Origin of the sequence: Neomelitea salexigens DSM 19753, from assembly GCF_000422345.1 — a bacterium.
In the GTDB taxonomy this organism is placed as follows: domain Bacteria; phylum Pseudomonadota; class Gammaproteobacteria; order Pseudomonadales; family Spongiibacteraceae; genus Spongiibacter; species Spongiibacter marinus_A.
In genome coordinates, this window is the sequence record NZ_AULP01000015.1 from 1 (window position 1) to 47,672 (window position 47,672).

Consider the following 47,672-nt stretch of genomic DNA (forward strand, 5'->3'; position numbering starts at 1 on the left):
GATCAGGGCAGCCAATACACAAGCCATGACTGGAGCGAGTTTCTCAGAGAGCATGGCTTGGAGGGGAGCATGAGCCGCCGAGGCAACTGCCACGACAACGCGGTTGCGGAAAGCTTCTTCCAGTTACTAAAGCGAGAACGAATAAAGCGCAAAATATACGCGACACGAGATGCAGCAAGGAGCGATATATTTGATTACATCGAGATGTTCTACAACACAAAACGACAGCATGGTTCCAACAATGGGCTGTCGCCTGTAGATTATGAGCGTCAGTATTTAAAAGAGGCTGAAAAGCGTCTAGTGAACTAGTGGCGATTCATTGATTATTTTCAGCGCAATAACGACTACCGGTTTCGTAGAGTGTGCTCAAAAGTTAAAGAGCCCGTGAGACTGGGCGTACTTGCGGACAAAGGATTACGAGTCTCAGGCAAGAAAAGGCCTAACAATGGGCTCCAAGGGACGTCAGCGCTATCGCGCCGCCGCCACTGAGTCCAGGCGTTATGAATGTAGGAGAAATCGATGCATAGAATTGCCTTTATTTTATTGATTTTGGTTCCTTTGGTTTCATGTTCGACGTATGAATGGGTTTACGTTTTAGATCCTAAGCCGGAAATTCCTTCCGCTCAATTTGGAACGGATAAAGCTGATTGTTTAAGTAAAGCCTACGCAGCAGTACCCCAGCCGCAAACAAGTGTTACATCTATGCAGCAAACCCAAAATGTATCGGTGGGATCTAGCGGAATTCCAGTGGATCAACGAGGAGCGTCAGACGTCCAACAATCGCTAGCAAATCGGGAGGCTATGAGAGCACAAGCCAATGCAATTGAAACTGCTAAACGTGCGCGTCAAGAATATTTTCTGGCATGTATGCAATCTAAGGGTTGGTCGTGGCAAGAGGTGGCCGAATAATTTTACTATCCAATTTTTAGGCCGCTCAGGCGTGAAAATTCATAACAATCACGCGCAGTCGGCCGCTGAAAAACACGGCGGGACAGTCAAAGCTCCGCACCTTTTTGTGCAATCGCTGCGCTCATTTTTGCACAAAAACGCGCTCCACTTTGCCTGCCCCTGGCGTGGGCGTTATGGGTTTTAGAGGTGCTGCTCAACATCCATACTATTGTGGAGGATTCGGATCACAACGATCTTGGATTCCGTGCCAGCTCGGTAAAAGATGATATGGCTGCCTTGGCTGAACTTTTTGTACGCAGGTTTTATGTCATCCGCATCGCGACCTATCTCAGGTTGGCGAGCAAGCAGCTTGAAGGCATTATCAAGCTGCTTGAGGTACTTGTCGCGTTGCCGCTTTCCCCATTTTTCGTCGGTAAACCGGCCAATATCTATAAAGTCTTTTCGAGCAGCGGTGGTTAGTAGGTATGGGCGCATTAGTGAGCTTCGTTATCCAGCTCAGCAATAACGCTTTCAAGGGAGTAGTCCGCTATCCCACTTTGTTCACCTTCGTCCAAGAGGCGCCGGAGCCTTTCAAGCTTGCTCTCCGTTTCTTCAAGCAGCCGCAGCCCGGCACGCACAACCTCGCTCGCCGAGCCGTAACGGCCATTTTCAACCTGCGCGGCTATAAAATCGTCAAAGTGGGGCCCAAGTGTAATGCTGGTATTTCTAGCCATGGGGTGCCTCCTGTACCAAATATTGGTATATTCTGCCAAAACACCCATAACAAGGCAAGGCAGGCCGACGCCGATAAGCGGCGCGGTTGCTGGCGGCGTTAAAATCAAGAGAACTTCATTAAATGCCAGACGTTGCCCCATCACGAACCATAGCGTTTCCAACACCGAAGCAACTTGCTGCGTGGCTAGAGGTTAATCATGCCAGTGAGAGTGAGTTGTGGGTGAAGATTTTTAAGAAGCAGTCGTCAGTGACTAGTGTGACCTGGGATGAGGTGGTGATTGAGGCCTTGTGTTGGGGATGGATCGACGGGGTAAAGAAGTCGCTTGATGAGCAGGCGTATCTTCAGCGGATTACGCCGCGCAAGGCGCGCAGTAGTTGGTCGAAGCGGAATCGGGCTCATGTGGAGCGTTTGATCGACGAGGGTCGCATGCAGGAGCCGGGGTTGGTGCATGTTCGCGCGGCGCAGGCGGATGGGCGTTGGGAAAACGCCTATGCGGTGAGTGAGATGACGGTGCCGGAGGATTTTCTGGCGGCGCTTGAAGGCGAACCGACGGCGAAGTCGTTTTTTGATACGTTGAATAAGGCGAACCGTTTTGTGATTGCCTACGGTTTGATCAGTGCCAAAAAACCGGAGACGCGGCAGCGGCGTTTTGCCAAATACCTAACCATGCTGGCAAACGAGGAAAAGCCGAAGTAACTGCAAGACGGGCAGTGGTTTGTCGATGGCGCTTGGCTGGTCTGCCCAGATTCCGATACCATTCGCTCTTTTTTTGCGTATCACCCCATTTCTCGAAATCGATCTCCAGGACTTTTAACATGAAATTGAATGTCTATCTTTCCGGCGAAATCCATACGGACTGGCGGGAGCAAATTATTGCTGGCTGCAAGGGCAGTGGTATTACATTTTCATCGGCGGTGACGAATCATGAGGCCAGTGATGCCGCGGGTGATGTGTTGGGCGCGGAGGAGAACAGCTTTTGGCGCGATCACAAGTCGGCAAAGGTGAATGCGATGCGGATCTCCACGCTGATCGAGCAGTGCGATATCGCGGTAATCCGCTTTGGCGACAAGTATAAGCAGTGGAACGCGGCCTTTGACGCGGGGTACTGCGCGGCGAAGGGTAAGCCCTATATCACGCTGCATGGTGAGGAGATTATTCACCCATTGAAAGAGGTGGATGCGGCAGCGTATGCCTGGGCGACGACACCAGAGCAGGTAGTGGAGATGCTTACCTACATTGTTGCTGAGTCGTAGTTTGTTGGTGTTTTGAGGGGTGAAGGCTGAGCTGTCGCGGTGGTTAACTGCGCCAGCTCACCTTTTTTCAAGCCTGGCGTTAATTAATAGCCCGTTCCTGGTTTTCCCAGTAGGGTTCGCGCAGCACTTTTTTCAGAATTTTCCCGGTTGGGTTTCTCGGCAGTTCGGCAAACACTTTGAGCTGGCGTGGAATCTTGTAGCCTGCTAGGTCATTGCGTAAGAACTCGATCATCTCCGTTTCGTTTAGCTGCTTGCCCTCGGCAAGCACCACGCAGGCCAGTGGCGTTTCGCCAAAGTTTTCGCAGGGAATGCCCACCACGGCAACATCGGCCACGGCCGGGTGTTGGCTGAGGGCGTTTTCGATCTCGATAGGATAGATATTTTCGCCGCCGCTAATAATCATGTCTTTAATGCGGTCTCGCAGGAAAATATAACCGTGTTCGTCGATCACCGCGGAGTCGCCGGTGTGCACCCAGCCGCCGGCCAGGGTTTCGGCGGTCGCGTCGGGGCGGTTGTAGTATTCCATCATGTTGGCGTCGCAGCGGATGAGTAGTTCGCCGGTTTCGCCATTGGGTAGTGGGTTGCCGTCGCGGTCGACCACTTTCACGTCAACGCCCGCTTGGGGTCGACCGCAGGACGCCAGCAGTTCGGGGGCGTCGTTCGCTGCGCGGCGATGATCGTCTGCCGAGAGTGACACGACAGCGCCGCAGGTCTCGGTCATGCCGTATACCTGATAGAAGTTGCAGTCGAATACCTCCATCGCCGCTTGCAATAGTGCGCTGTTGATGGGCGAGGCGCCGTACACAATTTGCCGCAGGTGGCTGAAGTCGCGTTGGCGCAGGTCGGGCACCATATGGATCAGTGCCATGATCATCGCGGGAACCATAAAGGTGTTTTCAATTTTATAACGCTCAAGATCTTCTGCGATTTTAAAGGGGTCGAAGGTCTTGTGGAGTACCACGCTGGCGCCGGATAACACCGGCAGGATCAGTGTGCCGGCACCGCCGATATGGAAGTTGGGCGCGCTAACGAGATCGCGGCCGCCAGGCCCGGACTTAACCTCCCAGGACGCGCTGGTCATGCAGTACAGCGACAGGATGTTTCGCTGGCTGAGCACCACCCCTTTGGGGCGGCCGGTGGTGCCGCTGGTGTAGAGCTGGAGTAGCGCTGCCGAGCTGTCACTGCTGTTGTCGACTTCGCCAGCATCACTCAGCGAGGACAGCCACTCTGTCCAGCTTTGGTTGTGGCTGGCAAGGATGTTCAGCCCGGGCTGAGCCTGTTGCACAGCGTCGCTCAAGGTGGTCAGTTCTTCGTCGGCAACAATCAGTAATTTTGCTTCGCTGTCTTGTACAACGTAGCGAATTTCTTCCGGGGCAAGGCGGTAATTTACCGCACATAACACCGCGCCAATGCGGCTGCAGGCCAGCAGCACGGTGAGAAAGTCCGGGCAGTTTTGACACATGATGGCGATGCGGTCACCGGGTTGAATGCCCCGCGCCAGTAACCCCGCAGCAATGCGGTGAGATTGCTCGGTAATGTCGCCGTAGCTGAGGACGGTGTCTTGGTAAATGATGCAGTCGCTGCTAGCACGCACCCGCGCGTGATAGTCGACGAACTGGTGAATCTTCATAGCCGGAGCTCCTTGGCGTGTTATCGGTATTATTTGCTCGCGGCTATCAATGTAAAACGCCTCAGCGCGTTTTGCCAGCCTGTTATGGCAGCGGTTTGGCTGTGTCTTGCTCGGTGCTAATTGTGTTGTTGCGCCGGTACTCGCCGGGGCTGCTGCCGGTCCATTTTTTGAAAGAACGGATAAAAGCACTGGGCTCAGAGAAGCCGAGTTGATAAGAAATACTTTTAATATCCAGCTCCGGGTCGGCGAGTAAGTCGATGGCGAGGTCGCGCAGTAATTCGTGCTTGAGCTGGCGATAGTCGCAGCCTTCCTGGGCAAGTCGTCGCCGCAGTGTTTGTGCGCCGACGCCAAGTGCCTCGGCAATGTGTTCGTAGTTGGGCAGCTGCGGCAGCGACTTCTTCAGGTAGCGGCGAATCTGCTCGGTATAGCTGCCCTCTTGGTCGGGCATATGCAGCAGTTCGTAGGGGACCCGCTGTAGGTAATCCTCTAGCTCAGCATTACTGCGCACCACGGGCAGGCTCAGCAGTCGACGAGCAAATACGAAATCGGCATGGGGCTGATTGAAGCGCGTTTCAGTGTGAAACAGGTAGTGGTATTCATCGCGATGGCGCGGCGGCGGGTAGTGAAGGTTGACTCTTAGCAGGGGCAGGCGCGTACCACACAGCCAGCAAAAATAGCGGTGGTGCATCATCATATGCTGTTCGCAGGTCCACGGCGCAAGCTCATAGCCAGCCTCAGGTTCAAGCCGATAAAAGGCGTAGTTGTCCCGTTGCTGCAAACTCACTTTATAGCCGCTGTCGAAAAGGTTGAACAGTTCGATGTGGCGCTCAAAGGCCTGAAGCAGGTCTTCGCTGTTATGGGCAAAACGCATTAGCGCCGCCATCGTGCCGGGGCGCTGAGGGTGTTTGTTGTAGCCGAGTGACTCGTCACCACTGAGTTGAGTGACCGCTTCGAGCAAGCGGGCAAATTGAATTGGACGCACACGGGCGCGGTCGCTAGTGAGCACGCTTTCCGGGATATCACACTCCGCGAGCAGCGCCGATTGTTGGTTTGCCGACAGGGGCTGGCGCGCACCGATGGCCCGCACAAAGGCGGCAGAAATCGTGCGGTGGTCACTGACACTCACTACTGTGGCGCTCCGTCATTCTTTTGTCTTGGCGCGCCAGTCTACGTCGACCTGTAAGAAAATGTCTATCGTCTGTCACAGCAGATCATTGTTCAGGCGGCCCCCCGCGTCCAATCTTTGGTGCACGATTTTCATGCAAAGTGAGAGAACCATCATGAGCAACAGTGCTTTTATCTACGACGCGGTAAGAACACCGCGTGCCAAAGGCAAAATGGGTTCGCCCCTGAGTCAGGTGAAGCCCGTCGATCTTCTTGCTGGCCTGCTAAACGGCCTGCGTGACCGCCACGGTTTAGATACCGCCCTGGTGGATGACGTAGTCATGGGCTGTGTAACGCCAGTGGGTGAGCAGGGTTCCTGTATTGCGAAAACCGCGGTGATGAAGGCGGGCTGGGATGAGTCAGTGGCCGGTGTTCAGCTGGACCGCTTCTGCGCTTCCGGTTTGGAAGCTGTGAACCTGGCGGCGATGAAGATTGCCTCGGGCTGGGAAGAGCTGGTGGTTGCCGGTGGCGTGGAAAGCATGTCTCGCGTGCCCATGGGTGCCAACGGCGGCGCCTGGGGTGAAGACCCGCAGACCGCATCAGATACCGCGTTTGTTCCCCAGGGTGTGGGCGCAGACTTGATTGCGACGATGGAAGGCTTTAGCCGCGAAGACGTCGACGCCTTTGCGGTTCGCTCACAAGAGCGCGCGGCCGCGGCCCGCGAGGCCGGTTACTTTGACGGCTCGGTGATTCCGGTGAAAGACGGCAACGGCATGGTCATCCTGCAGCGCGACGACTTTATCAAGCCGGGCACCACTGTAGAGAGCCTGAGCAAGCTGAAGCCCTCCTTTGAGATGCTTGGCGGCATGGGTTTTGACGATATCGCCTTGAGCAAATACCCCCACGTTGCGCGTATTAATCACGTTCACCACGCGGGTAACTCCTCAGGTATTGTCGACGGCGCAGCCGCGGTATTGATCGGCAGCGAAGCAGCCGGCGCAAAATTGGGCCTGAAGCCCCGCGGCCGCGTAGTGGCGACAGCGGTTACCGGAACCGAGCCTACCATTATGTTAACGGGCCCTGGCCCTGCCACGTTTAAGGTGCTGGAAAAAGCCGGTATGACGATCGATCAGATCGACCTGTTTGAAATCAACGAAGCGTTTGCATCGGTGGCGATGCGTTTCCAAAAAGACACGCAAGCCCCCTGGGAAAAGATCAATGTAAACGGTGGCGCCATTGCAATGGGCCACCCCCTAGGCGCGACCGGTGCCATGCTGATCAGCACAGTACTGGATGAACTGGAGCGTCGCCAACAGCGCTTTGGCTTGGTGACCTTGTGTGTGGGCGGCGGTATGGGTATCGCAACGATTGTTGAGCGAGTGTAAGCGCGCAGCCCTGCATTTTTCAGATTTAACAGAATAGGTAAGTCCGATGACTGGAACATTCAACTACGAAAAAGATAGCGACAACATCGTAACGGTGACTATGGACATGAGCGGTCCGGTCAATGCGATGAACGACGAATATGTAGCGCTGATGGGTGAGACTATTGACCGCCTGGAAGCGGAGCGCGAATCCATTGCCGGTGTGGTACTCACGTCTGCAAAAAGCAGTTTCTTTGCTGGCGGTGATATCAAAAGCATGCTCAGCCTGAAGCCCGGTGAGGGCGAGGCAGAGATGTTTGAGATGAACCTCAAGATCAAAGGCATGCTGCGCCGCATGGAGAAACTGGGTCGCCCAGTGGTTGCGGCCATTAACGGTGCGGCGCTCGGCGGCGGTTACGAGATTTGCCTGGCCTGCCACCACCGCGTTGCACTCGACAGCAAGGCCGTACAAGTGGGCCTGCCGGAAGTGAGCCTGGGCTTGCTGCCCGGCGGTGGCGGTATCGTGCGCATGGTGAACAAATTTGGTGTTGAGCGCGCCATTATGCCGCTGCTGGAAGGCACCCGCTTTAATGCCAAGAAAGCACTGGAAGCCGGTTTGGTTGAAGAGCTGGCTGACGACGTGCCAAGCATGATCAGCAAAGCCAAGGCGTGGATCAAAGCCAACCCAGAGGCGATGAACCCCTGGGATGCGAAGGGCTTTAAAATTCCTGGCGGCAACGCCAAGAACCCGAAGATCACCCAAATGCTGCAGGGTGCTAACCCCATGCTGTTCCAAAAAACGCGGGGCTTGGTGCCAGCGCCCGTTAAGATTTTGGATGTGATTGCGGATGCTCTGCGTGTCGACTTTGACACCGCAATGGAAATTGAGGCGCGGGTTTTTGTTGGCTTGGTGACCACGCCAGTTGCCAAGAACCTGATGAGCTTCTTCCTGCAAATGAATCAGGTGAACGGCGGCGGCAGTCGCCCGGCAGGCATCGAGAAAACCGCTGTGAAGAAAGTCGGTATTCTCGGCGCCGGTATGATGGGACAGGGGATTGCCTATGTGTCAGCGATGGCTGGCATCGAGGTCATCCTGAAAGATATCAGTCAGGATGCGGCGGACAAGGGTAAGGCTTACAGCGATACACTGCTGACCAAGCGTGTTGCCCGTGGACGCATGACCGAAGAGAAAAAAGCATCAGTGCTGGGCCTGATTACCCCTACGGATAACGCCGACCTGCTCGAAGGCTGCGACCTGATTATTGAGGCAGTGTTTGAAAACGTTGACCTTAAACATAAGATCACGGAAGAGCTGCAGGGCAAGCTGGCTGAAAACGGCGTGTGGGGCTCAAACACCTCAACCCTGCCTATTACCCTGCTGGCAGAGCCGGCAAAGCGCCCGGAGAACTTCATCGGTATTCACTTCTTCTCGCCCGTCGACAAGATGCCACTGGTGGAAATTATTACCGGCGAACAGACTTCTGACGAAACCCTGGCGCGAGCGTTTGACTACGCTCAGCAGATTCGCAAAACGCCGATTGTGGTCAACGACTCGCGTGGCTTCTTTACCTCGCGCGTATTCGCTACCTATATCGAGGAAGGGGCGCAACTCATTGAAGAAGGCGTTGATCCGGTATTGATCGAAAATCTGGGTCGCGCTGTGGGGATGCCGGTTGGCCCGCTCGCCGTACAAGACGAAGTGAGTCAGCAATTGGCGGTGAAGGTGAGCGAAACGAATCGCGAACTGGACGAGCGCCTCGGTGACAAGTTTGCCGGAGAAACGGCCAGCTACCGCATTGCCAGCAAAATGCTGAATGAATACGGCCGCGGCGGTCGCGCCCATGGCGGCGGTTACTACGACTACCCAGAAGGTGGCGAAAAGCAGTTGTGGTCGGAGCTTTACTCGCTGTACCACAAGCCCGAGGTGGACCTGCCCGTAGACGATATTAAAGACCGTTTGCTGTTTAGGCAGATTGTTGAGTCGCTGCGCTGCTACGAAGAAAACGTGGTGAACCAAGTGGCGGATGCCAATATCGGCTCCATAATGGGCATTGGTTTCCCGCCTCACACCGGGGGTGTTTTGCAGTACGTGAATACCTACGGCTTGAAAGCCTTTGCCACGCGATTGGCCGAGCTGGAAAGCCGCTACGGCGAGCGCTTCGCTGCACCGCAAGTCCTGCTCGACAAGGCTGAAAAAGGCGAGACCTTCGCCTAAGCCGACAATGAGCTGCCGGCGTTCTTCGGCAGCTCTTTCTCTAATTCTTCGCAACACTGCACAAGCTGTTCCCGCAGCCAGTTGATGCTGGGCTCGTGGTCGGCATTTTTGTGCCAGAACATATGCAACTCCAAAGCGGCGCAGTCGAAGGGCAGGGGCTTGCTGTGCCAGGGGCCAAGTTGGGCCAGGCTCTGGGGAATGGCCGCAAGGTCATCGCTGCGTGCCAACAGGGATGGCAGGCTGGAGTAGTGTTGCAGGCGCAGGGCGATACGTCGTTGGTGGCCAAGGCTGCGCAGCGCCAGATCGATATGCCCCGAGCCGCGGCTGCGACTGGAGATATGAATATGACGCGCGGCCAGAAAGTCCTCCAGACTCAGCTCGCGTTTGGCGAGCGGATGGTCGCGGCGCATCACGCAAACGTAGTGGTCGCGGCGAAGGGGTTTCGATACCAGTTCACTGTGGTTGATCAGCGGCGCGTCAATCGCGAGCTGCAGCTCGCCAGCCGCCAGTGCCAGGGGGATTTCCCGTCGACGCATAAATTCCACTTCCAGGTTGATGCCGGGCGCGTGTTTGGCCAGCCGTTCCAGCAGGCGAGGGAGTAGGAAGATTTCGGCCTGCTCGGTGGTATGCAGGCGCAGCGTTTGTTTTGCCGTTGTGGCATCGAATTGCTGGCGGGTTTGTACGCACTGTTCCAGGCCCTGCAAGGCGTCGCGGATCGGCGTGATCAACTGCCGAGCCAGCGGCGTCGGGCTCATGCCCTGCGGGCTGCGCACGAACAATGGGTCGTCGAGGGTGTTGCGCAGTCGCGTGAGGGCATTGCTAACGGCGGGCTGAGTAACATGCAAAACACCCGCCGCGCGCGTGAGGCTGTGGTGGGTGTAAATGGCATCAAAGACGATAAATAGGTTTAGGTCGATGCGAGAGAGGTTCATTTCGCTCACCTTGCTATAAGTTTCGATGATGATAACCGATAAGATAAATAAATTTCTTTAATTATTATCAGCTAGGTAGACTCCGTGTAGATGTTCAGGAGGCGATATGAGCGAAGTGTATGTCGTGCGGCATGGTCAGGCAGCCTTTGGCACCGATGACTACGACCGCCTAACCGAGGTTGGCTGGGAGCAGTCGCGTTTGCTGGGAGAATACTGCCACGGCCGCGACCTGCATTTTGACGCGGTCTATACCGGCAGTATGCGCCGCCACCGCGAAACGCTGGCGGGCGTGAAGGATGTGTTGGCCACGACACCCGAGGCCACGGTATTACCGGGGTTAAACGAATATGACTTCCACTCCTTGGTTGATGCGTATTTACCCAGCCTCGACGAAGACATCGACCTGAAGGACGCCCGCGATTTTTACCGCTTACTGCGCCGCGCACTGCTGGCATGGAGCCGGGATGAAATAGCGGGCGTCAGCGAAAGCTGGCAACAGTTTGAACAGCGGGTGCGAGACACCTTGACGGAAATTGGCAGCCAGCGTGGCCGCGTGTTGGTGGTGACATCCGGTGGGGCGAGCAGTGCGATATTGCGCGAGGTGCTCACCTTGGATGTAAACACCATGATCCAGTTGAATTTGCAGGCGAAAAATACCGGCATCAGTCAGTACTTCTGCAAGGCGGGCCACTATCAGTTGAACAGTTTCAATGGCGTTCCCCATTTGGAGCGTCCGCAGGACCGCCACTTAATTACCTATACCTAATTACCTACACCGCATTGGCCAGGGCTGCGGCCCAAGGAGAATATGATGGATTTACGATCCTCTGCGAAAGCGCAAGATCTGCTGGCGCGTTTAAAAGACTTTATGGACGCGCATATCTACCCGAATGAGAAGGCCTATGCCGAGCAGCTGGCCGAGGCCAGTAATCGCTATGCGCCGATGCCACTGATGGACGAGCTAAAAGCCAAGGCGAAGGCGGCCGGGCTGTGGAATTTGTTTGTGCCGGAAGAGTACGGCCAGTACAGCGAGTGCGGCGGCTTGAGCTTTCTGGACTACGCCCCCCTGTGTGAGGAAATGGGGCGAGTGCTGTGGGCGGCAGAAGTTTTTAACTGCAGCGCGCCGGACACCGGCAATATGGAAGTATTTATGAAATACGCCACTGACGCGCAGCGCGAGCGCTGGTTAACGCCGCTGTTGGCTGGTGAGATTCGCTCGTCCTACGCCATGACGGAACCGCAGGTGGCGTCCAGTGATGCCACTAATATTGAACTGCGCATCGAAAAAGACGGCGACGAGTGGGTGCTTAATGGTCGCAAGTGGTTCATCACCGGGGCGATGAACGAGCGCACCAAAATTTTTATCGTGATGGGTAAATCTGACCCCGATAACCCCAGCCGACACAAGCAGCAGACACAAGTGCTGGTGCCTAAAGGCACGCCGGGTATGGAGATTATTCGCCCGCTGACAACCTTCGGTTACGATGATGCGCCGGTGGGCCACGCCGAGATGCGCTTTACTAATGTGCGTGTACCGCTGGAAAATGTCTTGCTGGGTGAGGGGCGCGGCTTTGAAATTGCCCAAGGGCGTCTAGCACCCGGGCGTATGCATCACTGTATGCGGTTGATCGGCGCCGCCCAACGCTCCCTGGAGCTGGCCTGTCAGCGCGCGGTATCGCGAACCACCTTTGGTCGCACGCTGAGCCGCCATCAGTCGGTTCGCGAGGATATTTCGCGCAGTTTTTCTGAAATAGAAATGGCGCGCCTGCTCATTTTAAAAACCTGCAAACTGATCGACGAGCAGGGTCCCATGGCCACGGTGGACATGATTGCCGCAACGAAAACCACGGTGCCCTTGCTGGTGCAAACGGTGATCGATCGCTGCATGCAATTGCACGGTGCGGGCGGCTTTACCGAAGACTATATGATGGCCGAGGCCTTCAACTATGCGCGCTGGTGCCGCCAGGCTGACGGCCCGGATCAGGTACACCAAATGGCGCTGGGCAAGCAGATTATCAACCGCTTTAGCGGTGAGGCATAAAAAGGAGGGAATATGGCAGCTTTTGATCTCGATACCGACGCGCTATGCGCCTACCTGGAAACATCCATCGATGGATTTTCCGGGCCACTTACCGCAGAAAAATTTCCCGGAGGGCAGTCCAATCCCACCTACCGCATTGATGCGGCAAGTGGAGCCTATGTGCTGCGCCGCAAGCCGCCGGGTAAGCTGCTTAAATCGGCACACGCGGTGGATCGCGAGTTTAGGGTGATGTCGGCGCTGGCCGGCAGCAAGGTGCCTGTGCCGACTATGCGCATTCTCTGCGAGGATGAGCAGGTGATTGGCTCCATGTTTTATTTGATGGACTATCTCGACGGCGACATTTACTGGAACGCCGCGCTGCCGGAGCTTGACCCTGAGCGCCGCAGCGCGATGTACGACAATATGAATCAGCTCCTTGCTGATTTGCACAATGTCGATGTCGACGCTGTTGGTCTGTCGGACTACGGCAAGCCCGGCAGCTACTTTGCCCGGCAACTGGATCGCTGGACCAAGCAATATCGGGCCAGTGAAACCGAGCGCCTGGAGCCGGTAGAAACCCTCATCAGCTATCTGGAGGCGAATTTGCCCGAGGATGACGGCCAGGTGTGTTTGGTGCACGGCGATTTCCGGCTGGACAATATGATGTTCGCCAAGGGCGGCACCGATATTATCGCACTGCTGGATTGGGAGCTCTCTACCCTGGGCCACCCCTATGCAGACCTCGCCTATCAGTGTATGCAGTGGCGCCTGCCTGGCAGTGCCGCAATCCCCGGCTTGGGGGATGTGGACCGCGAAGCACTGGGTATTCCCAGCGAAAAAGACTATGTGCGCCGCTACTGTGAGCGCCGCGGTATCAGTGCTATTGATGATTGGGTATTCTACCTGGCCTTTTCATTCTTTCGCCTCAGTGCCATTTTGCAGGGTGTTTATAAACGCGCTCTCGATGGCAATGCCTCCAACGACAAGGCAAAACAGCTGGGTGGTATGACTGCCCCGCTGGCGCAAATGGGCGTTCAGGTGGTAGAGCAGGGGGCGTGAGTGCTGTGGGTCGCAACGATGGCGGCCTCAGTCCTATCAGGAGAGATTCATGACAGACCGACAAACCGTAATGTTGAGTAGCGAGGGAGCGGTAGCCACCATCCTTCTCAATCGCCCCGACTCGCTCAATGCCTTTACCCGTGAAATGCGCAGTGACTTGCTGACAGCGTTGCAAGAGGTCAGCCAGGACAGCGCCATACGCGTGGTGGTGCTTGGCGCTCAAGGGCGCGGGTTTTCCTCGGGTGCAGACTTGTCTGAGGGCCCGGGCCCCGGTCAGAGTGTCGAGCGGCAACTGCTCGATGAATACCTGCCTATTTTCACAATGATCGCTTCAATGGAGCAGACGGTTATTGCGGCGGTGCCCGGGGTGATGGCTGGTATTGGCGCGGCGCTGGCCATGCACTGCGACCTGTCAGTCATGGCCGACAGCGGCAGCATGGTGATGGCATTTACCAATATTGGCTTGGTACCCGACGGCGGCGCCAGCTGGAATTTATTGCGCGGCATGGGCTATCAACGCGCCTTTGCCTTTATTGCTGAAGGTGGGCGTTTGGATGCGGGCCAGTGCCTGGAGCTCGGTTTGGTGAACAAGCTGGCGGCTGCCGACAAGGTTTTGAGCGACGCACAGTCGTGGGCGGCAGCCCTGGCCGAGCGAGCGCCGATCGCACTGCGCGAGACCAAGGCGCTGTTGCGCGGCGCGGCGGCGCAGAGTTTTCAGCAAACGTTTATGGCGGAAGCGCGGTCGCAGAACACTTGCCTTGGCAGTGAAGATGCCGCGGAGGCCATCGGCGCCTTTTTGGAAAAGCGCCAGCCGGTATTCAATGGTAAGTAGCAAGCACGGCATGAGTGCACATAATAACGATTGATAGGGAGTGGATTATGGCCAATGAAGTTATCGTTGCGGTTGAAGACGGGGTGATGCTGATCACCATCAATCGCCCGGAGGCAAAAAACTCGGTCAATTTGGCCGTTGCCAAAGGGATTGCGGCCGCGATGGAAGAGCTGGACAGCAATGATGAGATTCGCGCTGCGATACTCACTGGCGCAGAGGGAACCTTTTGTTCCGGTATGGACCTGAAAGCCTTTGTCACCGGCGAGCTGCCCATTATTGAAGGCCGTGGTTTTGCCGGGCTTGTTGAAGCGCCGCCGCGCAAGCCGCTTATCGCCGCTGTTGAGGGCTTCGCGTTGGCGGGCGGTTTTGAGCTGGCGATTAGCTGCGACATGATCGTGAGCGCCGGTAACGCCAAGTTTGGTATTCCCGAGGTTAAGCGCGGGCTGGTTGCCGGGGCGGGTGGCTTGTTAAAACTGCCACGGCAAATTCCTCGCCGGGTGGCGATGGAATTGGCCTTGACCGGCGATGCCATCGACGCTCAGCGCGCGTATGATCTCGGCCTGATAAACCGCGTGGTTGAGGCGGGCGCAGCGCTGGCAACTGCTCGTGAGTTAGCCGATAAAATTGCTGCCAACGGGCCGATGGCGGTACTGGCCAGTAAGCAGATTATGAACGAGTCGGAAGAGTGGTCATCGGAAGAGATGTTCAATAAACAAAATGATATCGCATTGCCAGTCTTTGCCAGCAAGGACGCGATTGAAGGCGCGACTGCCTTCGCCGAAAAGCGCCCACCCAAATGGCGGGGGCACTAGGTCAGTACGAGTACGCTAAAAACCCGGCCCAGCGCCGGGTTTTTTTATCGCTGAAATTAGACCGGGTGGACGGTGCAAATTGTGTTCAACAGCACAATTTTTCTCACCGCACTTGCTCAATGATAATTAGCTGCTATGTTACTTTTCGGTAATGTTTTCGGCGATTACTTGTCGCCGTGTCTTACTCATGCCTGTTGGCGTCGGCTGAATAGGCCATAACGGCGCCGTATTGAGCGCTTGCCTTAGTGGCGAGTGAACATAATAAAAAAATGGAGAAAGCAGCATGAAGGTATTCAACCGCCGGGCCTTGTGTTCGGCTCTTTTACTCGTTCTGGTCGCTTTACCGGCGCATGCAAGGGACGCCAATAAAACGGCCTATCCGATTGTCTTTGCTCACGGTATGGCGGGTTTTGACGACATTCTTGGCTATGACTACTGGGGCGACGATTACGGGGTTTTTGTTCTCGATACCTGCCAGTGGGGGGAGTACTACTGTAATCACGATATTAATTCGGGGCAGGAGTCTTTTGTTGCTTCGGTAACGCCCTTTGCGAGCTCTGAGCAGCGAGGCTATGAGCTGTACCAGGACATTGAGGGCTATCTGGCCAGTTCGGGACACAGCTACGTGAATATTATTGGCCACTCTCAGGGAGGCTTGGACCTGCGCAAGGCGGCCCGCTTATTGCGAGAAAACCGCGGTTATAAAGTGGTTAAATATGGCATCAGTATTTCTTCGCCGCATCGCGGATCGCCGATAGCACAGTATGTGCTGAATTTGCAGCCAGGTGTTCAGTCGGTCCTGGAAACGCTGGCGGAATATTTTGGTAACACTATTTACCAGGGTGGCAACGATGCAATCGCAGCGCTGAAACAGCTGGTTAACCATGACTTTGACCCCAATGATGGCGTTGTCACTGGCACCTATGCTTTCAATCAAAACTACCCCGCAGGTAGCGAGAATATCGAGCGCTCGCGGAGTTTTTTGACCGGGCAGGATAACGGCAATATGAACCCCGCTCTGTACCTGCTGAAAGAGCTGTGGACCGAGATCGATGGCGATGGCTATGCCAGTTATGATGCCAATGGCGATGGCGCATTAGGGACCGGCGACGGCAATGCCAGTGACCATGACGACGATGGATTGGTCGGCATCAACTCTCAGCAAATGGGCTATCGGCTTGAGTATTGGGAATGCTATGGCTGCCTTGACTACGTTTGGACGCAGACTAACACCGGCTATGTGGCCGACCTGAATGCCCCGAATAGCACGCAAATGACCTCGCACGCCTGGAAGATAAATCAAGATCACGTGGACGTAATAGGCGTGCCACCCGACACCTTTGATGAGATGGAGTTTTACGCAGCCATTACCGATTTTATTGCTGATAACGGCTATTAATTCGGAGTTTCAAGATGTCGGAATCGAAGTCGTTTTGGCGGAGCCCTCGTGGCTCCGCCGTTATTGTCGCGGCAGGGCTGTTACTCATTGGTGCGGGCCTGTTGCTGCCGTCAGGCGACGAGCCCGTGTTAACGAATGCTGCTGACCTAGCGGACCTGCAAGGGCCGGCAGCGCCCCAGCTTGTTCGTAAAGCACCGTCAGAGAGCGAGCAGGAAGCCGCATTCGTTGAGGATATGCAACAGCGTTTTGCCCCGGTTATTGAGGTAAAGCATGCGCAGCTGCGAGTGATTGAACAGTTGATCGCCTATTTAAAACAACGCTATCCAGAGGATTGGCAGCAGCGCATAGCGGGGTTTTTACGGCAACTATTCCCTGAGCATGCCGAGGCACTGCTGGCGAAGTACTTCAGTCTTATGAGCTACAACGAATGGTTGGTTATGGAGCGCCGGGCCTTGCAGGCGATGTCCGCTGCAGAGCGGCGCGAGGCCTTGTGGGAGCAGCGTTACGCTGCCTTCGGTGCTGATGCTGAGCAGATATGGGCCGCTGAGCTGCGCAATCAAAAAATTTCAGATGCCCTTTCCGAATTGGGTAGTCAGCCAGCGCTGGGGGCGCGGGGTTCGGCGGAGCAGTTTGTCGAGAGTTTGCGCGAGCAGTTTGGCGATGACGCTGAAGCGCTGTTGGCTTCGCGGCGCACCGAATTGCTCAATCGTATTGTTGAGCTGGAAACCGTGCAGTCAGATCTTCGTCGGCAGCCTGCCGAGCGCCGTCGGCAAACCTTGCGAGAGCTCAGGCAGGTAATGGGTATGGACGAGGCAGCACTGGACCGATGGCAAGCGTTGGATCAGCGTCGCGACGAGCGCTGGCAGCAGGGTGAGCTATACATGCGTGAACGCGAGGCGCTTGTTTCGCAATACCGTGGTGAGGCCAAAGAGGCCGAACTAGCGGCGCTGCGTGAGCGAATGTTTGGTGAAAATGCTGCTGCCATAGCACGTGAAGAACAGGGCGGTTTTTTTCGCTACGCTCGAGAGCGTCGCATCGGGCGTGAGTGACGTTTACAGCGCCTCAAGGCCGCGGTTGAGGCCGCTGGGCAAGTAGTCCGAAACAATGCGCGGCGGCGGCACGCGGTAGCGATTCAGTTCGTCCCAGGTCAACAGCGAATAATAGCGGCGTATGTTCTCTACATAACGTACCGGCTCATCGCCTCGGGCATAGCCGTAGCGGGTTTGTTTGTACCACTTTCGCTGTCGCAGTAGCGGCAGCGTTTCTTTTACATCGCTCCACAGGTTCGGATTACCGCCGCTTTTTTCGGTGAGAATGCGGGCATCTTCCAGATGACCCAGACCAATATTGTAGGCTGCCAGCGCAAACCAGCTGCGGTCCGGCGGCTCTATGCCGCTGGGCAGGCGGGTATACAGTTTTTTGTAGTAGCGCGCGCCGCCGCGCAGGCTCTGCAGTGGGTCCAGGCGATTGTCCACGCCCAATTCTTTGGCTGTGGGACGGGTGAGCATCATCATGCCCCTCACGCCCGTTGGGGATTTTGCTTTGGGATTCCAGAACGATTCCTGGTAGCTGATGGCGGCGAGAAAGCGCCAGTCCATATCGTATTCTATGGCGACCTGCTCGATAAGGCCTTTATAGCTGGGTAGGCGCTGCTCTTTCATCTTGAGAAAGGTCTGTGTGCGAATAAATGACTGGCGCTCATTAAAGGTAAAGAAGCGATCGATCAGCCGGTCCAGCTCTCCGTTTGCCTTGATCTCTGCGAAGAATTTTTCAAGCGCCTGCTGCAGTGAGATGTTGTCTGCATTCTTGCTAAGTGCCCAGGCCAGCTTGCCCGGTTTGCCAGCGCTCATGGCGATTCGAAAATCTGGGTAGAAGGCCCGGTTCGCGTGAAATTCGTTAGCGTCGACCATGGTGATATCGATCTCACCTTGCTGCAGCTGCTCAAGTAGGTCGATGGTTTCCTGGTCGCGGCTTTCGCTCCAGGTTAATGAAGGGTATTGCTCGCGCAATTCCCGCAGTACTTCGGCGTGTGAGCTGTTGCCCAGTACGCGAATGCGCAAGTCGGGCAGGGCGGCGTAATCGGCGGGCTTGTCGGTAAGGGTCCGGTTGTAGATAAATAGCTGCTTTACGCTCATGTAGCTGGGGCCGAATTGCAGTGCCGCGCTGCGCTCCGGGGTAATGGTGAGTCCCGCCGCGGCGAGATTGGCGCGACCTTCGTGGAGGTTTTCAAATAGCTCGTCCAGGCTGACTACCGGGATCATTTCCAGCTCGACATTTAGGTAGTCGGCGAAATCCTTGACCAGATGGTATTCAAAACCGCTGGGGTTGCCCTGACTTTCGTAGTATGTGGTTGGGCCATTGCGGGTTAATACGCGCAGAACGCCTTCCTCGCGGATGGTGTCCAGGGCATCTTGCGGGGGAGAGCACGCGCCGCAAAACAGCAGTAGTAGCCAGACGCCCAAGCGTCTAAAGGGCCACGAATGACTGTTTTTTGTGTTCCTCAATCGCTGTGCTCCGCAGAATTATTTAATCATTGTATCGGGCTTGCAGAGTTCACACCATAAGCCTGAATTTTCCCCTGCGATTCCTGTACAATGTCGGCCTTTATTCCCGTCGACCGAGGTTCTAGACCTGCATGCTGATCGTTCCCGGCGCTGCGGCGCTTTCTGAATTCCGTATTGAAAAACTGCTGACCACCCTGCGCACCGCGATTCCGGGGCTAAGGGCGCTCAGTGCTCAGTTTGTGCACTTGGCCGACGTGGAGGGTGAACTCAGTCAAGAACAGCAGACAATACTTGAGCAATTGCTACAGTATGGACCCGGCTCAGGCGAGGCGCCGGCTGAGTTAAGCGGCAGTGAGTTTTTTGTTGTGCCGCGCCCGGGCACGATATCGCCCTGGTCGAGCAAGGCCAGTGATATTGCCCATATCAGCGGCTTGACGACGCTACGCCGCCTGGAGCGAGGCGTTCTCTACCGGCTGGAAAGTGCGCAACCGCTTAGTGAAAGTCAGCGCGCGACAGTGGCGGCGGCTATTCACGACCGGATGGTGGAGGTGGTTTTAGACTCGGTGCCCGCCGCCGCGCAATTGTTTAGCCAGCATTCCCCCAAACCGATGCAGCGCGTAGATGTGCTCGCCGGTGGGCGCGAGGCTCTGGTGGCCGCAAATGCCGAGCTGGGTCTGGCGTTGGCCGAGGATGAGATTGACTACTTGGTCGATAGCTTCAAAGAACTGCAGCGCAACCCCAGCGATGTTGAGCTGATGATGTTCGCGCAGGCCAACTCTGAGCACTGCCGTCACAAAATTTTCAACGCGAGTTGGACGATTGACGGCAAACCGCAAGACAAGTCGCTGTTCGCGATGATCAAAAACACCAACGAACTGGGCGGAGAGAATGTACTCAGCGCCTATTCGGATAATGCCGCGGTTGTAGTGGGTAGCCCCGGTGGGCGTTTTTATCCCGACCCGGTAACGGCGGAGTACCAATTTCATCACGAAGATATTCACCTGTTAATGAAAGTGGAGACGCACAATCACCCCACGGCGATTGCGCCGTTCTCAGGTGCCGGCACGGGTGCGGGCGGTGAGATTCGCGATGAGGGCGCGGTGGGGCGTGGTTCCAAGCCCAAAGTCGGCCTGACCGGTTTTACCGTGTCTAACTTGCAGGTGCCCGGCTTTGAGCAGGCGTGGGAGCAGGATTACGGCAAGCCTGAGCGCATAGTGTCGGCCCTGGATATTATGATTGAAGGGCCAATTGGTGGCGCGGCATTTAACAATGAGTTTGGCCGACCCAACCTGTGTGGCTATTTCCGCAGCTACGAGCAGAATATTGTTACCGCTGACGGCGAAGAGCGTCGCGGCTATCACAAGCCGATTATGTTGGCGGGCGGATACGGCAATATTAAGGCCGAGCATGTCGTCAAAGACGAATTCCCGGCGGGTTACAAGCTGATCGCCCTGGGTGGCCCGGCAATGCTGATTGGTCTGGGCGGTGGTGCGGCCTCGTCAATGAGTTCCGGGTCCTCCAGTGCCGATCTGGACTTTGCTTCTGTGCAGCGTCAAAACCCCGAAATAGAGCGTCGTTGCCAAGAAGTGATCGACCGCTGCTGGGCGCTTGGCGAGAACAACCCCATTGCCTTTATTCACGATGTGGGCGCTGGTGGCCTGTCCAACGCCTTCCCTGAGCTGGTGAAAGACGGTGGCTGCGGCGGTGATTTTGAGCTGCGCGAAGTCCCCAATGACGAGCCGGGCATGTCGCCGTTGGAAATCTGGTGTAACGAGTCCCAGGAGCGCTATGTTATTGCCATTGCGCCGGAAAACCTGGCGACCTTCGAAAGCATTTGCGAGCGCGAACGCGCCCCGTATGCGGTAGTGGGCGAATCGACCGAAGAGAAAACACTGCGTGTCGGCGACCGTCACTTTGACAACAACCCCGTTGATTTGCCGATGTCGGTACTGTTCGGCAAACCCCCGAAAATGCACCGTGAAGCGCAGCGCAGTGACGTGGTTCAGCCGGCTTTCGACTGTGCGCTGAGTGTTGAAGAGTCGCTGGATCGCCTGCTGTGTTTGCCAGCGATTGCCAGCAAAAACTTCCTGATTACCATCGGCGACCGCTCGGTTACCGGCATGGTTCATCGAGACCAAATGGTGGGCCCCTGGCAGGTACCTGTGGCCGACTGCGCGGTGACCACGGTGAGTTACGACAGTACCGCGGGTGAGGCGATGTCGATGGGCGAGCGCACGCCGCTGGCCCTGGTGAATGCGCCGGCATCGGGTCGCATGGCGGTGGCGGAAGCGATCACCAATATTGCGGCGACGCGAATTGCCCGGTTATCGGATATCAAACTCTCGGCAAACTGGATGTGCGCAGCGGGTCACGGTGACGAGGACGCGCGCCTGTACGACACAGTGCAGGCAGTTGGCATGGAGTTTTGCCCAGCGCTGGGGCTGACTATCCCCGTGGGTAAAGACAGTATGTCGATGCGCACCGCATGGCAGGAAGAGGGTGAGGACAAGGCCGTTACCGCGCCAATGTCGCTGGTAATTTCCGCTTTTGCGCCGGTGGTCGACGTGCGCAAGACCGTGACACCGGTCCTGGATGCGAAGCAGGACAGTGTGCTGTTGGCCATTGACCTGGGTGCCGGTCAGCGCCGCATGGCGGGGTCTTGCCTGGCGCAAGTTTGCGGGGAGCTGGGCAATGATGCGCCCGATATCGATGATCCCGCGCTGTTGAAAGCCTTCTTCAATGCCACCCAGGCCCTTTTGGAATCAGGCCACATTCAGGCCTATCACGATCGCTCTGATGGTGGCTTGCTGATTACCTTGCTGGAAATGGCCTTCGCTGGACATTGCGGTTTGGATATTGCGCTGCAGGGATCTGCGACGCCGCAAGCTGAGCTGTTTGCCGAAGAAGCGGGCGCCGTGATTCAGGTGCGTCGCAGTGATCTGGCCGCGGTGATGGCGCTGTTTGCCGAATACGGCCTCAGTGATTTGGTTCAGGATATTGGTGTGCCTGTTCTGGGCAGCCAGATTAAGGTTTCGCTAAACGGCGACGAGATTCTGCTGGCAGACCGGTTGACGCTGCACCGCCGCTGGGCGGAGTTGAGCTACCGTATGCAGGCCCTGCGCGATAACCCCGAGTGCGCCGAGCAGGAATTTGACGCCTTGCGCGAGGACGATACCGGCTTGTTTGTCGACCTGAGTTTCGATCCTCAGCAAGATATTGTGGCGCCCTATATTCAGCGAGGTGAGCGGCCCAAGCTGGCGGTGCTGCGTGAGCAGGGCGTAAATGGCCAAATGGAAATGGCCGCGGCCTTTGACCGCGCAGGCTTTGCCGCCGTCGATGTTCACATGAGTGACATTCTCAGCGGTCGCCTCGATCTTGCCGGGTTTAAAGGCTTGGCTGCCTGTGGCGGCTTCTCCTACGGCGATGTGCTGGGTGCCGGCGAAGGCTGGGCGAAGAGCATTTTGTTCAATGCCCGCGCGCGGGATGTGTTCCAGCAGTTTTTCAACCGTCAAGACAGCTTCGCGCTGGGCGTTTGTAACGGTTGTCAGATGATGTCGAATTTGCACTCGCTGATTCCCGGTGCCGAGCACTGGCCGCATTTTGTGCGCAACCGCTCAGAACAGTTTGAGGCGCGCGTGGCGATGGTTGAAATTCCCGAATCGCCCTCCATATTGTTAAGCGGTATGGCCGGTTCGCGCCTGCCGGTAGCGGTGGCGCACGGCGAGGGCCGTGCTGAGTTTGCGAAAGCTGAGCAGCTTGAGGCGATGGCGTCGTCGGGGAATGTCGCACTGCGCTACGTGAATAACGCTGGTGAGCTTACCGAGCGGTATCCGGCGAACCCCAATGGTTCGCCCCAGGGTATTACCGGCGTGAGCTCCAATGACGGCCGTGTCACCATTATGATGCCGCATCCGGAGCGCGTATTCCGCAGCGTGACCAACAGCTGGGCACCTGCTGATCAGGGTGAAGATAGCGGTTGGATGCGTATGTTCCGCAATGCGCGGGTGTGGGTTGACTAGCCGGCGATCAAATTTATAAAAATGGATACCGCCGTTGCGGTGGTTTTGGTGGATAACAATGCTCAATAAATACCCCCTGTGGAAGAACCTGCTTATTTTGGCAGTTCTGGGGATTGGTTTACTGTATGCCTCGCCGAATTTGTACCGGCCAGATCCTGCGGTACAGGTCTCTGGTGAAAGCAGCGGCACGCAAATTTCTGCCCGGGAGATCGATAAAATTACGGCGGCGTTGACGGCAGCGGATATCGACCATTTCGGTGCTGAAGCCGACGCTACTGGCAAAAGTGGTTTGGTGCGACTCAAGCATGCCGACGACCAGCTGCACGCGCAGAAATTAATTCAGCGCGCCTTGGGTGATGGCTATGTGGTGGCGTTGAACATGGCCTCTAATACTCCGGACTGGCTAAACAGCCTTGGGGCTGGCGCAATGAAGCTGGGGCTTGACCTCAGTGGCGGTGTGCACTTTTTGCTTGAAGTCGACACTGACGCCGCCGTTGCTACCCGCTTGGAGCATTACAGCACAGGCATTAAAAAGAAGCTGCGTGAAGAGCGTATTCGCGGCTTTGTGCGTTTGGGGGAGCAGGGCATTATTCGTGGCAAATTCAGTAGCGAAGAAAATCGCGACAAAGCCTTGAGTGTGATTCGCAAGGAATATACCGAGCTTACCGCCCAGCGCGTTGCCGCTCCGGCAGGGGAGGAGGCGTTTTATCTTGAGGCGCTGCTTTCTGAAGCAAAACGCAAAGAGATTGAAGATTACGCCGTGGGCCAAAACCTGACCACTCTGCGCAACCGCGTCAATGAATTGGGCGTATCAGAGCCCTTGGTGCAGCGACAGGGGCGCAACCGCATTGTTGTGGAATTACCTGGTATTCAGGATACCGCTGAGGCCAAGCGAATTTTGGGCAAAACGGCGAACCTGGAGTTCCGGCTTGAGGCGCGCTATGACGCCGAGCCCTCTGACCGGGAACAATTCAACTTCCGCAACCCCGGTCGCGGCGAGCCCAGTGCTTGGTTGGAGCGCGAAGTGGTGATCACCGGCGAGCGCGTTGCCAATGCCCAAGCCAGCTTCGATGAAAACGGCATGCCTCAGGTAAGCATTACCCTGGACAGCGAAGGCGGCGCATTGATGCACCGGGTGACGCGCCACAATATCAACCGCCGTTTGGGTGTGCTGTTTATTGAACGCAAGAGCCGCACGCGTTATGAAACAAATGCCGCTGGGGAGGAGCAGGTTGTTCGCGTTCCCTACGATGAGAAAAAGATTATTTCTCTGGCAACCATTCGCGATGCGCTGGGTGTGCAATTCCGGATTACTGGTCTGGATGCGCCTGGTGAAGCGGCTGAACTGGCGCTGTTGCTCCGCGCTGGCGCCTTGGCAGCACCTATCGATTTTGTTGAAGAGCGAACAGTAGGCCCATCACTCGGGGCAGAGAATATCTCCAAAGGCTTGTTGTCAGTGCAGATTGGTCTCGCCGCAGTGGCGTTGTTCATGCTGGTGTACTACCGCGTGTTCGGCATTATCGCCGTGGTGGCGCTGGCCTTTAACATTGTGTTGCTTGTCGGCGCCATGTCGCTGCTGGGCGCGACGCTAACCCTGCCGGGTATTGCCGGTATTGTCCTCACCGTGGGTATGGCGGTGGATGCCAATGTGTTGATCTTCTCGCGAATACGGGAGGAAATTGCCGACGGGGCGTCGCCGCAGCACGCCATTAACGCGGGCTACGGCCGTGCCTTTGTCACGATTATGGACGCCAATATTACGACCCTGCTGGTGGCGGTGATCCTCTATGCGGTGGGCACTGGCCCGGTGCGCGGCTTTGCCGTAACCCTGTCATTGGGCATTGTGACGTCGATGTTCACGGCGATCATGGGAACGCGTGCAATTGTGAATCTGATCTACGGCCGCCGCCGTGTCAGCAAACTGGCAATATAAGGAAGGGCCGATGTCAGAGGAAAAGAAATTTATCCGTTTTATGAGTGCCCGCAAAGTGGCGGCGGCATTCTCGTTGGCGGCCGTGCTTGCCTCGATACTGTTGATCGCCGTGAAGGGGCTGAACTTCGGTTTGGACTTCACCGGCGGCACATTGATCGAAGTGATCTATGAGGAGTCCGTGCCCCTGCAAGAGGTGCGTAATACGCTGGAGACCAATGGCTTTGAGAGTGCCATCGTTGTCAATTTTGGCTCAGACACCGATGTGCTCGTACGACTGCCCCAGGGTTTGAGCCCCACGTTAGGTGAGCAAGTGTTGTCGGCGCTGCGCGCGGACAGCCCCTACGATGTGGAGCTGCGTCGCATCGAGTTTGTTGGCCCACAGGTGGGTGAGGAACTGCGTGAACAAGGTGGCCTAGCGGTATTGCTGGCGCTGATTGTAGTGCTGATTTACGTGGCAATGCGCTTCCAAATGAAGTTTGCCTTTGGCGCCGTATTGGCGTTGGCGCACGATGTGGTCATCACCTTGGGGGTGTTTTCGCTGGTCGGCTGGGATTTCGACTTAACGGTTTTGGCGGCCGTGCTGGCGGTTATTGGTTATTCCTTGAATGACTCCATCGTTGTTGCTGACCGGATTCGCGAAAACTTGCGCGGCATGCGCGGATACGCTCCGGTCGATATTATTAATATCTCGCTTACCGATACGCTTGGCCGGACGTTGGTGACCTCGGGTACCACCTTAATGGTGCTGGCAGCACTGGCACTGGTGGGCGGCGAAATGATCCACAGCTTTGCACTGGCACTGCTGGTTGGTGTGGGTGTGGGTACCTATTCTTCGGTATTTATTGTTGCGAGTTTGTTGGTGGCGATGAAGATCAGTCCAGAGGACTTGATGGTGCCGGAGAAAGAGGGCGCAGAGCTGGACGAACTGCCATAGCAATATTGCGGCATTTTCGGCAAATAAAAAGGGCGCATTTAGCGCCCTTTTTGGTTTTTACAAATGGCTAGTAGCGACTAGCGAATGTGCTCAAGTGGTGGCTTCACTGCCTGCAGCAAGCCTTTTAAGCACTTCGGGTTAGCGGCCACGATGTTGCCGCTCTCCAGGTAATTGCCACCGCCTTGGAAGTCGCTAATCAGGCCACCGGCCTCGCGAACCAACAGCACACCAGCAGCAATATCCCACTTGCTCAGGCCGATTTCCCAGAAGCCATCCAGGCGACCCGCAGCAACATAGGCCAAGTCGAGAGCGGCTGAACCGGCGCGGCGGATTCCCGCAGTTTCGCGCGCGACGGCTTCCAGGCTTTTCATGTAAGCAGCGATATGTTGTTCACTGCGCGACTTAAATGGAATGCCGGTACCGATCAAGGTGCCTTCCAAGCTGGCGGCCATTGTCACGCGGACTCGACGACCATTTAGCTGGGCGCCGCGGCCACGGCTGGCGGTAAATTCTTCGCGACGGATTGGGTCCAATACAACGGCGTGCTCAATCTGCCCTTGATGAAGGCAGGCGATCGAGATGCAGTAGTGCGGGATGCCGCGCACGAAATTCGTGGTGCCATCGATGGGGTCGATAATCCACAAATAATCGCTGTCGGGGTTACCGGTTTCGCCGCCCTCTTCACCGAGGAAGCGGTGTTCGGGGTAGGCTTTTTGGAGGTGGTAGATGATTTCCTGTTCGGCCTTGCGGTCGATTTCGGTGACAAAATCATTCTCGCCCTTGGATTCAATTTTCAGGCGGTCAATCTGCTCGGCGGCGCGGGCGACCAGATCACCGGCCTTGCGCGCGGCGCGCAGGGCGATATTCAACATGGGTTGCATAGAACTAAGACCTTGAATGTGCAAGCAATTAGCCGGGCAGTATAACAGAGCATACGCCTGGCTCAGAGGCCTAATTTCATTGTCTAGGTCGATCCATGCTGTTAAACTGAGCGCCCATCATACAGGGGCCTTTAAAGCATCGCTTTTTTGAGTCCTGCACCCTTACCAGCTCGATATATAGGCATCACATGGCGCGTTTCATCTTCGTCACTGGCGGCGTTGTTTCTTCTCTTGGCAAAGGTATTGCCTCTGCATCGCTCGGGGCGATTCTCGAAGCGCGTGGGCTGAAAGTAACCCTGCTAAAATTGGACCCCTACATCAACGTGGATCCAGGCACCATGAGCCCGTTTCAACACGGCGAAGTGTTCGTAACCGAAGATGGTGCTGAGACCGACTTGGATCTTGGCCACTACGAGCGTTTTGTTCGTGCAAAAATGAACAAGCGTAACAATTTCACAACTGGCCGCGTTTACGAAACGGTATTGCGCAAGGAGCGCCGCGGCGACTACCTGGGCGGCACGGTGCAGGTGATCCCCCACGTTACTGACGAAATTAAGCGCCGCGTCATTGCGGGTGCTGGTGATGCAGATGTCGCGATTGTGGAAATAGGCGGCACCGTTGGTGATATTGAAGGCCTGCCGTTCTTCGAGGCCGCCCGTCAGCTGAAAATAGAGCTTGGGGCCAAGCGCGCAATGCTGATGCACCTGACGCTGGTGCCTTATATTGCGACAGCGGGTGAGACCAAAACCAAGCCAACTCAGCACTCGGTGAAGGAATTGCGTTCGATTGGCTTGCAGCCAGACGTATTGCTTTGCCGCTCAGATCACGAAATCGACCTCAGCAGCCGTCACAAGATTGCACTGTTTACCAATGTGGAGTCGCGCGCGGTTATTCCTTTGCGCGATGTGGATTCCATTTACCGTATTCCCTCGCTGTTGTCTGCGGAAGGCTTGGACGACCTAGTGGTTGAGCGCTTTGGTCTCGATTGCCCCCAGGCCGACCTGTCGGAGTGGGATAGTGTTATCGACGGTGATTTGCATCAGGATCAAAGCCTGACCATTGCGATGGTTGGCAAGTATATGGAGCTGCTCGACGCGTATAAGTCGCTGAACGAAGCCCTGAAGCACGCCGGTATTCACACGCGCACTAAGGTCAATGTGCGCTATATCGATTCCGAGACCATCGAGACCGAAGGTGTTGATGCGCTGAAGGATGTCGACGGTATTCTTGTACCGGGTGGATTTGGTAATCGCGGCGTCGAAGGTAAAATTCGCACTGTTCAGTACGCCCGCGAAAATAACATCCCCTACTTGGGCATCTGCCTGGGTATGCAAGTTGCTGTTATTGAGTTTGCGCGCAATGTCCTGGGTATCAGCGATGCCAATAGCAGTGAATTCGTTGATGATGGTGCCAACCCGGTTGTTGGTCTGATCACCGAATGGGTGACCTCTGAAGGTGAAACGGAGCAGCGCGATGCTGAGTCCGACCTGGGGGGAACCATGCGCTTGGGTGCTCAGATGTGCCACCTCAGCGAAGGGTCGTTGGCGAAGGAGATATACGGCGCCGAGCAAATTACCGAGCGTCATCGCCACCGCTATGAGGTGAATAATAATTACGTTCAGGCTCTGCAGGATAATGGCCTGCGCATTGGTGGCTGGTCTGCCGATAAGAGTTTGGTAGAAGTGGTTGAAGTGGCGGACCACCCTTGGTTTGTCGCCTGCCAGTTCCACCCGGAATTTACCTCGACACCGCGCGACGGCCACCCGTTGTTCACCGGTTTCGTGCGTGCTGCCCTCAAGCACCAGCAGGCGTAATGATCGCGCCCGCGCCCCTAACTAACAACATGGTGGTGCGGGATGCGCGCCGCCTTGCAAGCGGAGTTCCCTATGCAGGATAAACATCTCAACGTTGCTGGCTTGGATGTGGGCAATGATCTGCCCTTCGTGCTTTTCGGTGGTATGAATGTACTAGAGTCGCGAGACTTGGCCATGCGCGTGGCGGAGGCCTACGTGGAGGTGTGCGCCGAGCTGGGTATTCCCTATGTTTTCAAGGCGTCTTTCGACAAAGCCAATCGATCTTCGATTCACTCCTACCGCGGTCCCGGTATGGATGAGGGCTTAAAGATCTTTGAGGAGATCAAGCGCAGCTTCAATGTGCCGGTGATCACCGACATTCACGAAATTCATCAGGCAGCGCCGGTTGCTAGGGTTTGCGATGTTATTCAGCTGCCTGCCTTTCTCGCCCGGCAAACGGATTTGGTGGCAGCGATGGCGGCAACCGATGCGGTGATTAATATCAAAAAACCGCAGTTTCTGAGCCCCGCGCAAATGAAGAATATCGTCGAGAAGTTTGCGGAGTGTGGCAACGAAAAAGTCATGCTGTGCGAGCGCGGTAGTAATTTTGGCTATGACAACCTGGTTGTCGATATGCTGGGTTTTCGCACCATGCGTGAAGTCAGTGGCGGCGCGCCGCTCATTTTTGACGTTACCCACGCCCTGCAGTGTCGCGACCCGATGGGCGCGGCCTCCGGTGGGCGCCGTCACCAGGTTGCTGAGCTGGGCCGGGCGGGGATGAGCCAGGGGCTAGCTGGGCTGTTTCTGGAGGCGCACCCGAATCCGGATCAAGCGTTATGCGACGGCCCCAGCGCGCTACCGCTGTCTGCACTGAAACCGTTTTTACAGCAAATGAAAGCCGTCGATGATCTTGTGAAGTCATTGCCGGCGCTGGACATTCGCTAAACCACATTCATTTTTAAAACAATAACGACGCTCGGCGTCGCGATACGACTTATAGGAAGGAGATCACCCCATGGCAGAAATCGTCGATATTAAGGCATACGAGGTACTGGATTCTCGCGGTAACCCCACCGTGGAGGCAGACGTTGTGTTGGCCTCTGGGGCGGTAGGTAGTGCCTGTGCTCCCTCTGGTGCATCGACGGGATCACGTGAAGCCCTTGAACTGCGTGACGGCGATAAGTCGCGCTACCTGGGTAAGGGTGTGACGAAAGCCGTCGCCAATATCAATACCGATATTCGCGATCTGTTGATGGGGATGGATGCCGAAGATCAGCGTGCGATCGACAAAGCGATGATCGACGCCGACGGTACCGAGAACAAAGCGAAGTTTGGCGCCAACGCGATTTTGGCAGTATCTCTGGCGGCTGCAAAGGCGGTTGCGGCAGAGAAAGGTATTCCGCTTTACCAACGCATTGCACAAATTAATGGTACGGAAGGCCAGTACACCATGCCGGTGCCCATGATGAACATTCTCAATGGTGGCGAGCACGCGGATAACAACGTCGACATTCAGGAATTCATGATTCAGCCCGTTGCGGCACCGACTTTTGCGGAAGCGCTGCGCATTGGCGCTGAAATATTCCATGCACTGAAAAAGGTGCTTGCCGGCCGTGGTCTCAGCACCGCAGTGGGTGATGAAGGCGGTTTTGCTCCCAACTTGCCCTCGAACGAAGCGGCTCTGGAAGTGATTGCAGAGGCGGTTTCGAACGCCGGTTACACCCTCGGCGAAGACGTGACTCTGGCGCTGGATTGCGCGGCCTCGGAATTTCACAAAGACGGTAAGTACAAGCTCAGCGGCGAAGGTAAAGAGTTTGATGCCGCCGGCTTTGCCGCCTATCTGGACGGATTGTCTCAGCGCTACCCCATTATTTCTATCGAAGACGGTATGGATGAGAGCGATTGGGAGGGCTGGGCCGCATTGACTGAGCTGACCGGTAAGCGTGTGCAACTGGTGGGCGACGACCTGTTTGTGACCAATACCAGCATCTTGAAGCGCGGTATCGATAACAACATCGCCAACTCAATTTTGATTAAATTCAACCAAATCGGCTCGCTGAGCGAGACACTGGATGCAATCAAAATGGCCAAAGATGCCGGTTACACGGCGGTGATTTCTCACCGCAGCGGTGAGACAGAAGACACCACGATTGCCGATTTGGCGGTTGCAACCTCTGCTGGCCAGATCAAAACCGGATCGCTGTGTCGCTCTGACCGTGTAGCTAAGTACAACCGCTTGCTTCGTATTGAAGCAGAACTCGGCGCAGCCTATCGCGGTCGCGATGAGTTTCGCGCCTGATCGCACTGTGTACGTGTGTTCAGAGACAAACGTGGTCTCTGAGCACCGACAAAGGATAAGCAATGACCCGCCGCCGATTGCTGCTACTGCTACTGGTATTACTGCTTGCGCTGCAATTGCGCCTGTGGAATGGCAGCGGTAGTTGGGAGCAGATTGTTAGTCTGCGGCGGGAAATTGGCGATCAACAGCAACACAATACCGCGCTTCGGCAGCGCAATGATCGGCTGCTGGGCGAGGTGCATAGCCTCAAGAATAACCTCGACAGTATTGAGGAGAGAGCCCGGAATGATATGGGGCTGATTCGCGAGGACGAAACGTTTTATCTCATCATAGAAGACTCACCGTGACACAGCGTTTGTGGGCCATTATTCCAGCGGCCGGCCGAGGCAGCCGTTTTGCCAGTGAGCGTCCCAAGCAGTATATGCCTCTCGCTGGTCGCACGGTTGTCGAACACAGTGCATCAGCCCTGCTGGCTGAACCTCAAATATCAGCCGTGTTGTTTGCTCTCCATCCCAGTGATGAGCAGTTTTCCTCTCTACCCATAAGCCATCATCCCCGAGTTCGGGCTGTGGTTGGCGGCAGTGAACGTGCAGATTCTGTGGAGATGGCGCTGCTGACGCTGCGCGGTGAGGCCAGTGATGCCGATTGGGTATTGGTGCACGATGCCGCACGACCCTGCCTGACGTCGGCCGATTTGTCGGCGCTGATTCAGGCTACGCTTTCTCAGCAGCGCGGTGGCCTGTTGGCGGCACCGATTGTCGATACGGTAAAGCGTGCCAGCCAAGCCAATGAGGTCCAAGCAACCCTGGACCGCAGCGGCTTGTGGCGAGCGTTGACGCCGCAGGTATTTCGCTATGGAGAGCTGGTGTCCTCGCTGCGCTACTGCCGAGAGCACCGCTTGACGGTAACCGACGAAGCGTCTGCGATTGAACACTGTGGCGGCAGCGTACAGCTGGTGGCAGGCAGTGCGGCGAACATCAAAGTGACTTATCCCGAGGATTTAGCATTGGCGGAGTTCTATTTGCAGGCGCAGTCGCGCGAAGGGGTGCTCTGATGAGTGGTGTGCGTATTGGTCATGGCTACGATGTTCATCGCTTTGGCAGCGGAGACCACATTGTTTTGTGCGGCATTCGGCTCGATCACCACCAAGGACTAGAGGCGCATTCCGACGGGGATGTTGCCATTCATGCGCTCTGCGATGCGCTGCTCGGTGCTTTGGCACTGGGCGATATCGGTCAGCATTTTCCCGACACCGATGCGGCTTACAAGGGCGCGGATAGTGCTGAGCTGTTAGCGCATTGCTACGCGCTGATAAAGCAGAAAGGCTATGTATTGGGAAATGCCGATATCACCATTGCCGCTCAGGCGCCGAAGCTCGCCCCACACATTCCCATTATGCGTCAGCGCCTTGCGAGCGTCCTAAATGTTGCGCTGGCTGATATTAGCGTGAAGGCAACCACGACTGAAAAACTTGGCTTCGTGGGTCGGGAAGAGGGCATTGCCGTTGACGCTGTTGTATTGCTCGAGCGCGATGCCAATGCTGCCTGACTGGCCAACCTACCTCGGTGCTCCTCAGACGCGCGGACGCCTGCGCAGCGTGCCCGAGGATTTTGAAGTCGAAGAACAATTTGACGTTGAATTTAGCCTCGATGGTGAATTCGATTGGCTGTGGGTGGAGAAACGTGGCAACAACACCGAGTATGTTGCCCGCCGTATCGCTGACTTAGCCGGTGTTTCCCTCAAAGCCGTTACCTATAGTGGGTTGAAGGACCGACACGCCTTAACTCGGCAATGGTTCTGCGTTCACCTGCCGGGTAAGCAGGGGCGAGACTGGGACGGTATTACTGAGGTATCCGGCGACAGTTTTTGGAGGGTAGAACGCTGGGGTCGGCACCGGCAGAAACTGCGCCCTGGTAGTCACCGTGCCAATCGCTTTGTGATTCGTCTGCGTGAGGTGGTTGGCGACCGCGACGATATTGATCGCCGCCTGAAGATGCTGTGCGCCGGCTACCCGAATTATTTCGGTGAGCAGCGCTTTGGCCACGATGGTGCGAATATCGAGCAGTGCCGCGCTTGGTTTGAGGGAGAGAGTAAGCCTCAGCGATTTCAGCGAAGTATTTACCTGTCCTCGGCGCGCTCTTACCTGTTTAATGAGGTTTTGGCATTACGATTGCAGGCAGGAACGTGGCTATCGCCCTTAGAAGGTGAGCTATATAGCTTGCGCGACAGCGGCAGTGTTTTTGCGGCTGAGCCGGATGAGGGGATCGCAAAACGTATCGCCGAGGGGGATATACACCCCAGTGGCCCGCTGTTTGGCAAGGTGGCGCGCCACAGCGTTACCGCTGAGGTGGACGCCTTGGAGCAATCGGTGTTCGCCGCCCATAAAACGCTGTGCGACGGTTTACTGCGCCACGGTATGAAAATGGAACGGCGCAGTCTGCGGGTTATTCCAAAGGAATTATGCTGGCAGTGGTTAAGTGATGATCAGCTGCAGTTGCAGTTTTCACTACCCAGTGGCTGTTTCGCTACAGCGCTTGTGAGAGAATTTATTAACGCCTGAAGGCCATAAAACAGAGAAGAGCAAAGGTGAGTAGTATTAACTTGCAGGGCATTGGGATGACCTCCCAGCGTACCCGAGATCGAATGATCGAGCGCTTGCGCGCGCAGGGCATTAGCAATCAAAAGGTGCTGGATACGATTCGGGCCACACCGCGGCATATCTTTCTGGATGAGGCGTTAGCTCACCGCGCTTATGAGGACAGTTCGCTGCCGATAGGCTTCCAGCAAACGCTTTCTCAGCCCTACATTGTTGCACGCATGACAGAGCTGTTGTTGGCCAATGGCCCGCGTGAGCGCGTGCTGGAAGTGGGCACGGGGTCGGGCTATCAAACAGCGATTCTAGCGCAACACGTCGGGCGCGTGTTCAGCGTTGAGCGCATCCGACCTCTGCAGGAGAAAGCGCGTAAGCGCCTTCGCCATTTGGGCCTGCACAATGTGCATTTGCGCCATGCTGACGGCGGTATGGGCTGGCCTGAGCGTGGACCCTTCGATGCGATACTCTCGGCGGCGGCGCCAGAGGTGGTGCCAGCTGAGTTGTTAGAACAACTCGCGGTGGGCGGCAGGCTGGTTATTCCCGTCGGTGAGCAGGGCAAACCACAGAGCCTTTATGTTTACGACCGGCATGAAGACGGTATAGAAGAGCAGTGCATTGAGCCGGTGTTGTTCGTGCCTCTGGTGGGTGGTGTTGTCGCCTAAACGTGTTGCCAAATTCAATTAAGGAAGATGTATGAAGGGCTTTAGCGCTGGCGTGATGCTGCGCGGGGCGGCAATGGGTGCTGCCGATATTGTACCGGGAGTCTCGGGAGGAACTGTCGCCTTCATTACCGGTATTTACGACCAGCTCATTGAAAGTTTGAAAGCCTGCAATCTGCAGGCACTCAAGTTACTGTTCACGCGCGGTCCATCGGCGGCATGGCAGTACGTCAATGGTGGTTTTTTGCTGAGTTTATTACTGGGAATCGCCTTCAGTGTGTTGTCGCTGGCGCGAGCGATATCCTGGGCTCTGGCTACTCACCCGCTGTTGCTGGCAGCCTTCTTTTTCGGGTTGATCCTCGCGTCGGCATTGTTTGTCTACCAGCAGATTCCCGGCCGGGGGCAGCCTATTGGTTTTGTTGTACTGGGCTTGGTTTTCGCGCTGGTCATCTCCGCGCTGCGCCCGGCGGAGGTGCCGGTGAATATGTTGACCGTTTATGGCGCGGGTGCGGTGGCGATATGCGCGATGATCTTGCCGGGAATTTCAGGCAGTTTTATCCTGCTACTGCTGGGGATGTATGAGCCGATTATCAATGCCATTAAGTCGATGGACCTTGGCATGATCGCGGTGTTCATGCTGGGCTGTGCCACGGGCTTGATGTTGTTTGTTCGCCTGCTTAGCTACTTGATGCACACCCATAGGCGCTCGTTGCTGGCTACGTTGACAGGGATTCTGCTGGGGTCATTGGCGGTGATTTGGCCGTGGAAGCTTTCCTCAGCGGGGCTGTTATTGACCGATGAGCACAGCGTCGATTGGCGTAATGTCTGGCCCATGCAGTACGCTGAACAAGCTGACCCTCAGTGGTTGATGTGCGCGCTGCTGATGGCCGTTGGTTTTGCTACTGTCTTTTTGCTTGAGCGCGTAGCCAGTAGAAATTGAGACTTTTTTAAGATTATTTTTACATAAGCCGAGGCGTTTAAATCACTGATAACAATCAAAACCCGCTTGATCCTGCTGCGGATAAAAAGAATCTTTTGTTCGCTTTAGGGTCAATCAGTCGTTGCCAATGACAAATTGCCACTGGAAAGCTCGCTATGAAGGTTCCGCGTCAGTGAAGAGGGTAGGATACACTCTGCTTATGGCTGTGCTGTTGTTGGCGCTTGGCGCATGCAGCGCCCCTCATCGCCCTGCGCCGGTTGTTGATCGATACAACCCTTCAGAAAAGCCGCCGCCCTATTATATTGTCAGCCGTGGTGACACCCTTTTCTCAATCGCATGGCGTTACGGTTTCGACGTTAAACGGTTAGCGAACGCTAACAATATTCGATCGCCGTACACCATCTTCCCCGGCCAGGCGATCATGTTGAAAGAGCGTTATGCCGCGCCGTCCACGCCGAAAAAAGTTGCGGGGAAATCCGTTTCTTCACCCTCAGTAAAAACCCCTACGCCAACAGTAAAGCCTCAAAAAAAGACTATTGCGAAGAAGTCGTCGCCGCCGCGTAGCTCCGCGAAGGAGTCATGGCGCTGGCCGGTAAAGGGGCCGCTTACGCGAGGGTTTGTTGCGACAGGCCAGGCTCACAAGGGTATTGATATCAAAGGTAAAATGGGTGAGCCTGTAAGGGCATCGAAGAGTGGTGTTGTCGTTTACGCAGGCAGTGGCTTGGTAGGTTACGGCAACCTACTTATATTGAAACACTCAGAGCGCTACTTAAGTGCCTACGGTCACAATCGGCGCTTGCTAGTAAAAGAGGGAGAGAGCGTTAACGCTGGGCAAACCATCGCTGAACTTGGTGACAGCGGTACGAACTCGGCGAAGTTGCATTTTGAAGTTCGAATTGACGGAAAACCGGTTGATCCCTTGAAGCTGCTTCCGCGGCGTTAGAGTAGGAGGAGCAAGAGGGCGTCACCCAAGTCGAAACAATAACAATCTTGCATAAGGATTCGACGATGCGGGTATATGAATCGAACGGAAAAGCGTCGCGGCCTGTTAAGGGCGTGGCAGATACGGATATAGAAAAACAACAAGAACCCACTACTGAGAAAGGCATCAGCCGCTTAAAACGCAGTAAGCGGCACAGCGCTGAGTTAGATGTTACTCAGTTATACCTCAACGAAATTGGCTATTCGCCGTTACTCACTGCCGATGAAGAAGTCTATTACTCGCGCCTAGCTCGCAAGGGTGATGAGGCTGGTCGCAAGCGCATGATAGAGAGTAACCTGCGCTTGGTGGTGAAAATTGCCCGCCGCTATCTAAATCGAGGTCTTACTCTGCTCGACTTAGTAGAGGAGGGGAATTTGGGGCTTATTCGCGCCGTCGAGAAGTTTGACCCCGAGCGCGGCTTTCGTTTTTCTACCTATGCCACTTGGTGGATACGCCAAACCATTGAACGGGCGATTATGAATCAGACCCGCACGATTCGTTTGCCGATACACGTGGTGAAAGAGCTCAACAGTTATTTGCGCGCGGAGCGCGAGCTGAGCCAAAAGCTGGACCACATGCCCTCGCCGGAAGAAATGGCAAGGGAGCTGGATCGCCCTGTTGCCGAGGCCAAGCGCCTGTGTGGGCTAAAAGAGCGTGTGGCGTCGGTGGATGTACCCCTGGCGCAGGACTCCGATCAAGTGCTGCTGGACACAATCGCCGATCACAACGCGCTAAACCCCAGTCAAATTCTGCAAAATGATGACCTCTCCGACAGCATTGACCACTGGCTCGATGAGCTGAGCGATAAGCAAAGAGAAGTGGTGGTAAGGCGATTTGGGTTGCGCGGCCACGAGGCGGCAACACTGGAAGAAGTCGGGCGCGAGATCGGCTTGACCCGCGAACGGGTGCGGCAGATCCAGGTCGAAGCCTTAAAAAGCCTGCGGGGCATGTTTGAAAGCAATGGCCTTAGCGCGAGTGCGTTGTTTGCCGACGAGCCCGACTGAGGAGATTTACTCTGACCTTGGAAAACACTCCCCCAGGCGATAGTGCTTGAGGCCTTGAGTATTTTCCAAACTGCACTCCAGCATCGCTTGTGCCAGCTGTGTACCTGAAATCGGCCGATAGTTTTTTAAGCCGGGGAGGTGGCAGGCGGCTTCCATAAGCGGGGCAGAGAGTGATTCTGCCCAGCGGCGTTGGTCGCGAGCACCTGTTAGCAGCGAAGGTTGAAATATGCTGGTGCTTGCGAAGTTGAGCGCAATGACCGCGTCCTCTAACTCGCCCTTCATTTGCATGTAGGCGCTTAAACTATTCGCATTGGCGCCCATGGCTGACACAAGCAAATAATGTGGCACGCCTTGTTGCGCGGCCATTTGAGCGGCGCGAAGCTGGTAGTCCACGTCAACGCGGCGCTGAGCGGCCAGTGAGCCCGCCTGCTTGCGCGTTGTCCCCAGGCAGGAAAATAGACAGTCGCCCTGAAACGCCTCTGCGTAATTTTCCAGTTGCTCAAAATCAGCGTGACAATGCGCTAATTTGGGGTGGTCGAGGTGGGGAGCCCGGCGACTGATGCAGCGCACGTTCGAGAATGCAGGGCTGTGAACCAAGAGTTCCAGCAATGCACTGCCAACCAGGCCCGTGCCACCGAGTACCACTGCGGTTTTATTCATTGATATGTCCTTGCCAATGGCTGGTTCAATTTACGCGCTTACAAAAAAGGCGGCCTGAAGGCCGCCTTTTTCTTTACTGCCTGGCAAAATGCCTTAGGGCAGCAAGTGCTTAACGCCGTCGCGCTCTTCAGCCAACTCTTGCTCAGTCGCCTGCATTTTCGCACGGCTGAAATCGTTGATGTCAACGCCTTGAACGATCTCCCAGTCACCGCCTTTGCAGCGGCAGGGGAAGGAGTAGATCAGGCCTTCTTGAATGCCGTAGCTACCGTCGCTGTAAACGCCCATAGATACCCAGTCGTCGCCTTCAGTACCCAGTGCCCAGCTGCGCATGTGGTCGATAGCCGCATTGGCTGCTGACGCTGCAGAAGACGCACCGCGCGCCTTGATGATGGCTGCGCCACGCTGCTGAACTGTTGGAATGAAGTCGTTCTCCAGCCATTCTTGATCAACCAGGTCGGAGGCAGTTTCACCCGCAACTTTTGCATTGAACAGATCCGGGTACTGAGTGGCAGAGTGGTTGCCCCAGATAGTCATGTTCGTTACGTCGTTAACGGTTTTGCCGGTTTTCTGAGCAATCTGCGTCATCGCGCGGTTGTGGTCCAGGCGAGTCATTGCAGTGAAGTTGCGCGGGTTGATAGACGGCGCATTGCGCTGAGTGATCAGAGCGTTGGTGTTGGCAGGGTTGCCGACTACCAGTACTTTGATATCTTTGCTGGCATTTTCGTCGATCGCTTTACCCTGAACAGAGAAGATCGCGGCATTTGCTTCCAGCAGATCCTTGCGCTCCATACCGGGGCCACGTGGGCGAGCGCCAACAAGCAGGGCGTAATCGCTGTCCTTGAAGCCAACATTGGGGTCGTCAGTGCAGACAACACCGCTCAGCAGTGGGAAGGCACAGTCTTCAAGCTCCATTTTTACGCCTTCCAGCGCGTCCAGAGCAGGAGTGATATCCAGCAGTTGCAGAATGACGGGCTGATCGTCGCCCAGCATAGCGCCGGAAGCGATACGGAAAAGCAGTGCATAGCCAATCTGGCCTGCTGCACCGGTAACGGTGACACGAACGGGTTGTTTCATGGAGCGTTCCCTTTCTGGTAAATGATCTGGTCTTTAGCCGGTTGTGAGCGGGTGCGACCGGACGTGGATTACACAATCCGGCATGCACCCGTGCCGGGGTCTGGCCGTGTAAAAATAACACCTCATGCCAGCAGATTTTGGCGGGCTAATAATAGACACCTAAGGCAAAGATTACCAGTCGCAGCGGCGTTTTCCGCCGCTCTAAGGGGAATTTTTCAAGCCTTTGTGGCTGATATTTAGTCAACTCTATATAATGCGCCGCTCGTCTTCGTTCACCGATACACAGGCAACAGCTATGTTTTCCGCTTCTGAAACCCCGAGTTCTGCGACGCCGGCAATGTCTAAGCTGGAGTTTAACAAGTTGCAGAAGCGCCTCCGCCGGCACACCGGGCAGGCGATAGAGGATTTTCAGATGATCGAAGAGGGCGACCGGGTAATGGTCTGCCTGTCGGGTGGTAAATTATGTCCGGTAAATATCTTGTAAACATTGGCTGAGAGCTGCCAACTGTGCTGCTAGGGTTATTGCATCTGTCACGACATGCTAATCTTGTTGGTATTACCTAGTTTTTCTCTTTTCTCTTTTCTCTTTTCTCCGTTTGTAGTTGACCCTCACTGTTGATTGATTATTTTTGACAAAATGTAAGCTTCAGCATACAGTCGTATAAAAATTATTGCCCGGTGCGATTTGTCAAGAATGCTTGATGCGACCTTGAAGCGTTACAAATGGAATAAGAAGACCTTCTTCGCCATCGTTAATGGACATTCATGCCCGTTCGAGCCGTACGTTTCGGCATATCTCAATACGCTCAGTTCATACGCAAATAGCACACAGCACCGTTACGGCAGAGATCTGCTATTCATCCTCAAGTACTTTGATCGAAAGGGCATTGATCTGACTGGCCGAATAGCCTCCGGCGACCTGATTAGCATGGCTGAGTATTCGGATTTTCATACGCAGTGTGCCTTGAGCTCTGATATCGACCTTGACTCAAAGGTGGTTCCGCTCTTGTCCCACGCTGAGAGCAAAACGTTCAGGAATATCATGGCGTCAAACAACTTTGTCGCCAGCAAGGTCTCCAGCGAGACTCAGCGTGGACGACTGAACCGGCTTCGAAGCTATATAACGTGGTTGTTTGAGCAATTCCATGATCCACTTTCCGTCGGTGAGAAGCTCGAACGCAATTTCGAGAAATTAACAATGAAGATGCTCCAAGATGAGCGTTCATTGAATGTCGTTGAGGCGCATGTGAATCGACACCCAACTAAAGATGCGATTCCGCCAGACGTCTTTTGCAAGTTAATTGAGATCATTCGACCATCGTCCCCTAACAACCCATTCACCCAACGTAACCGATTGCGGAACTACCTGGTCGTCACATTACTTCTCGACACGGGTATTCGGCGAGGCGCACTGGCAAAGTTAAAGATATCGGATCTACGCTCTGACAGCTCCGGTGCGGCGCTTTGGATTTATCCAGAGCGCGATGACGTATCGGACCCACGGTTGGAAAGACCGAACCAAAAAACCAAAGCTCACCTCGCGGCGCTGAACCCCACGGTCATGGATGCCCTTTTGTTCTACATAGAAAGTGACCGGAAACTGATATGCGGATCAGCCGAGAACGACTTTGTCTTTGTAAGTAACAGCAATGCGAAGGGCACAAAAGGACAGCCTCTTGCTGCGAAATCAATCAATGAAGTGTTCTTCACGCTTTCAAAGGTGCTTGGTTACCGCGTACACCCACATTTGATGCGGCACATGTGGAACGACCTTTTTGATGACAATAGCGATCATCAGAACTTCACATCACAACAGGTTGAAGATGCCAGAAAGTACGCAATGGGGTGGTCCGCTAACTCGGCAATGTCGGACATATACAACGATCGAAGAACCTATCAGAAAGTTCGGAAAATCATGCAGTCCCACCAAGATCGTGTGGATGGTGCGAAATGAATGCCCTGTTGCAACAGGCAATGCGGTCGCATGAGCCAAACACAATTACCGCTCAAAGCGGCCTTAAAGTTGACGTAACCGCCGATTCTTGGCAGCTGCTCGCGACGACCAGTAAAGGTTGGAAGTTTGATATGAGCTGGGTCTGGAATACGGCTATTTCGGATGAAGACAGAAGCGACATGCTAACGGTCTATTCGCACTACGCGACGTCGAAGGCTGCCGGTACGACCTCAACAATTGTATCTAATACCAAACTATACCTATCATCAGGAATCCCACCGTTGATTAAGTTGAGGTCGCTGTGGAGCGGCCTTCCGGTGTCTCATAAGAAGGGGCTTAACCAATTCTTTGGCACGCTTTGCAAACTTGGATACAAGCAATACAACGATTACCACGGATTCACGAAAGCCAACTTGGACAAGGAAAAAACACTCACATTTGATTCGAAAAGAGGTGCGCTAAGTCACCAAGAGTTTGATAGCTTTTGCGCCGCTTTGAACCTGCGCCTCCAGTCGATTGACTGGAATGCAGACCGCTCGCTCGAATTTTTCCAATCACAATCCTTCAGCCAAATTTGCCGTTCCATTAGTAATAAACTAGCGGCAATCACTGTTCGTCGCCCCATACAATTGTCGATGCTCAAATGGATAGATGTGATTCCAGTAGGCAGTGGGTTTGAAGACCAACGAATCGACCCATCCCAGGAAGTTGGAAATATTGGCATCGACCAACTCCAGATAAGGTTTTTTCATGCAAAGGCTAGCGGCAGATCGTGGAGGACGGCACCAGAGAGGTTCCCGGTTGCTCTCAACGCGCAAAGCTCAGAGCTAATCGCCAGTTACAAACGGCTCTATATGCATGGTGTCCAGCTCTGGCTGAAAAATAGCGGTTGTCCGGTCACCCATGAAGAGACGCGTGATTTTTTGCCTCATATGCCGATGTTCCCGTTAACTGGCTTGTTCAATGAAAATATTGGCTCGATTGAGAGCTTGAGGTCGCTGTTTACTCAAGAGTCTCGTGGATTTCATGTCAACGAATCTGCAATAGCGATGAGCATGAGATACGTTGCAGCTGAATCCAGCCGGACGAAGGATTGCACAGTGACGTCGAACAGAATTCGGCATACAGTGCTGACTCGGGGCGCACAGGCGGGCTACACCGCAGCGACGTTAGCAAAGATCACAGGAGTTACTGAGCCCGCGGCTCGGCATTACATTGACCTTGACTACCGATCGCGTCGGATGATCGACGAACTCTATGATGGATCGGAGTTTTTAGCTGCTGTATTCAGCGATCCACTGGAGAGAGTCTCAGGCAAAGATGCGGAGGTCCTCGATCATCAGTTCAACAGCGTCGGCGGCATAAGAGATAAGCAAAGTTGCAACTCTTGCTCGGCTGTTACCGGGCGACCGATTGGCTGCTACGGGTGCAACAACTTTCGACCAATTCTGGAAGCTGATCACGCCGGAGTGCTTGAGCTGGCTGAACAGAAGCTGGCAGCCAATAGCAAAAAGCTACTTTCGCCCGTCGAAAAGCTCAGTGTGGAGAAGCTTACAAAACAGGTCGCGTGGATCAAGCGAACGATAGACGTGTGTAATCAAGTGCTGGAGGTACGACGTGGCGTTGAATAAGTACCTTGTCCGTACTCATGCACTAATTCAAAAGTACAAGGATGAAGCGCCCTTCAAGCAGTTCCAAAACCTAGATGGCCAATTGGCAACTTTCGATAATCTTGTCTGGTTTTACATTGATCCAAACAATGGCAAGAGAACTCGGATTTTAACCGGAAGGCACGGCACAAGAGGATCTGGATCGGCAGGTTCAGCCCCTAAATACGCATTGCCAGAGCCATACGGAGACTTGTTGAAGGTTTTCGTGATTGAGGCGTTTAATGCCTCTGTTTTCGCCTCGGAGATACAGGCACGTATCGGAGCGGCGCGATACTTACTCACAAACATGCAGGGTAACCTCCATACACAAACAGGATCAACGATCATCGAATGTTTCGGGGAGACTAGGCTTGATCGGATGGTGGTATTCCTTGAGTTCTGTGAGCGACAAGGGCTGATGCCTCGTGCATCCGATCAGGTTCGTCGTAATATCAGGGATAAACGTGATCGGACGGGTCACAGTGTCGAAGCCACCCGCAGAGAGAAAATGGCCAATGAGGAGGTCATAAGAGCTGCTGGGAACATATATGCAAAAACAATCACCAGTCTCAAACAAGGAAATGCCGGACAAGGCTGTTTTCGAGATGCATTGACTACATTTATTGTTTTGCTTTGCTGCGCATCACCGAATCGAGCCGGGGCTGAAGTGCCACTTCTTGTCAATCAGAAGCTCCAAAGTTATTCAGAGGATGGTCGAGCAGATGTTTTTTATCTTGATTGGCCGGGTAGCAAAGGCTATCAAGACAATCGAACCCATATTCTTTCGGCACTTAGCGGTCATGTTGAGAAAGGGATAAACTACTTCTCAAAAGCCTGTCAGCCAGGTCGAATCGTAGCTTCCTATTACTCTCGGCCAGACCAAACACTTGGGCAGCTACTAAAAGGGTTTCCAATCGACCCGGAAAGAAAAGTGCGTATAGACCTGAATCGTAAACCTCATCTTTTCACTTTAGGTTACGCATTAGGTTTCTATGACGTTGATACAGAAGTTCATGTATTTATTCATGACGCTGAAGATCAGGGGGCACCGTACGAAAGAAGCAGACCGATAAAACTAGCCACACGCAAGAGCTGCTGGAAGTCCAAGTACATATTCGAACTGCAGATAGAGGATGAAATTTCATCAAACGCGATGAGATTGGCAAAACGACCCGGTATTGAGCGTTTGTTGGGAGTCAATTTTAGTTTTTCTCAGGCTCCGAGGTTTGACCCAAATCAGAATCGTTTAATTTCTATTGGACAGCTTGAGAAAGTAGTGCGTGATTTGCAGAGAGAGGCATTCCCCAGCTTCCCTGCAGGTTTTTCTACTGGTGATTTGAATAGCGTCAAAATGGACGTTGCACTCTTCTGTGTTTTAGGTCATCAGTTCTTTAAGAACGGCGCTAATAGAAAAAGGGGAGGCGTGCCAGGCCAGCAGGGATACTACCATATACTGACCCCGCGCTCTCTTTCAACGATGGCTAGTTGGGGGCTTGGTAAAAGTGGTGATATTTTCCTACGTCACGGTTTCAGTTCTAACTACTTTCTGAATCTACATCAACTCCGTCACTATACGAATACCATTGCCGACAAAAGCGGTATTCCCAACGAAGTCTTGACAGCTTGGTCGGGTCGCAAAAGTCGCGAGCAAACATACGAGTACATTCATACCAGCCATGCTGAGCGCAGTTCAAGAGTGGCGGGCGTTCAGAAAAAGGCGACCGAAACCACCCAACCGATTCGCTGGGTCTCAAGCAACGAAATTGCGCGGGAATTTAACTTGCCCGCAAGTGTTACTTCGACGGGTCTTTGCACTCAGAATCTGGTTGTGATTCCGTGCGAATACCTGAACGATTTTGTATCGAGTTGCTTCATGTGTCCGAATGCCTGCCATGTAGCTGGAGATGGTGACGCTATCGATACACTCGAAAAGGACTGTCAATTCCAGCACCGGCGCCTGGAGGCGGTTAAAAATGATAATCGCCTCGGTGCCTCACGTGCAATGCAGGAGTGGTTCGTTCTCCATAACTTTAATACACAAGTCCTAGCTCAGCTCGTCCAGCTAATGAAAGATATGCCAGTCGGCACTGTGATCTCTTTCAGTGAAAAAGCTCGACAGTTCAATCTCCTCGATGCTAAGTCCAAGAAACTTACACAAGTTTTGGCCAAGCTTACGGATTCCCATAAGGATTTGCAGAACGCTCTTGCAAGACAAGAAAAGGCTACAGACGAGCCTCGCTCCAATAGAGATTTGAAGGAATTAATGGCCAAATACAGCCTTGCGGAGACAGAGTAAATGGCGCTACCCAGCATCTCAGCGCAAGACCAGCGGCGTATCGAGCGACTGATTTCCAACTGGAAAGGCAAACTGACTTGGAAACTGCTTGCGAAGGCGATTGAGCTTGAACTGGAGATCAAAACAACACGCCAAACGCTTTGTACCTATAGAGGAATTTACACTGCTTATTCGAACCGAAAAAGCGACCTTCGCGGCGTTACTCCTGAGGTTGTGGCTAGCATCACTCGGTCAGATATTAATGCCCAGGAGCGCATAGCACGCCTCGAAAAGGAAGTTCGCGATTTGGAAGAAAAGAACGCCCAACAATTACGAATGATTGATCGTATTTTTGCCAACGCAACCGCTATTCCGAATCTTGACCTTCGAGATCTCGTAAAGGAAAGACCTGAAGAACTTAATGTGAGACCGAAAGTATGACAAACGCTGGAAAACGCCTTAAAAAGATATATCGTTTGGTAGGGAGAGCCGTTTCAGATTATCAAATGATAGAGGATGGCGATAAAATTATGGCGGCGATAAGTGGGGGGAAAGACTCATTTTTAATGCTAGATGCACTGCTGCACTTACAGCGAGTCGCAAAAGTAAAATTTGAGGTTGTTGCTGTAAATATGGATCAAAAACAACCAGGCTTCCCTGAGGATGTGCTTCCAAGATATTTGGAAGAAAACAATATCCCATACTTTATTCTGGAAAAAGATACCTATTCTATCGTCAAAGCGAAAGTTCCAGAGGGAAAGACAACTTGTGCGCTCTGTAGTCGCCTGAGAAGGGGCAGCCTTTACGGTTTTTCGGAAGAGATCGGGGCAACAAAAATTGCTCTGGGTCATCACATGGACGACATTGTTGAGACAATGTTTCTCAATATGTTTTTTCAGGCTAAATTATCAGCTATGCCGCCAAAATTGTTGAGCGACGACAAGCGGAATATCATTATCCGTCCTCTTGCATATTGTCGTGAAAAAGATATCGAAAAGGTTGCTAGGGATCGAGCCTATCCGATAATACCCTGCAATTTGTGTGGTTCCCAAGAAGGCTTAAAGCGCCAAGCAGCCAAAACAATGTTGGAAGAGTGGGACGCACAAGACCCGGATCGTGTGGTTAATATTTTCCGCAGTCTTCAGACGGTTAAGCCCTCTCAGCTTGCCGACACTAGTCTATTTGACTTTGCCTCGCTCCATATTGAGCGTCCTGCTCTGATACCCGTAACAAATCTTGCGGACGAGGTGAATACTGAAAGCCTCTTGAAGGAAGCCTAGAGGCGTAATGATAGTAACGTTTCGGGCAATTGCGTTGGCGGGGGAGCTATGAGGCTCCCCAGTCTAGGGAAAGGTTTACGCAAGTTCTGATATTCAATTTCTAGAGTAATACTCTAAATTGCCTCTTGTCGGCATCCGATGATTTCAGGATACGGTACTCCATCCCGCTTGCCACCGCGATTTGCTGGGCAAAGTCCTTCTTGGCCTGTACAACAGCGTCCTCGATCTGGTTGTCGGCCTTCACCTCGACGATAACGTACTTCAGGCTGCCATCTGCTTCTTCACGTTGAAAAATGAAGTCAGGGTAGTAGCTGCGCACAGTCCGTGAATCGGGGTCGATGTACTGTATGAAGAAATCGGACTGGCCGTGTGTCAGCATTCCGGTGAAGTAGAGCTTTTTGACACGCTTCTCGCGTAGCAGATCCCAGAATAGCCAGTTCTCCGAGCCGGAGTCGAAGCAGTAGGTGTCGAGGTGGAAGCTCTTGGCGCGCTCTTCATCGTTGATCTTCTCGTCGTGCATCCGAACGATCTTATCCTTCGCCGCCGACATCTCGTAGTAGCCGTTCGGGGGCAGCTTAATCAGATCGACCTCGTGCTCCTCGGTTTGCTGCGATTCGTCCAAGTCGTAGAGCTGGCGGAACAGGCGCGGTATGATTTCGTCGTAGAGAAGCTCGTTGAACTCATTGGTGATGGCCACCAGCTCGTCGGAACCCTCTTTCGTCTTGGCTAGCAGTTCCTCGATCTCCAGCGGACACCGGTTCAGATAGCGGGATACCTCGGCCACAAGCGATAGTTGTGAGAAGGTTCGCTTCTTCCGGCGCGATGTGAGATCAAAGGTGCGGCTGCCGGAAGCGAGTGCCGCGTCGACGGCGGTCAAACCATCCTGCTGAGTTTCGATCAGACGGTATTTCTCGACCAGTTCGCCCCACTTCTGCGCATCCGCTCGCTCGGGCATCAACGCTTGCCCCGTCAACAACTGCTTTTCGCGTATCTCGTATTGCTTTCGCACACGCACTAGCTTGATCTTGACCGGCGGCTCAACCACGCGCACCTCCACGCGCTCCTTGTCCTTGCCGGTTTTCTGCAGCTCGTCCGCGCTGATGCGGAAGTTCTGCTGCAGCTCGTCGTTCAGGGTGTTGAGGTTGTCCTCGGAGAGGAAGACATTACCAGTGTGCTGAGCCTGCCCGATAGCCCTTAGACAGCGCATGGTGGCTTGAAGTACGAATACCTTCGATTTAGGCGAACGAAATAGTCCAACGCCAAACAGCGAGCGGCAGTTCCAGCCTTCCCGGCCCTTGTTGACCAGCAGGATGAACTGCTTTTCCGATCCTTCGGTGTCGAGCCGGTTAAATTCGCGGATGTCATCGTTAGTGGTAATCTTGCTGTCACCCACGTTGATCAGAATACGCGAGGTCGGGATGCCGTGTTTGAGAAGCGCTCGCTCCACAGCAGGTTTCAGCTCTTCGGTCAGCTCTTCAACTGTTGCGGCGAAGAACGCCAGTTTGGGCAGCAAGCCTTCCGGGCGCAGTTCGCCAGACTCTTTCAGGAAGTTCTCGATGGCGATGTCGACAAACTCGTCAGTGCGGGTGTTGGCGTAGCCGTGGAGCGTAACCTTCTTGAGGAAGTGTAGTGGTCAAGTAAAACAGGCCACGGGTTTATAAGTTTTCCAGTACATACTTTCTGCCACATTTGGCGGCAGGTCATCGTTGTGTCGATGCGGCCTGATTCCGCTGTAGTAGCCAATCACATAATCCGTGATCGACTGCTTCGCTTCAGCAAAAGAGCGGTATCCCGTTTCCGGTACCCACTCGGTTTTCAGGCTGCGGAAGAACCGTTCCATTGGTGCATTATCCCAGCAGTTACCCCGTCGACTCATGCTCTGCTTTATCTGGTAGCGCCACAAGTGTTGCCGGAAGCGCAGGCTGGTGTATTGAACGCCTTGATCTGAATGGAACAACAAGCCATTAGGCCTTCCTCTCGATTCGTAAGCCATCA

The 47,672-nt window shown here is 54.6% G+C and carries 43 protein-coding genes and 1 pseudogene; 33 read left to right on the plus strand and 11 right to left on the minus strand.

Annotated elements, in window-relative coordinates:
• Together H573_RS0115075 and H573_RS19555 are read left to right on the plus strand one after the other, a co-directional pair.
• On the plus strand, positions 1–309 hold a 309-nt coding region (locus H573_RS0115075; RefSeq protein WP_027874998.1), incomplete at its 5' end, for an IS3 family transposase.
• 210 nt (positions 310–519) lie between these two features.
• Complete coding sequence (locus H573_RS19555; RefSeq protein ID WP_154653923.1) at positions 520–909, plus strand: hypothetical protein; 390 nt, start codon at positions 520–522, stop codon at positions 907–909.
• A 180-nt stretch (positions 910–1,089) separates the two neighbouring features.
• Here H573_RS19555 and H573_RS0115085 read toward each other — a convergent pair whose 3' ends face one another.
• Positions 1,090–1,383, minus strand: a complete 294-nt coding sequence (locus H573_RS0115085; RefSeq protein WP_027875000.1) for a type II toxin-antitoxin system RelE/ParE family toxin — start codon at positions 1,381–1,383, stop codon at positions 1,090–1,092.
• Complete coding sequence (locus H573_RS19905; RefSeq protein ID WP_234701883.1) at positions 1,383–1,787, minus strand: type II toxin-antitoxin system ParD family antitoxin; 405 nt, start codon at positions 1,785–1,787, stop codon at positions 1,383–1,385. The genes H573_RS0115085 and H573_RS19905 overlap by 1 nt, the downstream gene beginning before the upstream one ends.
• A gap of 83 nt (positions 1,788–1,870) precedes the next feature.
• On the opposite strand from H573_RS19905, the gene H573_RS0115095 reads away from it, so the two are divergent.
• Both H573_RS0115095 and H573_RS0115100 read left to right on the plus strand, forming a co-directional pair.
• On the plus strand, positions 1,871–2,320 hold the full coding sequence (locus tag H573_RS0115095; RefSeq protein WP_205618953.1) for a YdeI/OmpD-associated family protein: 450 nt from the start codon (positions 1,871–1,873) through the stop codon (positions 2,318–2,320).
• A 119-nt stretch (positions 2,321–2,439) separates the two neighbouring features.
• The gene (locus tag H573_RS0115100) at positions 2,440–2,877 is read left to right on the plus strand and encodes a YtoQ family protein (RefSeq protein WP_027875003.1); all 438 of its coding nucleotides are present in this window, start codon (positions 2,440–2,442) and stop codon (positions 2,875–2,877) included.
• Between the two features lie 79 nt (positions 2,878–2,956).
• On the opposite strand, the gene H573_RS0115105 is transcribed toward H573_RS0115100, so the two are convergent.
• Both H573_RS0115105 and H573_RS0115110 read right to left on the minus strand, forming a co-directional pair.
• Positions 2,957–4,507, minus strand: a complete 1,551-nt coding sequence (locus H573_RS0115105) for a long-chain-fatty-acid--CoA ligase (RefSeq protein WP_027875004.1) — start codon at positions 4,505–4,507, stop codon at positions 2,957–2,959.
• 82 nt (positions 4,508–4,589) lie between these two features.
• Positions 4,590–5,633, minus strand: coding sequence for an AraC family transcriptional regulator (locus H573_RS0115110; protein WP_027875005.1), 1,044 nt, complete (start codon positions 5,631–5,633; stop codon positions 4,590–4,592).
• Between the two features lie 154 nt (positions 5,634–5,787).
• On the opposite strand from H573_RS0115110, the gene H573_RS0115115 reads away from it, so the two are divergent.
• A complete protein-coding gene (locus H573_RS0115115; RefSeq protein WP_027875006.1) occupies positions 5,788–6,996 on the plus strand; it encodes an acetyl-CoA C-acetyltransferase in 1,209 nt (402 codons plus the stop codon).
• 46 nt (positions 6,997–7,042) lie between these two features.
• Positions 7,043–9,190 carry a 3-hydroxyacyl-CoA dehydrogenase NAD-binding domain-containing protein gene (locus H573_RS0115120; RefSeq protein ID WP_027875007.1) on the plus strand — a complete coding sequence of 716 codons (2,148 nt, stop codon included), beginning with the start codon at positions 7,043–7,045 and terminating at the stop codon, positions 9,188–9,190.
• On the opposite strand, the gene H573_RS0115125 is transcribed toward H573_RS0115120, so the two are convergent.
• Positions 9,187–10,122, minus strand: coding sequence for a LysR family transcriptional regulator (locus H573_RS0115125; RefSeq protein WP_027875008.1), 936 nt, complete (start codon positions 10,120–10,122; stop codon positions 9,187–9,189). The genes H573_RS0115120 and H573_RS0115125 overlap by 4 nt on opposite strands.
• A gap of 106 nt (positions 10,123–10,228) precedes the next feature.
• On the opposite strand from H573_RS0115125, the gene H573_RS0115130 reads away from it, so the two are divergent.
• From H573_RS0115130 to H573_RS0115160, 7 genes are all read left to right on the plus strand, one after another.
• Positions 10,229–10,888 (plus strand): histidine phosphatase family protein, encoded by a 660-nt coding sequence (locus H573_RS0115130; protein ID WP_027875009.1) that lies wholly within the window; start codon positions 10,229–10,231, stop codon positions 10,886–10,888.
• A 45-nt stretch (positions 10,889–10,933) separates the two neighbouring features.
• Complete coding sequence (locus H573_RS0115135) at positions 10,934–12,163, plus strand: acyl-CoA dehydrogenase family protein (protein ID WP_084498113.1); 1,230 nt, start codon at positions 10,934–10,936, stop codon at positions 12,161–12,163.
• Between the two features lie 12 nt (positions 12,164–12,175).
• Positions 12,176–13,201: a phosphotransferase family protein gene (locus tag H573_RS0115140; protein ID WP_027875011.1), complete on the plus strand. Its 1,026-nt coding sequence runs from the start codon at positions 12,176–12,178 to the stop codon at positions 13,199–13,201.
• 49 nt (positions 13,202–13,250) lie between these two features.
• The gene (locus H573_RS0115145) at positions 13,251–14,033 is read left to right on the plus strand and encodes an enoyl-CoA hydratase/isomerase family protein (protein ID WP_027875012.1); all 783 of its coding nucleotides are present in this window, start codon (positions 13,251–13,253) and stop codon (positions 14,031–14,033) included.
• A 47-nt stretch (positions 14,034–14,080) separates the two neighbouring features.
• Positions 14,081–14,845 carry a crotonase/enoyl-CoA hydratase family protein gene (locus H573_RS0115150; protein ID WP_027875013.1) on the plus strand — a complete coding sequence of 255 codons (765 nt, stop codon included), beginning with the start codon at positions 14,081–14,083 and terminating at the stop codon, positions 14,843–14,845.
• A gap of 283 nt (positions 14,846–15,128) precedes the next feature.
• The gene (locus tag H573_RS0115155; protein ID WP_027875014.1) at positions 15,129–16,244 is read left to right on the plus strand and encodes an esterase/lipase family protein; all 1,116 of its coding nucleotides are present in this window, start codon (positions 15,129–15,131) and stop codon (positions 16,242–16,244) included.
• Positions 16,245–16,258: 14 nt separating this feature from the next.
• Entirely contained in the window at positions 16,259–17,293 is a 1,035-nt protein-coding gene (locus H573_RS0115160) for a hypothetical protein (RefSeq protein ID WP_027875015.1), read from the plus strand.
• Between the two features lie 3 nt (positions 17,294–17,296).
• Here H573_RS0115160 and mltF read toward each other — a convergent pair whose 3' ends face one another.
• Positions 17,297–18,748 carry a membrane-bound lytic murein transglycosylase MltF gene (mltF, locus tag H573_RS0115165; RefSeq protein WP_027875016.1) on the minus strand — a complete coding sequence of 484 codons (1,452 nt, stop codon included), beginning with the start codon at positions 18,746–18,748 and terminating at the stop codon, positions 17,297–17,299.
• 131 nt (positions 18,749–18,879) lie between these two features.
• Here mltF and purL point away from each other — a divergent pair, with 131 nt between their 5' ends.
• Genes purL through secF form a run of 3 tightly spaced genes read left to right on the plus strand, consistent with a single transcriptional unit; the run spans position 18,880 to position 25,634 of the window.
• Positions 18,880–22,767: a phosphoribosylformylglycinamidine synthase gene (purL, locus tag H573_RS0115170; RefSeq protein ID WP_027875017.1), complete on the plus strand. Its 3,888-nt coding sequence runs from the start codon at positions 18,880–18,882 to the stop codon at positions 22,765–22,767.
• Between the two features lie 58 nt (positions 22,768–22,825).
• Complete coding sequence (gene secD, locus H573_RS0115175) at positions 22,826–24,700, plus strand: protein translocase subunit SecD (RefSeq protein ID WP_027875018.1); 1,875 nt, start codon at positions 22,826–22,828, stop codon at positions 24,698–24,700.
• A gap of 10 nt (positions 24,701–24,710) precedes the next feature.
• Entirely contained in the window at positions 24,711–25,634 is a 924-nt protein-coding gene (gene secF, locus H573_RS0115180; RefSeq protein WP_027875019.1) for a protein translocase subunit SecF, read from the plus strand.
• Between the two features lie 77 nt (positions 25,635–25,711).
• Here the strand turns inward: secF and H573_RS0115185 are convergent, their stop codons facing one another.
• Positions 25,712–26,515, minus strand: a complete 804-nt coding sequence (locus H573_RS0115185; protein WP_027875020.1) for an inositol monophosphatase family protein — start codon at positions 26,513–26,515, stop codon at positions 25,712–25,714.
• A gap of 188 nt (positions 26,516–26,703) precedes the next feature.
• Here H573_RS0115185 and H573_RS0115190 point away from each other — a divergent pair, with 188 nt between their 5' ends.
• From H573_RS0115190 to rpoS, 11 genes are all read left to right on the plus strand, one after another.
• Positions 26,704–28,329, plus strand: coding sequence for a CTP synthase (locus tag H573_RS0115190; RefSeq protein WP_027875021.1), 1,626 nt, complete (start codon positions 26,704–26,706; stop codon positions 28,327–28,329).
• A gap of 72 nt (positions 28,330–28,401) precedes the next feature.
• Positions 28,402–29,253, plus strand: a complete 852-nt coding sequence (gene kdsA / locus H573_RS0115195; protein ID WP_027875022.1) for a 3-deoxy-8-phosphooctulonate synthase — start codon at positions 28,402–28,404, stop codon at positions 29,251–29,253.
• Positions 29,254–29,323: 70 nt separating this feature from the next.
• A complete protein-coding gene (eno, locus tag H573_RS0115200; protein WP_027875023.1) occupies positions 29,324–30,607 on the plus strand; it encodes a phosphopyruvate hydratase in 1,284 nt (427 codons plus the stop codon).
• A gap of 62 nt (positions 30,608–30,669) precedes the next feature.
• Positions 30,670–30,954 carry a cell division protein FtsB gene (gene ftsB / locus H573_RS0115205; protein WP_027875024.1) on the plus strand — a complete coding sequence of 95 codons (285 nt, stop codon included), beginning with the start codon at positions 30,670–30,672 and terminating at the stop codon, positions 30,952–30,954.
• Positions 30,951–31,661, plus strand: coding sequence for a 2-C-methyl-D-erythritol 4-phosphate cytidylyltransferase (gene ispD / locus H573_RS0115210; protein ID WP_027875025.1), 711 nt, complete (start codon positions 30,951–30,953; stop codon positions 31,659–31,661). The genes ftsB and ispD overlap by 4 nt, the downstream gene beginning before the upstream one ends.
• Entirely contained in the window at positions 31,661–32,155 is a 495-nt protein-coding gene (gene ispF / locus H573_RS0115215) for a 2-C-methyl-D-erythritol 2,4-cyclodiphosphate synthase (protein WP_027875026.1), read from the plus strand. The genes ispD and ispF overlap by 1 nt, the downstream gene beginning before the upstream one ends.
• Entirely contained in the window at positions 32,139–33,167 is a 1,029-nt protein-coding gene (gene truD, locus H573_RS0115220; protein ID WP_027875027.1) for a tRNA pseudouridine(13) synthase TruD, read from the plus strand. The genes ispF and truD overlap by 17 nt, the downstream gene beginning before the upstream one ends.
• Positions 33,168–33,223: 56 nt before the next feature.
• Entirely contained in the window at positions 33,224–33,862 is a 639-nt protein-coding gene (locus H573_RS0115225; RefSeq protein ID WP_036257004.1) for a protein-L-isoaspartate(D-aspartate) O-methyltransferase, read from the plus strand.
• A gap of 31 nt (positions 33,863–33,893) precedes the next feature.
• Entirely contained in the window at positions 33,894–34,799 is a 906-nt protein-coding gene (locus H573_RS0115230) for a DUF368 domain-containing protein (protein ID WP_027875029.1), read from the plus strand.
• Positions 34,800–34,998: 199 nt separating this feature from the next.
• On the plus strand, positions 34,999–35,742 hold the full coding sequence (locus tag H573_RS0115235; RefSeq protein WP_051171362.1) for a peptidoglycan DD-metalloendopeptidase family protein: 744 nt from the start codon (positions 34,999–35,001) through the stop codon (positions 35,740–35,742).
• 65 nt (positions 35,743–35,807) lie between these two features.
• Complete coding sequence (rpoS, locus tag H573_RS0115240) at positions 35,808–36,785, plus strand: RNA polymerase sigma factor RpoS (protein ID WP_027875031.1); 978 nt, start codon at positions 35,808–35,810, stop codon at positions 36,783–36,785.
• Positions 36,786–36,791: 6 nt separating this feature from the next.
• Here rpoS and H573_RS0115245 read toward each other — a convergent pair whose 3' ends face one another.
• On the minus strand, positions 36,792–37,445 hold the full coding sequence (locus tag H573_RS0115245; RefSeq protein WP_027875032.1) for an NAD(P)H-binding protein: 654 nt from the start codon (positions 37,443–37,445) through the stop codon (positions 36,792–36,794).
• Between the two features lie 93 nt (positions 37,446–37,538).
• Positions 37,539–38,519 carry a malate dehydrogenase gene (locus H573_RS0115250; protein ID WP_027875033.1) on the minus strand — a complete coding sequence of 327 codons (981 nt, stop codon included), beginning with the start codon at positions 38,517–38,519 and terminating at the stop codon, positions 37,539–37,541.
• Positions 38,520–38,856: 337 nt separating this feature from the next.
• Between H573_RS0115250 and H573_RS19620 the strand changes: the two are divergent.
• The 6 genes and pseudogenes from H573_RS19620 to ttcA form a co-directional block, all read left to right on the plus strand.
• Positions 38,857–38,979, plus strand: a pseudogene (locus H573_RS19620) (tRNA 2-thiocytidine(32) synthetase TtcA); the annotation flags it as partial.
• A 234-nt stretch (positions 38,980–39,213) separates the two neighbouring features.
• Positions 39,214–40,473 (plus strand): tyrosine-type recombinase/integrase, encoded by a 1,260-nt coding sequence (locus H573_RS0115260; protein WP_036257005.1) that lies wholly within the window; start codon positions 39,214–39,216, stop codon positions 40,471–40,473.
• Entirely contained in the window at positions 40,470–42,104 is a 1,635-nt protein-coding gene (locus H573_RS0115265; protein ID WP_051171363.1) for a hypothetical protein, read from the plus strand. Before H573_RS0115260 ends, H573_RS0115265 begins: the two co-directional genes overlap by 4 nt.
• Positions 42,091–44,418, plus strand: a complete 2,328-nt coding sequence (locus H573_RS0115270) for a hypothetical protein (protein WP_036257006.1) — start codon at positions 42,091–42,093, stop codon at positions 44,416–44,418. The genes H573_RS0115265 and H573_RS0115270 overlap by 14 nt, the downstream gene beginning before the upstream one ends.
• The gene (locus tag H573_RS18510) at positions 44,419–44,838 is read left to right on the plus strand and encodes a hypothetical protein (RefSeq protein WP_051171364.1); all 420 of its coding nucleotides are present in this window, start codon (positions 44,419–44,421) and stop codon (positions 44,836–44,838) included. It abuts the gene before it with no gap.
• Positions 44,835–45,677 carry a tRNA 2-thiocytidine(32) synthetase TtcA gene (gene ttcA / locus H573_RS0115280; protein WP_027875038.1) on the plus strand — a complete coding sequence of 281 codons (843 nt, stop codon included), beginning with the start codon at positions 44,835–44,837 and terminating at the stop codon, positions 45,675–45,677. The genes H573_RS18510 and ttcA overlap by 4 nt, the downstream gene beginning before the upstream one ends.
• 100 nt (positions 45,678–45,777) lie before the next feature.
• On the opposite strand, the gene H573_RS18515 is transcribed toward ttcA, so the two are convergent.
• Positions 45,778–47,190: a TnsA endonuclease N-terminal domain-containing protein gene (locus H573_RS18515; RefSeq protein WP_205618954.1), complete on the minus strand. Its 1,413-nt coding sequence runs from the start codon at positions 47,188–47,190 to the stop codon at positions 45,778–45,780.
• A gap of 120 nt (positions 47,191–47,310) precedes the next feature.
• The coding region (locus tag H573_RS19415; RefSeq protein WP_084498112.1) for an integrase core domain-containing protein at positions 47,311–47,672 on the minus strand (362 nt) is incomplete at its 5' end.

Bases quoted from the DNA above. Each gene is read 5' to 3' on its own strand.
- H573_RS19555 (WP_154653923.1), top strand. From the start codon at position 520: ATGCATAGAATTGCCTTTATTTTATTGATTTTGGTTCCTTTGGTTTCA.
- H573_RS0115085 (WP_027875000.1), bottom strand. From the start codon at position 1,383: ATGCGCCCATACCTACTAACCACCGCTGCTCGAAAAGACTTTATAGAT.
- H573_RS0115100 (WP_027875003.1), top strand. From the start codon at position 2,440: ATGAAATTGAATGTCTATCTTTCCGGCGAAATCCATACGGACTGGCGG.
- H573_RS0115105 (WP_027875004.1), bottom strand. From the start codon at position 4,507: ATGAAGATTCACCAGTTCGTCGACTATCACGCGCGGGTGCGTGCTAGC.
- H573_RS0115115 (WP_027875006.1), top strand. From the start codon at position 5,788: ATGAGCAACAGTGCTTTTATCTACGACGCGGTAAGAACACCGCGTGCC.
- H573_RS0115120 (WP_027875007.1), top strand. From the start codon at position 7,043: ATGACTGGAACATTCAACTACGAAAAAGATAGCGACAACATCGTAACG.
- H573_RS0115125 (WP_027875008.1), bottom strand. From the start codon at position 10,122: ATGAACCTCTCTCGCATCGACCTAAACCTATTTATCGTCTTTGATGCC.
- H573_RS0115130 (WP_027875009.1), top strand. From the start codon at position 10,229: ATGAGCGAAGTGTATGTCGTGCGGCATGGTCAGGCAGCCTTTGGCACC.
- H573_RS0115135 (WP_084498113.1), top strand. From the start codon at position 10,934: ATGGATTTACGATCCTCTGCGAAAGCGCAAGATCTGCTGGCGCGTTTA.
- H573_RS0115140 (WP_027875011.1), top strand. From the start codon at position 12,176: ATGGCAGCTTTTGATCTCGATACCGACGCGCTATGCGCCTACCTGGAA.
- H573_RS0115145 (WP_027875012.1), top strand. From the start codon at position 13,251: ATGACAGACCGACAAACCGTAATGTTGAGTAGCGAGGGAGCGGTAGCC.
- H573_RS0115150 (WP_027875013.1), top strand. From the start codon at position 14,081: ATGGCCAATGAAGTTATCGTTGCGGTTGAAGACGGGGTGATGCTGATC.
- H573_RS0115155 (WP_027875014.1), top strand. From the start codon at position 15,129: ATGAAGGTATTCAACCGCCGGGCCTTGTGTTCGGCTCTTTTACTCGTT.
- H573_RS0115160 (WP_027875015.1), top strand. From the start codon at position 16,259: ATGTCGGAATCGAAGTCGTTTTGGCGGAGCCCTCGTGGCTCCGCCGTT.
- purL (WP_027875017.1), top strand. From the start codon at position 18,880: ATGCTGATCGTTCCCGGCGCTGCGGCGCTTTCTGAATTCCGTATTGAA.
- secD (WP_027875018.1), top strand. From the start codon at position 22,826: ATGCTCAATAAATACCCCCTGTGGAAGAACCTGCTTATTTTGGCAGTT.
- secF (WP_027875019.1), top strand. From the start codon at position 24,711: ATGTCAGAGGAAAAGAAATTTATCCGTTTTATGAGTGCCCGCAAAGTG.
- H573_RS0115185 (WP_027875020.1), bottom strand. From the start codon at position 26,515: ATGCAACCCATGTTGAATATCGCCCTGCGCGCCGCGCGCAAGGCCGGT.
- H573_RS0115190 (WP_027875021.1), top strand. From the start codon at position 26,704: ATGGCGCGTTTCATCTTCGTCACTGGCGGCGTTGTTTCTTCTCTTGGC.
- kdsA (WP_027875022.1), top strand. From the start codon at position 28,402: ATGCAGGATAAACATCTCAACGTTGCTGGCTTGGATGTGGGCAATGAT.
- eno (WP_027875023.1), top strand. From the start codon at position 29,324: ATGGCAGAAATCGTCGATATTAAGGCATACGAGGTACTGGATTCTCGC.
- ftsB (WP_027875024.1), top strand. From the start codon at position 30,670: ATGACCCGCCGCCGATTGCTGCTACTGCTACTGGTATTACTGCTTGCG.
- ispF (WP_027875026.1), top strand. From the start codon at position 31,661: ATGAGTGGTGTGCGTATTGGTCATGGCTACGATGTTCATCGCTTTGGC.
- truD (WP_027875027.1), top strand. From the start codon at position 32,139: ATGCCAATGCTGCCTGACTGGCCAACCTACCTCGGTGCTCCTCAGACG.
- H573_RS0115225 (WP_036257004.1), top strand. From the start codon at position 33,224: ATGACCTCCCAGCGTACCCGAGATCGAATGATCGAGCGCTTGCGCGCG.
- H573_RS0115230 (WP_027875029.1), top strand. From the start codon at position 33,894: ATGAAGGGCTTTAGCGCTGGCGTGATGCTGCGCGGGGCGGCAATGGGT.
- H573_RS0115235 (WP_051171362.1), top strand. From the start codon at position 34,999: ATGGCTGTGCTGTTGTTGGCGCTTGGCGCATGCAGCGCCCCTCATCGC.
- rpoS (WP_027875031.1), top strand. From the start codon at position 35,808: ATGCGGGTATATGAATCGAACGGAAAAGCGTCGCGGCCTGTTAAGGGC.
- H573_RS0115245 (WP_027875032.1), bottom strand. From the start codon at position 37,445: ATGAATAAAACCGCAGTGGTACTCGGTGGCACGGGCCTGGTTGGCAGT.
- H573_RS0115250 (WP_027875033.1), bottom strand. From the start codon at position 38,519: ATGAAACAACCCGTTCGTGTCACCGTTACCGGTGCAGCAGGCCAGATT.
- H573_RS0115260 (WP_036257005.1), top strand. From the start codon at position 39,214: ATGCTTGATGCGACCTTGAAGCGTTACAAATGGAATAAGAAGACCTTC.
- H573_RS0115265 (WP_051171363.1), top strand. From the start codon at position 40,470: ATGAATGCCCTGTTGCAACAGGCAATGCGGTCGCATGAGCCAAACACA.
- H573_RS18510 (WP_051171364.1), top strand. From the start codon at position 44,419: ATGGCGCTACCCAGCATCTCAGCGCAAGACCAGCGGCGTATCGAGCGA.
- ttcA (WP_027875038.1), top strand. From the start codon at position 44,835: ATGACAAACGCTGGAAAACGCCTTAAAAAGATATATCGTTTGGTAGGG.